Origin of the sequence: Lysinibacillus boronitolerans JCM 21713 = 10a = NBRC 103108 (assembly GCF_000772935.1) — a bacterium.
Classification (GTDB): domain Bacteria; phylum Bacillota; class Bacilli; order Bacillales_A; family Planococcaceae; genus Lysinibacillus; species Lysinibacillus boronitolerans.
The window spans coordinates 1-55,004 of sequence record NZ_JPVR01000057.1 but is presented as its reverse complement, the minus strand read 5'-3'; the positions used below and the strand labels follow the sequence as shown (position 1 = coordinate 55,004).

General features: G+C 37.5%; 56 protein-coding genes and 3 tRNA genes. 54 read left to right on the top strand and 5 right to left on the bottom strand.

Annotated features, from left to right (window positions below):
- The first annotated feature begins 150 nt into the window (after nucleotides 1-150).
- The 11 genes from CD31_RS03045 (at nucleotide 151) to rsmI (ending at nucleotide 8,379) form a co-directional block, all read left to right on the top strand.
- Nucleotides 151-588 (top strand): SRPBCC domain-containing protein, encoded by a 438-nt coding sequence (locus CD31_RS03045; protein ID WP_036075716.1) that lies wholly within the window; start codon nucleotides 151-153, stop codon nucleotides 586-588.
- Nucleotides 589-840: 252 nt separating this feature from the next.
- Nucleotides 841-2,265: an aminotransferase class I/II-fold pyridoxal phosphate-dependent enzyme gene (locus tag CD31_RS03040; RefSeq protein ID WP_483403483.1), complete on the top strand. Its 1,425-nt coding sequence runs from the start codon at nucleotides 841-843 to the stop codon at nucleotides 2,263-2,265.
- 17 nt (nucleotides 2,266-2,282) lie between these two features.
- Entirely contained in the window at nucleotides 2,283-2,912 is a 630-nt protein-coding gene (tmk, locus tag CD31_RS03035; protein ID WP_036075713.1) for a dTMP kinase, read from the top strand.
- 303 nt (nucleotides 2,913-3,215) lie between these two features.
- Nucleotides 3,216-3,545 carry a cyclic-di-AMP receptor gene (locus CD31_RS03030; RefSeq protein ID WP_004229230.1) on the top strand — a complete coding sequence of 110 codons (330 nt, stop codon included), beginning with the start codon at nucleotides 3,216-3,218 and terminating at the stop codon, nucleotides 3,543-3,545.
- Nucleotides 3,546-3,654: 109 nt separating this feature from the next.
- Nucleotides 3,655-4,095 carry a YaaR family protein gene (locus CD31_RS03025; protein ID WP_036075711.1) on the top strand — a complete coding sequence of 147 codons (441 nt, stop codon included), beginning with the start codon at nucleotides 3,655-3,657 and terminating at the stop codon, nucleotides 4,093-4,095.
- Between the two features lie 155 nt (nucleotides 4,096-4,250).
- A complete protein-coding gene (holB, locus tag CD31_RS03020; protein ID WP_016993814.1) occupies nucleotides 4,251-5,255 on the top strand; it encodes a DNA polymerase III subunit delta' in 1,005 nt (334 codons plus the stop codon).
- Entirely contained in the window at nucleotides 5,248-6,063 is an 816-nt protein-coding gene (locus CD31_RS03015; protein WP_036075709.1) for a PSP1 domain-containing protein, read from the top strand. Before holB ends, CD31_RS03015 begins: the two co-directional genes overlap by 8 nt.
- Before the next feature lie 27 nt (nucleotides 6,064-6,090).
- Nucleotides 6,091-6,447 (top strand): DNA replication initiation control protein YabA, encoded by a 357-nt coding sequence (yabA, locus tag CD31_RS03010; protein WP_004229222.1) that lies wholly within the window; start codon nucleotides 6,091-6,093, stop codon nucleotides 6,445-6,447.
- Between the two features lie 63 nt (nucleotides 6,448-6,510).
- On the top strand, nucleotides 6,511-7,257 hold the full coding sequence (locus tag CD31_RS03005; RefSeq protein ID WP_036075708.1) for a tRNA1(Val) (adenine(37)-N6)-methyltransferase: 747 nt from the start codon (nucleotides 6,511-6,513) through the stop codon (nucleotides 7,255-7,257).
- On the top strand, nucleotides 7,244-7,507 hold the full coding sequence (locus CD31_RS03000) for a GIY-YIG nuclease family protein (RefSeq protein WP_016993812.1): 264 nt from the start codon (nucleotides 7,244-7,246) through the stop codon (nucleotides 7,505-7,507). The genes CD31_RS03005 and CD31_RS03000 overlap by 14 nt, the downstream gene beginning before the upstream one ends.
- On the top strand, nucleotides 7,504-8,379 hold the full coding sequence (gene rsmI / locus CD31_RS02995; RefSeq protein ID WP_036075705.1) for a 16S rRNA (cytidine(1402)-2'-O)-methyltransferase: 876 nt from the start codon (nucleotides 7,504-7,506) through the stop codon (nucleotides 8,377-8,379). Before CD31_RS03000 ends, rsmI begins: the two co-directional genes overlap by 4 nt.
- Before the next feature lie 232 nt (nucleotides 8,380-8,611).
- Here the strand turns inward: rsmI and CD31_RS02990 are convergent, their stop codons facing one another.
- A complete protein-coding gene (locus tag CD31_RS02990) occupies nucleotides 8,612-8,890 on the bottom strand; it encodes a transition state genes transcriptional regulator AbrB (protein WP_004229214.1) in 279 nt (92 codons plus the stop codon).
- 334 nt (nucleotides 8,891-9,224) lie between these two features.
- Here CD31_RS02990 and metG point away from each other — a divergent pair, with 334 nt between their 5' ends.
- From metG to CD31_RS02865, 25 genes are all read left to right on the top strand, one after another.
- Nucleotides 9,225-11,216: a methionine--tRNA ligase gene (gene metG / locus CD31_RS02985; protein WP_374116330.1), complete on the top strand. Its 1,992-nt coding sequence runs from the start codon at nucleotides 9,225-9,227 to the stop codon at nucleotides 11,214-11,216.
- Nucleotides 11,217-11,468: 252 nt separating this feature from the next.
- The gene (locus CD31_RS02980) at nucleotides 11,469-12,239 is read left to right on the top strand and encodes a TatD family hydrolase (protein ID WP_036075700.1); all 771 of its coding nucleotides are present in this window, start codon (nucleotides 11,469-11,471) and stop codon (nucleotides 12,237-12,239) included.
- 135 nt (nucleotides 12,240-12,374) lie between these two features.
- Nucleotides 12,375-13,586 carry a resuscitation-promoting factor gene (locus CD31_RS02975; RefSeq protein WP_016993808.1) on the top strand — a complete coding sequence of 404 codons (1,212 nt, stop codon included), beginning with the start codon at nucleotides 12,375-12,377 and terminating at the stop codon, nucleotides 13,584-13,586.
- 221 nt (nucleotides 13,587-13,807) lie between these two features.
- A complete protein-coding gene (gene rnmV / locus CD31_RS02970) occupies nucleotides 13,808-14,374 on the top strand; it encodes a ribonuclease M5 (protein WP_036075698.1) in 567 nt (188 codons plus the stop codon).
- Nucleotides 14,367-15,248, top strand: coding sequence for a 16S rRNA (adenine(1518)-N(6)/adenine(1519)-N(6))-dimethyltransferase RsmA (gene rsmA, locus CD31_RS02965; RefSeq protein WP_036075695.1), 882 nt, complete (start codon nucleotides 14,367-14,369; stop codon nucleotides 15,246-15,248). The genes rnmV and rsmA overlap by 8 nt, the downstream gene beginning before the upstream one ends.
- 156 nt (nucleotides 15,249-15,404) lie before the next feature.
- Complete coding sequence (gene veg, locus CD31_RS02960; protein ID WP_004229199.1) at nucleotides 15,405-15,665, top strand: biofilm formation stimulator Veg; 261 nt, start codon at nucleotides 15,405-15,407, stop codon at nucleotides 15,663-15,665.
- Nucleotides 15,666-15,778: 113 nt separating this feature from the next.
- The gene (locus CD31_RS02955) at nucleotides 15,779-15,958 is read left to right on the top strand and encodes a small, acid-soluble spore protein, alpha/beta type (RefSeq protein ID WP_004229193.1); all 180 of its coding nucleotides are present in this window, start codon (nucleotides 15,779-15,781) and stop codon (nucleotides 15,956-15,958) included.
- A gap of 221 nt (nucleotides 15,959-16,179) precedes the next feature.
- Nucleotides 16,180-17,046 (top strand): 4-(cytidine 5'-diphospho)-2-C-methyl-D-erythritol kinase, encoded by an 867-nt coding sequence (gene ispE / locus CD31_RS02950; protein ID WP_036075694.1) that lies wholly within the window; start codon nucleotides 16,180-16,182, stop codon nucleotides 17,044-17,046.
- A 56-nt stretch (nucleotides 17,047-17,102) separates the two neighbouring features.
- Nucleotides 17,103-17,936 (top strand): pur operon repressor, encoded by an 834-nt coding sequence (purR, locus tag CD31_RS02945; RefSeq protein ID WP_016993803.1) that lies wholly within the window; start codon nucleotides 17,103-17,105, stop codon nucleotides 17,934-17,936.
- Nucleotides 17,933-18,307, top strand: coding sequence for a RidA family protein (locus CD31_RS02940; RefSeq protein WP_004229189.1), 375 nt, complete (start codon nucleotides 17,933-17,935; stop codon nucleotides 18,305-18,307). The genes purR and CD31_RS02940 overlap by 4 nt, the downstream gene beginning before the upstream one ends.
- Before the next feature lie 220 nt (nucleotides 18,308-18,527).
- Nucleotides 18,528-18,830 carry a septation regulator SpoVG gene (gene spoVG / locus CD31_RS02935; protein WP_004229187.1) on the top strand — a complete coding sequence of 101 codons (303 nt, stop codon included), beginning with the start codon at nucleotides 18,528-18,530 and terminating at the stop codon, nucleotides 18,828-18,830.
- A 260-nt stretch (nucleotides 18,831-19,090) separates the two neighbouring features.
- Nucleotides 19,091-20,461 carry a bifunctional UDP-N-acetylglucosamine diphosphorylase/glucosamine-1-phosphate N-acetyltransferase GlmU gene (glmU, locus tag CD31_RS02930; RefSeq protein WP_036075692.1) on the top strand — a complete coding sequence of 457 codons (1,371 nt, stop codon included), beginning with the start codon at nucleotides 19,091-19,093 and terminating at the stop codon, nucleotides 20,459-20,461.
- A 24-nt stretch (nucleotides 20,462-20,485) separates the two neighbouring features.
- Nucleotides 20,486-21,445 carry a ribose-phosphate diphosphokinase gene (locus CD31_RS02925; protein WP_004229183.1) on the top strand — a complete coding sequence of 320 codons (960 nt, stop codon included), beginning with the start codon at nucleotides 20,486-20,488 and terminating at the stop codon, nucleotides 21,443-21,445.
- Between the two features lie 253 nt (nucleotides 21,446-21,698).
- The gene (locus CD31_RS02920; RefSeq protein ID WP_016993793.1) at nucleotides 21,699-22,295 is read left to right on the top strand and encodes a 50S ribosomal protein L25/general stress protein Ctc; all 597 of its coding nucleotides are present in this window, start codon (nucleotides 21,699-21,701) and stop codon (nucleotides 22,293-22,295) included.
- Between the two features lie 145 nt (nucleotides 22,296-22,440).
- Complete coding sequence (gene pth / locus CD31_RS02915) at nucleotides 22,441-23,007, top strand: aminoacyl-tRNA hydrolase (protein WP_016993791.1); 567 nt, start codon at nucleotides 22,441-22,443, stop codon at nucleotides 23,005-23,007.
- Nucleotides 23,008-23,247: 240 nt separating this feature from the next.
- Nucleotides 23,248-23,475, top strand: coding sequence for an anti-sigma-F factor Fin (locus CD31_RS02910; RefSeq protein ID WP_016993788.1), 228 nt, complete (start codon nucleotides 23,248-23,250; stop codon nucleotides 23,473-23,475).
- Nucleotides 23,476-23,619: 144 nt separating this feature from the next.
- Nucleotides 23,620-27,132 (top strand): transcription-repair coupling factor, encoded by a 3,513-nt coding sequence (mfd, locus tag CD31_RS02905; RefSeq protein ID WP_036075691.1) that lies wholly within the window; start codon nucleotides 23,620-23,622, stop codon nucleotides 27,130-27,132.
- Nucleotides 27,133-27,429: 297 nt separating this feature from the next.
- Nucleotides 27,430-27,966 carry a stage V sporulation protein T gene (gene spoVT / locus CD31_RS02900; RefSeq protein WP_004229174.1) on the top strand — a complete coding sequence of 179 codons (537 nt, stop codon included), beginning with the start codon at nucleotides 27,430-27,432 and terminating at the stop codon, nucleotides 27,964-27,966.
- 158 nt (nucleotides 27,967-28,124) lie between these two features.
- A complete protein-coding gene (locus tag CD31_RS02895) occupies nucleotides 28,125-29,747 on the top strand; it encodes a putative polysaccharide biosynthesis protein (protein WP_036075689.1) in 1,623 nt (540 codons plus the stop codon).
- A gap of 9 nt (nucleotides 29,748-29,756) precedes the next feature.
- On the top strand, nucleotides 29,757-31,217 hold the full coding sequence (yabN, locus tag CD31_RS02890) for a bifunctional methyltransferase/pyrophosphohydrolase YabN (RefSeq protein ID WP_036075687.1): 1,461 nt from the start codon (nucleotides 29,757-29,759) through the stop codon (nucleotides 31,215-31,217).
- A gap of 4 nt (nucleotides 31,218-31,221) precedes the next feature.
- Nucleotides 31,222-31,512, top strand: a complete 291-nt coding sequence (locus CD31_RS02885) for an RNA-binding S4 domain-containing protein (RefSeq protein ID WP_004229169.1) — start codon at nucleotides 31,222-31,224, stop codon at nucleotides 31,510-31,512.
- A 147-nt stretch (nucleotides 31,513-31,659) separates the two neighbouring features.
- Complete coding sequence (gene yabP / locus CD31_RS02880; RefSeq protein WP_004229167.1) at nucleotides 31,660-31,959, top strand: sporulation protein YabP; 300 nt, start codon at nucleotides 31,660-31,662, stop codon at nucleotides 31,957-31,959.
- A complete protein-coding gene (gene yabQ / locus CD31_RS02875; protein ID WP_036075686.1) occupies nucleotides 31,956-32,447 on the top strand; it encodes a spore cortex biosynthesis protein YabQ in 492 nt (163 codons plus the stop codon). Before yabP ends, yabQ begins: the two co-directional genes overlap by 4 nt.
- 17 nt (nucleotides 32,448-32,464) lie before the next feature.
- Nucleotides 32,465-32,869: an FtsB family cell division protein gene (locus CD31_RS02870; RefSeq protein ID WP_016993778.1), complete on the top strand. Its 405-nt coding sequence runs from the start codon at nucleotides 32,465-32,467 to the stop codon at nucleotides 32,867-32,869.
- A gap of 134 nt (nucleotides 32,870-33,003) precedes the next feature.
- Nucleotides 33,004-33,432, top strand: a complete 429-nt coding sequence (locus CD31_RS02865; protein WP_004229154.1) for a S1 domain-containing RNA-binding protein — start codon at nucleotides 33,004-33,006, stop codon at nucleotides 33,430-33,432.
- A gap of 86 nt (nucleotides 33,433-33,518) precedes the next feature.
- Here the strand turns inward: CD31_RS02865 and CD31_RS02860 are convergent, their stop codons facing one another.
- The 4 genes from CD31_RS02860 to CD31_RS02845 all read right to left on the bottom strand — a co-directional run bounded on the left by CD31_RS02860 (nucleotide 33,519) and on the right by CD31_RS02845 (nucleotide 34,188).
- Nucleotides 33,519-33,770 carry a hypothetical protein gene (locus CD31_RS02860; RefSeq protein WP_036075683.1) on the bottom strand — a complete coding sequence of 84 codons (252 nt, stop codon included), beginning with the start codon at nucleotides 33,768-33,770 and terminating at the stop codon, nucleotides 33,519-33,521.
- A 179-nt stretch (nucleotides 33,771-33,949) separates the two neighbouring features.
- Nucleotides 33,950-34,021, bottom strand: a tRNA-Glu gene (locus CD31_RS02855).
- Between the two features lie 4 nt (nucleotides 34,022-34,025).
- A tRNA-Met gene (locus CD31_RS02850) sits at nucleotides 34,026-34,102 on the bottom strand.
- Nucleotides 34,103-34,113: 11 nt separating this feature from the next.
- Nucleotides 34,114-34,188 (bottom strand) — tRNA-Gly (locus CD31_RS02845).
- Nucleotides 34,189-34,605: 417 nt separating this feature from the next.
- On the opposite strand from CD31_RS02845, the gene CD31_RS02840 reads away from it, so the two are divergent.
- The 18 genes from CD31_RS02840 to CD31_RS02755 all read left to right on the top strand — a co-directional run bounded on the left by CD31_RS02840 (nucleotide 34,606) and on the right by CD31_RS02755 (nucleotide 54,426).
- Complete coding sequence (locus CD31_RS02840) at nucleotides 34,606-36,999, top strand: SpoIIE family protein phosphatase (RefSeq protein ID WP_036075682.1); 2,394 nt, start codon at nucleotides 34,606-34,608, stop codon at nucleotides 36,997-36,999.
- A gap of 29 nt (nucleotides 37,000-37,028) precedes the next feature.
- A complete protein-coding gene (gene tilS, locus CD31_RS02835; RefSeq protein WP_036075681.1) occupies nucleotides 37,029-38,435 on the top strand; it encodes a tRNA lysidine(34) synthetase TilS in 1,407 nt (468 codons plus the stop codon).
- Nucleotides 38,436-38,502: 67 nt separating this feature from the next.
- Nucleotides 38,503-39,045 carry a hypoxanthine phosphoribosyltransferase gene (gene hpt, locus CD31_RS02830; RefSeq protein ID WP_004229145.1) on the top strand — a complete coding sequence of 181 codons (543 nt, stop codon included), beginning with the start codon at nucleotides 38,503-38,505 and terminating at the stop codon, nucleotides 39,043-39,045.
- Nucleotides 39,046-39,327: 282 nt separating this feature from the next.
- Complete coding sequence (ftsH, locus tag CD31_RS02825) at nucleotides 39,328-41,355, top strand: ATP-dependent zinc metalloprotease FtsH (protein WP_036075680.1); 2,028 nt, start codon at nucleotides 39,328-39,330, stop codon at nucleotides 41,353-41,355.
- A gap of 164 nt (nucleotides 41,356-41,519) precedes the next feature.
- Entirely contained in the window at nucleotides 41,520-42,353 is an 834-nt protein-coding gene (locus CD31_RS02820; protein ID WP_016993597.1) for an aldo/keto reductase, read from the top strand.
- 247 nt (nucleotides 42,354-42,600) lie between these two features.
- Entirely contained in the window at nucleotides 42,601-43,368 is a 768-nt protein-coding gene (locus CD31_RS02815) for a type III pantothenate kinase (RefSeq protein WP_004229137.1), read from the top strand.
- A 21-nt stretch (nucleotides 43,369-43,389) separates the two neighbouring features.
- Nucleotides 43,390-44,271: an Hsp33 family molecular chaperone HslO gene (gene hslO / locus CD31_RS02810; RefSeq protein ID WP_009373570.1), complete on the top strand. Its 882-nt coding sequence runs from the start codon at nucleotides 43,390-43,392 to the stop codon at nucleotides 44,269-44,271.
- Entirely contained in the window at nucleotides 44,255-45,226 is a 972-nt protein-coding gene (locus CD31_RS02805) for a peptidyl-prolyl cis-trans isomerase (RefSeq protein ID WP_036075679.1), read from the top strand. The genes hslO and CD31_RS02805 overlap by 17 nt, the downstream gene beginning before the upstream one ends.
- Before the next feature lie 249 nt (nucleotides 45,227-45,475).
- A complete protein-coding gene (gene cysK, locus CD31_RS02800; RefSeq protein ID WP_036075678.1) occupies nucleotides 45,476-46,405 on the top strand; it encodes a cysteine synthase A in 930 nt (309 codons plus the stop codon).
- 127 nt (nucleotides 46,406-46,532) lie between these two features.
- Nucleotides 46,533-47,963 (top strand): aminodeoxychorismate synthase, component I, encoded by a 1,431-nt coding sequence (gene pabB, locus CD31_RS02795; RefSeq protein ID WP_081977447.1) that lies wholly within the window; start codon nucleotides 46,533-46,535, stop codon nucleotides 47,961-47,963.
- On the top strand, nucleotides 47,960-48,541 hold the full coding sequence (gene pabA, locus CD31_RS02790) for an aminodeoxychorismate/anthranilate synthase component II (protein ID WP_036075675.1): 582 nt from the start codon (nucleotides 47,960-47,962) through the stop codon (nucleotides 48,539-48,541). Before pabB ends, pabA begins: the two co-directional genes overlap by 4 nt.
- Nucleotides 48,542-49,381, top strand: coding sequence for an aminodeoxychorismate lyase (pabC, locus tag CD31_RS02785; RefSeq protein ID WP_036075674.1), 840 nt, complete (start codon nucleotides 48,542-48,544; stop codon nucleotides 49,379-49,381).
- A 13-nt stretch (nucleotides 49,382-49,394) separates the two neighbouring features.
- Nucleotides 49,395-50,249, top strand: coding sequence for a dihydropteroate synthase (gene folP / locus CD31_RS02780; protein ID WP_036075672.1), 855 nt, complete (start codon nucleotides 49,395-49,397; stop codon nucleotides 50,247-50,249).
- Nucleotides 50,249-50,614 carry a dihydroneopterin aldolase gene (folB, locus tag CD31_RS02775; protein WP_016993605.1) on the top strand — a complete coding sequence of 122 codons (366 nt, stop codon included), beginning with the start codon at nucleotides 50,249-50,251 and terminating at the stop codon, nucleotides 50,612-50,614. Before folP ends, folB begins: the two co-directional genes overlap by 1 nt.
- Entirely contained in the window at nucleotides 50,614-51,126 is a 513-nt protein-coding gene (gene folK, locus CD31_RS02770; RefSeq protein ID WP_036075671.1) for a 2-amino-4-hydroxy-6-hydroxymethyldihydropteridine diphosphokinase, read from the top strand. The genes folB and folK overlap by 1 nt, the downstream gene beginning before the upstream one ends.
- A gap of 88 nt (nucleotides 51,127-51,214) precedes the next feature.
- Nucleotides 51,215-52,255, top strand: a complete 1,041-nt coding sequence (dusB, locus tag CD31_RS02765) for a tRNA dihydrouridine synthase DusB (protein WP_036075670.1) — start codon at nucleotides 51,215-51,217, stop codon at nucleotides 52,253-52,255.
- A gap of 179 nt (nucleotides 52,256-52,434) precedes the next feature.
- On the top strand, nucleotides 52,435-53,937 hold the full coding sequence (gene lysS / locus CD31_RS02760; protein WP_176408532.1) for a lysine--tRNA ligase: 1,503 nt from the start codon (nucleotides 52,435-52,437) through the stop codon (nucleotides 53,935-53,937).
- Between the two features lie 207 nt (nucleotides 53,938-54,144).
- A complete protein-coding gene (locus CD31_RS02755; RefSeq protein ID WP_036075669.1) occupies nucleotides 54,145-54,426 on the top strand; it encodes a hypothetical protein in 282 nt (93 codons plus the stop codon).
- Nucleotides 54,427-55,004: the final 578 nt, after the last annotated feature.

Genomic DNA, 55,004 nt, shown 5'->3' with positions numbered 1-55,004 from the left:
ATGGTAGTTGGGGGCTTCCCCCTGTGAGAGTAGGACGTCGCTAGGCAAAAAAGAAACCACTGAGAAATCAGTGGTTTTTTTGTATGTTTTGAAACCTAGAAATGTTAAAGTTTAAGAAGGTTATCAAAATATTCAAAGGGGGTCAACAGAATGGCAACAGGGCAACATAGTAAGGAAATCAATATACAGAAAAATAAATTAGAGGATTTTATTCGTCATAAGGAACAATGGGCTGTTTTAATACCAGGTTACTTACATCATGAACTACTAAATGAAGATGATATGATATGGGTTTTCCAAGGAGATTTTGGCATTATTCAAAAAGCTGTTAAAGTGAAACTTAAGGTAAAAAAATCGGATGCTCACCAATTACAATTTGATTTAGAGGGTTTATCTGATCCAATAAATGGTGATGGTTCTTTTGAAGTAAAACAAAATCAAAATGAATCACCACAGCTGACTGGTAATTTAACAATGAAAGCTAGTGGATTTTTAGCAGGAATGATGAATCCAGTATTAGATAATTTTGTACCTCGACTAGTTGAACAATTAGTGGAAGCAATGGCACTTCAAGCTGCAAAAGACTAGTTGTATGATGGAAAAATTGGAGAACCGATTATTGCTGTTATCTGTAATAATCGGTTTTATTTTGATCTAGCAACTTTTACGTGTGCAAAAAGGGCGATATAGGTATAGAAGATCCTCCTTTTCGAATAAGATATTTTTGTTGAAAAGGTTTGTTTGCTAAATAAAAAGGATTACCTTGACAAGGGATAGCTTTTTTCTCTCCTTATAATTTCGTATAATTAAGGGAGAATCTAACGAAAATAGGTGTTTGTTTTGCAAAAGAAAAAGCCAATTATAGAAAGGTTAGAACGCTTTAGACAGCAGCAGAATATTTCTTTTCATGTCCCAGGTCATAAGCATGGCGAACTGTCTCACCTTCCGCAAGCATTTAAAGATGTAATGCGTTATGATGTAACTGAATTATCGGGTTTAGATGATCTACATTACCCTGAGGAAATGATATTAGAAGCAGAAAATTTATTGGCAGATACATATGGGGCAACGAAGAGTTTCTTTTTAGTAGGAGGGTCTACTGTTGGAAATTTAGCAATGATTTATGCTACTTGTAACAAAGGCGATACCATTATTGTTCAGCGTAATGCGCATAAATCGATTTTCCATGCTATTGAACTTGCTGGGGCTAAGCCAATATTTGTGTCTCCGCTATGGGATGAACGAACGATGTCGGCGACACATGTAACGTATAGAGATTTAAAGGAAGCAGTAGAAAATTATTCAGAGGCGAAAGCGGTTGTTTTAACATATCCTACTTATTATGGGATGACTTCAAAAGAAATACAGCAACAAATTGCTTACTGTCATGAAAAGGGGATACCTGTATTGGTGGATGAAGCACATGGCGCACATTTTAATGCATGTACGCTATTTCAGCCATCCGCATTGACATTTGGAGCAGACGTTGTTGTTCAATCAGCTCATAAGACTCTACCTGCTATGACGATGGCTTCTTTTATGCATGTTAAGTCGGAATTGATAGAGGCTGAAAAAATACATTATTACTTACGCATGTTACAATCTAGTAGCCCATCTTACTTATTATTAGCATCATTAGATGATGCTCGCTATTATGTACAGACATATATGGAGAGTGATGGGGCATATATAATAGAAAAAAAGAAACAATGGGTAGATGCATTACGATCAATTGGTTCATTGGAAGTAATTGAAGTAGATGATCCACTTAAAGTATTGTTACGTGTTAATGGTTATAGCGGCTTTCAATTACAGGAGGCATTAGAGGCAAAGCATGTTTATGGGGAACTGGCAGATGCCAATCAAGTTTTATTTGTGTTACCTTTGCTGAAGCAAGGACATACCTACCCATTTGCTGAAATCAGGGTTCGTATAAAAGAGGCTATAACAATGCTATTAAACACAGCTAAAACAGATAGCATAACTGCTTCTCAAACAGCCTATCATTTTGTACCGATTACTGAGCCTATATATTCCTTTAATGAGGTTGCATCATTAAGTAAAGAGTGGTTACCATATATGCGTACAATGGGACGAATATCAGCAAATATGATTATCCCTTATCCACCTGGTATACCATTATTAGTACCAGGTGAAAGAATAACAGTAGCTAAGTTAAGTCAATTGGAAGAGCTATTAGCAGCAGGTGCAACATTCCAGGGAAATCATCGATTAGCAGAAAAAATGATTCAGGTTATTAAATAGTTGGAGGCAATAACAGCATGAATAGCAATTTATTTATTACATTTGAAGGACCAGAGGGAGCAGGGAAAACAACGGTCATTCAAATGATAGCAGAGCGATTAGCAAAAAATAATATAGAAGTTCTAGCAACAAGAGAACCAGGTGGAATCGAGATTGCGGAAAAAATAAGAACGATCATTTTGAATCCTGCACATACTGCGATGGATGAACGAACAGAAGCATTATTATATGCTGCAGCAAGAAGCCAGCATTATTTTGAAAAGGTACGCCCTGCCTTAGATGCAGGGAAGTTGGTTATATGTGACCGTTTTATCGATTCCTCTTTAGCCTACCAAGGATATGCAAGAGGAATCGGTGTCAATGAGGTGCTTTCTATTAATGAGTTTGCTATTGGGAAGAAATTACCTGATCTGACCATATTATTTGATCTTGCTCCAGAGGTTGGCTTAGCGCGTATTCATGCAACAGGCAATCGGGAAGTAAACCGCTTAGATGTTGAAAGTTTGCCATTTCATCAGAAGGTACGTGAAGGATATTTACAACTAGTAGAGCAGTATCCAGAGCGAATACGTGTGGTCAACGCAGATCAAGATATTGAGAATGTTGTGGAAGATGTATGGTTATTATTATTGGAAGCAATACAGTAAATGCATGAAGTTGTCTACAACAATGTGATATAATGATACTATCCATTAATTTAACTTCGCTAGGATAGCATCAATTGGGAGTATCCATTATGTCGGAGGGCAATTACCGCTGACGCTTCGCTTTCAAGCAGATCTAGATTTAGGTTAACTAACCTGCATTGTATAGGCGGGCAACATTGGTGATATTCCTCAATTTTAATGGATGTTTAAACATCTGCAGAATCAAGATAAAGTTTATAAGCTAATGCTTAGGAATAGTATTAAAACCTATATAGGTGAATTTTATAAAAGGGGTGAGTGCGAATGAAGTTAGTCGTAGCTGTAGTGCAAGATCAGGATAGCAGCCGCTTATCAAATGCTTTAACGAAAAATCAGTTTCGCGCAACTAAATTAGCGAGCACAGGAGGATTTTTACGTTCAGGAAATACGACATTTCTTATAGGAACTGAAGACTCTCTCATACCCAAACTTTTAGATATTATTCGGGATAATTGTCGGGCAAGAGAGCAAATGGTTGCACCCGTTTCTCCGTTAGGAGGAAATGCTGATTCCTATATACCTTACCCTGTGGAGGTAGAGGTGGGAGGAGCTACCGTATTTGTTTTACCGATTGAACAATTCCATCATTTTTAAAAAGTAGCCTCCGAAGCTAAATCATTGATTATTTGTTACTATTAAACATTTTATTTAAAATCGATTATGCGTAGGAGAAATAGATGAAAATTGTGGGGGCGAAACCAGCTTGAAAATTAATCAAGATATACGTGTCGGGTTAAATACAAATCGCAAAGAGCCACTACAAAATAATAATCAAAATAACCGATTTGGAGATATGGTCGTCAAGCAAGGTAATAAGTTGCAAACAGAACAACTCACACGTTTGTTAGGGGATATATCTACTGCAGGGGACCGAGTAGCTAGATCACGTAATTTACGAGAACTTGCTAGGTTTAAAATGCTTGTAAAACGATTTCTACAAGAGACAGTAGAACATGGTATGGAGTTAAAACAATCACATACCTGGAATCGTTTTGGTGAAGGAAGACGTCTGAAAATCATTGAGACCATTGATACACGTCTTGTCGATCTTGCACAGGATCTCTTAGACGAAGAAAAAGAAGCAATAGATCTTCTTGATAAAATCGGTGAAATTAAAGGCTTATTAATTAATTTATATATGTAAAACCCGTGTCTCGTTCTCATATAGGCGCGGGCTTTTTTCAAATGTTGATGTGGCAACTCGCCATTAAAGTAGAACAACGGCAATGTTTCTTTACAGAAAACAAAAGTGCAAGTAAGTACCACTTTTGTTGTAGAAACAGGAAGGAATTTAAATGTATGGCCAAGAATTTTGAAGAGCTACTCACACTACAACCAGTCGTAATGAAGCAACTTCAAACGATTTTTGACAAGAACAGATTAGCACATGCATATATTTTTGATGGTGAAAAAGGGACAGGCAAGGCAGATATTATGCACTTTTTTGTCAAATTGATGTTATGTGAGCAACCAAATGGAAATGTTCCATGTGAAACATGTCGAAATTGCAAACGTGTAGATTCGGGAAATCATCCAAATATTCATCAAATTTATCCAGATGGTCAATTTATAAAAATTGATCAGATGCGAGAACTCATTGGAGAAATGAAAATGATGGGTGTAGAAGAAGGACGTAAGATTTATGTGCTTCATCATGCAGACCGTCTTAATACAGCCTCTGCTAATATGATACTTAAATTTTTAGAGGAGCCAGATGGAGAGGTAACTGCTATATTACTAACGGAGCAAATGCAGTCAATACTTCCAACTATCCGTTCTCGTTGCCAACATATCAAATTTCAAAAAATGCCACGTCATGTTTTATTGAAGCATTTACAGGAAAATAATATTTCACATTCAATGGCTTCAACAGTAAGCATGATGACAAACGAGCTCGAAACAGCTATATTTTTAGCAAATGATGAGCAGTTTGCACTCGCTCGAAAAACAGTGTTAAAATTAGTAGAGGCCATTCGGCAAAATGTACATGAAGCAATGCTTATTGTTCATGAAGAGTGGTTGCCTCACTTTAAAGAAAAAAGCGAGATGGAACAAGCATTGGATTTACTACTATTTGCTTACCGTGATATAGTGTCAATAAAAGCTAATCCCGAGGCAGCTTGTACTTATCCAGACATGTTACCACTATTTAAAGAAGTTGCGTTATATTCCACTTATGATAAATTGTCAAATCAGCTGGAATCTATTTTACAAGCACGCGCATCTTTACAGCGTAACATGAATAGGACGTTATTGATGGAGCAGTTAATGCTAAATCTGCAGGAGGGATATACATTTGTATAATGTAGTAGGAGTCCGCTTTAAAAAGGCGGGTAAAATATATTATTTTGATCCGGCATCATTTCTACTAGAAGATAATCAATATGTTATTGTAGAGACAGCCCGCGGTGTAGAGTATGGAAAGGTAGTTGTCCCTCAAAAGGTAGTGGGTGATAATGATGTTGTATTACCACTAAAACAAGTACTTAGACCAGCAGATGATCGTGATCGTATACAAGTAGAGGAAAATGCAGCAGAATCAAAACGCGCATTTGAACTCGCTAGTACTAAAATTATAGAGCATAATTTAGAAATGAAACTTGTAGATGTTGAATATACATTTGATCGTAATAAAATTATTTTTTACTTTACAGCTGAAGGACGAGTTGATTTCAGGGATCTAGTAAAAGATTTAGCCTCTGTTTTTAGAACACGTATTGAACTTCGCCAAATCGGTGTGCGTGATGAAGCGAAGCTTTTAGGTGGTATCGGTCCATGTGGTAGAATGCTTTGTTGCTCCACATTTTTGGGTGATTTTGAGCCCGTTTCTATTAAAATGGCTAAAGATCAAAACTTATCATTAAATCCCTCAAAAATATCTGGCCTTTGTGGACGTTTAATGTGTTGCTTAAAGTATGAAAATGATGAATATGAAGAAGCAAAAGAGGGCATGCCAGATGTTGGTGAGATAACAATGACACCAGATGGCCGTGGGAAAGTAGTAGGGATAAATGTGCTGGAAAGACTTATTCAAGTATATTTACACGAGCAGGAACGCACAGTTGAGTATACACTAGAAGAACTGCTAGCATGCGAAAAAAATCTTATTTAAGATAGAGAATTTAACGAGGTGGCTTGGGTGAAGGACCGTAATTTCTTAGATACCGTTATGGAGTTCGAACAACAGCTCGAAGCAATGCAGGAGCAATTTGGTGCATTGAAACAATTTGTAGCGTTAATGATGGAAGAGCATAAGGCGCTTGAAACAGAAAATCATCACCTACGTACACGTCTAGAAGAACTACTTTCTAATACAAACTCCGTACAAGCTGCTGAAGTAAAGAAAGAAAGTCCGCTAGATATTGGTGAGGGATATGATAACTTAGCTCGCCTCTACCAAGAGGGCTTCCATGTTTGCCATGTTCATTTTGGAAGTTCACGTAAGGGTGAGGATTGTCTGTTTTGTCTATCATTTTTAAATAAACAGAATGTGTAATAAAAGGCTGATTCCCGCTACGGTGGTGTCAGTCTTTTGTTTTGTAGCGTAGGAGGAGTAAGCATGGAAAAATGGCTAAAAGGTGATGAGCGGTTAGATTATTTGTTGGCTGAGAATTTACGTATTATTCAAAGTCCCTCTGTCTTTTCGTTTTCATTAGATGCAGTGTTGCTTTCGAAGTTTGTCAGTATTCCTTATCATAAGGGAAAAATTGTTGATTTATGCTCAGGAAATGGTGTGATACCACTTTTTTTAAGTGCACGTACAAAGGGACAAATAACGGGAGTAGAAATTCAGCCACGTTTATTTGATATGGCAGAGAGAAGTATCCGTTATAATCAGCTAGAACAGCAAATACAAATGATTCTTGGAGATGTCAAAGAAATACCGAAACAACTAGGCATTGAAAAGTATGATGTGGTTACCTGTAATCCACCCTATTTTTTAGCACATGAAGCAAGTGATAAAAATCTTAGTGAGCATCATGCCATTGCACGACATGAATTGTATTTAACATTGGAAGAAGCGATTCAATCAGCAAGTAAATTATTAAAGCAAGGGGGCAAGGCCGCATTTGTCCACCGACCAGGGCGATTATTAGATATTGTGACAGCTATGCGAGCAAATCGCTTAGAGCCTAAACGGATGCAGATCATTTATCCGAAAGAAGGGAAAGAGGCTAATACATTATTAATAGAAGGAATAAAAGATGGAAAGCCTGATTTGAAAATTATGCCGCCGTTGTATGTTTATGATGCCAATAATGAATACACGGCAGAAGTGAGAGAAATTCTTTATGGAAAAGAGTAATAATCACTACTTTTATGTGTTAGAGTGTGCTGATCAAACTCTTTATGCAGGGTATACAAATAATATAGAAAAACGTGTTGCTGTACATAACGCTGGTAAAGGAGCAAAATATACAAGAGCTAGAGGTCCAGTGAAATGTATTTATAAAGAAAAATTTGAGACAAAACAAGAAGCAATGCGTGCTGAATATGCCTTTAAGCAATTAACAAGAACACAGAAAATTAATTATATAAGGAGGGGTGAATCGTGAAATCACAAAAAAGTACAATACACGATCAGACAGGTTGTTTATATCTGGTAGGAACACCTATTGGAAACTTAGAGGATATGAGTGTGCGTGCACTTCGCATTTTAAAAGAAGCCGATATTATCGCTGCAGAAGATACTAGAAACACCAAAAAGCTGTGCAACTACTTTGAGATTGAAACACCACTGATTAGCTACCATGAACATAATCTAGCCGTGGGTGGAGAAAAATTATTAACATTACTACAAGAAGGAAAAACAATTGCATTAGTAAGTGATGCAGGTTTACCTTGTATTTCTGATCCAGGTGCAGATATAGTTGAAAAAGCAATTGCTCAAAACTTTTCTGTCGTACCAGTGCCAGGGCCTAATGCAGCAATTTCAGCGTTAATTGCATCTGGGTTGTCGCCACAACCATTTTTCTTTTATGGATTTTTGAATCGTGGGAAAAAGGAACGTCGCCAGCAATTAGAACAATTAAAAAAACGCCAAGAAACGATTTTACTATATGAGGCACCACATCGCTTAAAGGATACATTAAAAGATATGGAAGCTATACTCGGGGAACGTCGTGTCGTTTTAGCTCGAGAGCTGACAAAGAAGTTTGAAGAGTTTTTACGAGGTACATTGGCTGAAGCTGTAGAATGGTCACAAACAGAGGAAATACGAGGAGAGTTTTGTATTGTTCTGGAAGGTAATAGCTGTCTAGAAGAGGAAGATCATGAAGAAGCCTATTGGCAAAATATGTCCATTGTTGAACATGTTGATTTCATTATCAATCAATCGAATGTATCCTCAAAAGAAGCCATTAAAGAAGTAGCTAAGTTAAGACAAAAGGCAAAGCGAGATGTTTATAATGAATATCATAGTGAATAATAGTAAAGAGTTACCTTATTAGGGTAGCTCTTTATTTTTATTTTGTTACTGTATCCGAAACTAAAAGTAGAAATGTAATAATTTTGAGACACAATTTTAAATTGATAATAATTGTAAATAATAGTACCCTTAAGTAGCAAGGTCTGACATGTACATTATAAGGGGTCAAGAATTTGGTTATATTAAAAACAGAAACACCTAAATCACTGTGTTGATTTAGGTGAGTAACTAATTATTTTTTTAAGTTAGATTGAATTTCTTTAACTAACATTTCAGCGCCTTCTGGACTTAAAATTAATTTGCCTCCAACTAGACGGAAGTTATCATCTGAAACTTCACCAGTAACAGCACATGTCATATTAGGCATATATTTTTTTAAGATGATTTTATCATCATCCACATAGATTTCTAAAGCGTCCTTTTCAGCAATACCTAGCGTACGGCGTAACTCGATAGGAATTACTACACGACCTAACTCATCGACTTTACGAACAATCCCTGTTGATTTCATAATAGATTTCCTCCTAATTTATAAAAGTTATATTGGTATTTCGTCAAATTTCGACATTATTTCTTTGTCTGATAGTTATCATACCAAGTAATGCCATAAACGTCAATTAATTAATGCACTAATATTATGGTTTTTGAAAAAAATTTTTGAGAAGAATGCAGGTATTTTAATTTTTTTAAAAGGTTTTTAATAAATATTTTTGCTAATAGTAAAAAAGGTTCTTATTTAAGTCATTTAATGGATTAAATATATTATTCGACAATTTTCGCGTTTAATAAACTTTCATTGAAACGAATTTCGTACTTCGTTAGAATAGAAAGTATATTGTAAAACAATGGAGGCAGTTCTTGTGAGTGAACAACAAAAAACATTCTATATAACAACACCCATCTACTATCCAAGTGGGAAATTTCATATTGGTACGGCATATACAACAGTAGCATCTGATACTATTGCACGCTATAAACGTTTAAAAGGTTATGATGTACGCTTTTTAACAGGAATGGACGAACATGGCCAAAAAATTCAAGAAAAAGCAGCTGAAGCGGGTAAACATCCTCAAGATTATGTAAATGAAATTGCAGATGCTGCGAAAAAACTTTGGGGTTTAATGGATATTTCTTATGATGACTTTATTCAAACAACGCAGGATCGACATACGAAAGCTGTCGAAAAGATTTTCCAAAAGTTTTTAGATAATGGTGATATTTATAAAGGTCAATATGAAGGCTGGTACTGTACACCGTGTGAATCATTCTTTACTGAGACTCAACTAGTTGACGGTAATTGTCCAGATTGTGGTCGTCCAGTGCACAAGGTTAAAGAAGAATCGTACTTCTTTAATATGAAGAAATATGCAGATCGTTTATTAGCTTATTATGAAGAGAACCTTGAATTCATTGAGCCAGAATCACGAAAAAATGAAATGATTAACAACTTCATTAAACCAGGGCTAGAGGATTTATCGGTATCAAGAACATCCTTCGATTGGGGAATTAAAGTACCAGGAGATCCAAAGCATGTCATTTATGTATGGGTTGATGCATTAACGAATTATATTACATCCTTAGGTTATCTATCAGAAGATGAATCACTATTCAATAAATATTGGCCAGCAGATGTACATGTAGTTGGGAAGGATATTGTTCGTTTCCACACGATTTATTGGCCAATCTTCTTAATGGCATTAGATTTGCCATTACCGAAAAAAGTATTTGCACATGGTTTTATTATGATGAAGGACGGAAAAATGTCTAAATCAAAAGGCAATGTGATTTATCCAGAAATGTTAATCGAGCGTTATGGACTAGATGCGACACGTTATTTCCTATTACGTGAATTACCATTTGGATCTGATGGGGTATTTTCACCAGAATCATTTATTGAACGTACAAACTTTGATCTGGCAAATGATTTAGGGAACTTATTAAATCGTACAATTTCAATGATTAATAAGTATTTTGATGGTATTATTCCGACAGAAAATCTTCAATCGACAGAATTTGATGCAGCTTTAAAAGAGCAAGCTGAGTCGGTACGTATTAAATATGAAGAAAGTATGGAAAAAATGCAATTTAGTGTCGTTCTAGCGGACTTATGGACGCTTGTTTCACGCACAAATAAGTATATAGATGAGACACAGCCTTGGGTGTTAGCAAAAGAGGAATCAGACAAGCCAAAATTAGGTGCTGTTATGCGAAATTTGGCAGAAAGCTTACACCAAATTGCTGTCATGTTGCAACCATTTATGACAACAACTCCGAAACGTATGATCGATCAGTTAGGATTAGATGACAAATTCTTAGCATGGGATACAATTGAAACATTCGGCAATACTATTCCAGCAAACATTAAAGTGGTAGAAAAAGGGATACCAATTTTCCCCCGCTTAGAAAACGAGGTTGAGATTGCTTATATTCGTGAGGAAATGCGTGGTTCTGTGAAAACACCACAAGAGGAAGAAAGTAAAAAGGCTACAGCGACTGACGAAAATCCAGAAATTCCTGAAATTACTATTGATGATTTTATGAAAGTTGATTTGCGAGTAGCGACGGTGACTGCATGTGAAACTGTTCCAAAAGCAGACAAATTATTAAAGCTTCAAGTCGATCTAGGATATGAGCAACGCCAAGTAGTTTCAGGTATTGCAAAATTCTATACACCAGATGATTTAATAGGTCAAAAAGTGATTGTCGTAGCAAATTTAAAACCAGTAAAATTACGTGGTGAATTATCACAAGGAATGATTTTAGCTGGTGAGAAAGATGGAATTTTAAAATTAGCATCCGTTGATCCTGAACTCGAAAATGGTGCAAAAGTAAAGTAATGAACTTAAGGAGGCCTGCTGAATATGAATTATTCAGCAGGCTTTTCAAATCTGTAAGGAAAATTGAGATTAAATTATTTTGAAATAATTTAAGTTGCATAAAAAATGGGGTTTTGTGGGTTTAAAGTACTATTTCGAGCAATGTCGAATAAGTGGAATGACACAATACCAAATAGTTTGTAATGAAATTGTAATGCTTACGAAAAATATGAAATAATAAATTTTAATAAAATCAATGTTAGGAGAATGAAGATGTTTATAGATACACACGTACATTTAAACGCAGATCAGTATGAGGAAGATCTTCAAGAGGTGATTGATAGAGCCCTTGAAGCTAAAGTAGAAAGAATGGTTGTTATTGGTTTTGACCGTAAAACCATTGAGAGAACAATGCAACTAATAGAGCAATATGACTTTGTTTACGGTGTCATTGGTTGGCATCCAGTAGATGCGATTGATTGTACTCAACAAGATTTAGAGTGGATTGAGGAATTAGCATCACATCCAAAAATAGTTGGCATTGGTGAAACAGGATTGGATTACTATTGGGATAAGTCTCCAAAGGATGTTCAACAGGAACTTTTTCGCAAGCAAATTCAATTAGCTCAAAAGATCAATTTGCCAATCATTATTCATAATAGGGATGCAACGGGTGATGTTGTTCAAATTTTACGTGAAGAAAATGCTGCATCTGTAGGGGGGGTTATGCACTGCTTTAGTGGAAGTGTAGAAACAGCACGTGAATGTATAGGTATGAATTTTATGATTAGTCTTGGGGGACCAGTGACATTTAAAAATGCACGCCTACCAAAGGAAGTAGCTACAGAAATAGCTCTTGAGCACTTAATGATTGAAACAGACGCTCCTTATTTAGCTCCACATCCACATCGAGGTAAGCGCAATGAGCCCGCTTTCGTGCCTTTAGTTGCTGAGGAAATCGCACGTTTGAAAGGGTTGACAATTGAGGAAATTGCACAAGCAACAACAGCCAATGCGAAAAAATTTTTTGGGATTGACAATTAACTAGCTTAGATGCCTCCAATACTGGGTTTGTGGTTGGCAAAAAACAAGAAGTCAATTTTCAAAGAAATACTTTCGGGTTGACAGTGCCAAAACTAGTCCGTATAATCCAACCTTGTATTAAGGAGGCGTTTTTTCATGTCAAATAATTCCATGAAAAACTTGTTCTTAGGATCATTGAGGAGTAAGCAAACAGTGATAAGAATTATTTCACTTGTCCTGTTTGTGTCTGTAATCTCTTTCGTGCTTTATCAAGGTACGAAAAAATCCGTTAAGCTTGAAGCGAATGGAGAAACAATCGAAGTATCAACACATGCCAAAACTGTAGAACAATTATTACAAAATCAAAATATAGATATAGCAGAGCATGACAAAATTTCACCCTCTCTGAACACCAAAATTGTTAATGGATTAGCAATTACATGGGAACAGGCAAAAGAAGTAACTATTTCAGTTGATGGAAATCAGTCAAAAGTTTGGACAACTGAAACACTTGTGAAGGACATTTTGAAGGAAGCAAATATTAAAGTATCTGAACATGACTCTTTAGCGCAAGGTCTAGATACTGAACTAGGAGCAGAAAACAAAATCGATATTCAAAAAGCGTTTCAAGTAACGCTTGTCGATGGCGTAAATAAAAGACAAGTATGGTCCACTTCGACTACGGTCGCTAACTTTTTAAAACAACAAGGAATTCAGCTAAATGAATTCGATCGTGTCGAAAATAACCTGGAGAACGTTATTACTCCGGAGAGTAAAATCACAGTAGTTCGCGTAGAAAAGGTTATCGATGTAGTGGAAGACTCTTTAGATTTCGCAGTTGAAAAGAAGCAGGATGCTTCATTGCAAAAGGGGAAACAAAAAGTAGTAGCAACAGGCGAGAAGGGCTCAATTACTCGTACGTATGAGGTTGTCAAAGAAAATGGTGAGGTTGTGGCAAAAAACCTGCAATCTGAAAAAATTTTAAAAGAGCCGAAGAAACAAGTGGTTGCAGTAGGCACAAAAACAATCGTTGCAAGCGCAGCAACTGTTTCACGTGGTTCTGCAGAGCCTGCTAACGGTAAAGAATTTTATGTAACGGCAACAGCTTATACACCATATTGCAACGGTTGTACAGGTACATCAGCAACTGGTATAAACCTACGTTCAAATTCTGGCTTGAAGGTGATAGCAGTTGACCCTTCTGTTATTAAGTTAGGCTCAAAGGTTTGGGTAGAAGGCTATGGTACCGCTATTGCTGGGGATACTGGTGGGTCAATTAAGGGTAATAAGATTGACATACTTGTACAAACAGATGCCCAAGCACGTAACTGGGGGCGTAAGAAAGTGCGTGTTAAAGTATTAAATTAGAAAAATTGTAAAATTAATCAAAATGTTTTTCACAAATGGAGCTTTCCTGTTTTGACTGGCGGGAAGGCTTCTTTATTATTTTTTAGCAAATAATATTTGTAAGGTATGTATAGCAGAAGTTGATTAAGATAAGTTCATCTGTACCTTGAATTCCTGTACAAATCGTATAGAGCAGTTGTAAAATGGTCAGAAGATAAGGTAGATAGAAAAGAGGAGCCTTTTTGCAAATTAAAGAAATTATTGTTGTTGAAGGAAAAGATGATACGACAGCTATTAAACGTGCTGTACAAGCAGATACTATAGAAACAAATGGATCTGCAATTTCTGAAGAAACATTAAAACGAATTCAGCACGCCCAAGAAAAACGTGGAGTTATTGTATTTACAGATCCCGACTATCCAGGACGTCGAATACGCGCCATTATAGAGGAGCGTGTACAAGGGGTGAAGCATGCCTTTTTACCAAAAGCCAAAACAATTGCTAAAAACGGTAAAGGGCTAGGTATTGAACATGCTGCTGACGATGATATACGTGAGGCACTTCAACATGTCTATACCCCTATTCATGGCGTGCTACACGAAGAGGTGATTACACTGGAAGATTTAATGACAGCTCGTTTAATTGGACATCCACAGTCAAAGCAGCGTCGTGATCGACTAGGGGAAATCTTAAATATAGGTGCTACAAATGGTAAACAACTTCATAAAAGAATGAAAATGTTTCAGATTACAGAGGAGCAATTTGGTGCGGCTATCGCACAGTTAGATCAGGAGGAAAATGATGCATAAGGATATTGCGACACCAATTCGAACACAAGAAATTTTAAAAAAGTATGGTTTTTCATTTAAAAAAAGCTTAGGTCAAAACTTCTTAATTGATCCTAACATTTTAAGAAATATAGTGAGTCACGCCCATTTAACTGAGAATAGTGGCGCAATTGAAGTTGGTCCTGGTATCGGTGCATTAACTGAACATTTGGCGAGAAGCGCTAAAAAGGTAGTTTCCTTTGAAATCGACCAACGTTTATTGCCCGTACTAGAAGACACACTTAGTCCATACAATAATGTGTCTATCATCCACTCTGACATACTTAAGGCAGATGTTGAGAAAGTAATTGCAGATGAGATGCCAGGTATTGATGATATTATGGTTGTGGCCAATTTACCGTATTATGTAACGACTCCAATTTTAATGAAATTACTCAATGACCGATTACCGATCCGTGGTTTTGTTGTGATGATGCAGAAAGAGGTAGCAGACCGTATAACGGCTAAGCCAGGGACGAAAGAATATGGTTCTTTATCAATTGCCATTCAATATTACGTGAAAGCAGATATTGCAATGACAGTGCCTAAAACAGTTTTCATGCCACAACCTAACGTCGACTCTGCTGTAATTCGTCTTATCAAGCATGAGGAACCACCAGTAAAAGTAATAGATGAGGATTTTTTATTTGTTGTAACACGGGCCTCATTCGTACAGCGAAGAAAAACGATCTATAATAACCTGCAATCTGGTTTACCAAATGGAAAGGTGAAAAAGGATCAAATTTTACAGGCATTAGAGCTAGCTAATATTGAGCCAACTCGACGTGGAGAAACACTTTCTATTCAAGAGTTTGGGAAATTAGCTGATGCACTGCATCCTGTTTTTGCAAAGTAAAAATTTTTGTTAACATTTTTTCGGATATGTAAAAAAATAAATATTTTTTATAAAAAATAAGTTGACAAAATTTATAAGAGGCTGATAAAATATTATATTTTGTTGACATTTTTAGGCCATTAGCTTATACTTGTTATTAGTGAGGTGTAAGCGAAAATGCCAAAAACTTTAGCGGACATTAAAAAGTCGTTGGATTGTCATTTGGGTAAACGTTTGCAATTAAAAGCAAACGGTGGTCGCAAGAAAACGGTTGAGTGTGCAGGGATACTACGTGAGACATATCGCGCCATCTTTGTAGTCGAACTCGATCAAGAAGACAATACGTGCAAGCGCGTATCGTATAGCTACACAGATATTTTAACTGAAGCAGTAGAGATTACATTTTTAGACGAAGCAAAGGCTGCTGTCGCAAAATAGTTTCTAGTACTTATTTCTATATTTTAGAAACACTCATGTATGTTAAAAATACATGAGTGTTTTGCGTTTTCATGGGCATACTAAATTCGTCAGTTGTTAAAGGAGGAGTTTATATGCCTAGAAAAGGTATCATGTCACCTCGATTAAAAGAAGAGATCGCAAAAGAGCTTGGATTTTATGATGTTGTGCAAAAGGAAGGCTGGGGCGGCATAAAAGCTCGTGATGCCGGTAATATGGTCAAACGTGCCATAGAAATGGCTGAACGGGCAAGTAGTGAGCAAGAGCGTAAGTAGGCTGTTTTTGTTAAAATAGTCATCTTATCAAGTTTCATTCAGCAGGGATGAAAATCCTTACTAACACAACAAATACAACTGACGAGAGAGAGCCGTTACTCCGAATAGGGTAAACGGTTCTTTTTTTCCATTTTCGTATTCTCAATATGGTAAAATAAAATGAATAATCTTGCGCGAAAAAAAGAACTGTTTATACGTGTAGCTATAAGGGAGGAAGAAAGATGCTTTATGTAAAGGCGCCTGCAAAAATCAATTTAACATTAGATGTACTTTATAAAAGACCAGATAATTTTCACGAAGTGGAGATGGTTATGACAACAGTCGATTTAGCTGATCGTATCAGTCTTGAATCTCGAGAAGATGGTGTTATTCAAATAATTTCAACAGATAACTTTGTACCAAATGACCATCGTAATTTTGCTTATCAGGCAGCGCGTCTCATTAAAGATACATACGGCATTAGACAAGGTGTATCCATTACAATTGAAAAGGAAATACCCATAGCAGCAGGGCTCGCAGGAGGCAGTAGTGATGCAGCTGCAACATTAAAAGGGCTAAATGAACTGTGGAATTTAGGTTTATCAATAGATGAATTAGCGGAGCTTGGTGCTAAAATTGGCTCGGATGTTTCGTTTTGTGTTTACGGAGGCACGGCACTCGCTACAGGACGAGGCGAAAAAATAAAAGAATTACCAGCTCCACCTAACTGTTGGGTTGTACTAGCTAAACCTAAAATTGGTGTGTCGACAGCAGAAGTATATGGGGGTCTTAAGGTTGAAGGACTGGAACACCCAAATACAAAGCAGATGATACAAGCTATAGAGACAAAAGATTATGAGCTATTATGTTCTTCATTAGGAAATGTTTTGGAAACTGTAACATTTAAGCTCCACCCAGAAGTTGTGATGTTAAAGGAACAAATGAAGCGTTTTGGGGCAGATGCCACGTTAATGAGTGGAAGCGGTCCAACTGTATTTGGACTTGTGGATAGTGAAGCTCGTGTAAGTCGCATTTATAATGGTTTACGTGGTTTTTGTGAGGAAGTTTATGCAGTACGAATTTTAGGTGAGCGAAATACGCTTGCTTAGAAACGCAAATTTGTGTTAATTTTACCTATAAATATTCGTGTTTAGGAGAGGGTCGCATGAAATGGAAGCGTAGTGAACGACTTGTTGATATGACGTACTACTTACTAGAACATCCACATCAGCTGATCCCGCTAACTTATTTTTCAGAACTATATCAATCTGCTAAGTCATCCATTAGTGAGGATTTAACGATTGTAAAAGAAACTTTCGAAGAAAAAGGAATCGGGTTATTGATGACAGTGCCAGGTGCTGCAGGAGGAGTAAAGTATATTCCGAAAATGTCCGAGGCAGAAGTACGTTTAGTGATTGAAGATTTAAAAGCAGAGCTAGAACATTCAGATCGATTGTTACCAGGCGGTTACTTATTTATGACAGATTTGCTTGGAAACCCAGATTTAATAAATCGAGTAGGAAAGGTCTTTGCCTCTGCCTTTGCAGATCAACAAATCGATGTCATAATGACAGTAGCAACTAAAGGGATATCTATTGCCCATGCCATTGCAAGACATTTAAATGTACCAGTGGTTGTTGTGAGAAGAGATAGTAAAGTAACAGAAGGTTCTACAGTTAGCATTAACTATGTATCTGGTTCTTCCAGAAGAATTCAGACAATGGTATTATCAAAAAGAAGCATGAAGAGTGGACAACGTGTATTAATTACGGACGACTTTATGAAGGTCGGCGGTACTATGAATGGCATGAAAAATCTCTTAGAGGAGTTTGACTGTCAGCTAGCAGGCATTGCCGTGCTTGTGGAGGCTGAGCATGCGGACGAAACATTAGTAGATGATTATTATTCACTTGTAAAGCTTCATGAAGTTAATGAAAAAGATCGAACAATTGCATTAAGTGAAGGTAACTATTTTTCTAAAAGGGGACATGACAAATGAAAGTAGTAGCAACAACAAATGCACCAGCAGCAATCGGACCATATTCACAAGGTATTATTGTTAACGGAATGTTTTATAGCTCTGGTCAAATTCCATTAACAGCTACAGGGGATTTAGTGGAAGGCGATATAACTGTACAAACAAATCAAGTATTTGCTAATTTAAAAGCAGTTTTAGCGGAAGCTGGAACTTCTTTAGATAATGTTGTGAAAACAACAGTATTTATGAAGGACATGAATGACTTTGTAGCGATGAATGAAGTTTATGCAAATCATTTTGGTGATCATAAACCAGCGCGTTCAGCGGTAGAGGTAGCCCGTCTTCCGAAGGATGTAAAAGTAGAAATCGAAGTAATCGCGATCGTAAAATAAATTAAGCTTGTAAAGCTCACTAAAGAGAATCTTTATTCTTTTTAGTGAGTTTTTTTACGCTGACAAACAATTGTCAAAAATTCCGTATATAAGAAAAAATATTATTCTAATAAGTATTCAAATTTTTTAGAAAATTTGATAGACTATGAAAAGGAAAATATTCGGTAATTGAGAATATGATATTTTCATTTAGGCATCCAAGAAGAGAGGTGGTGAGAAAATGGAAGTTACTGATGTGAGGTTACGTCGGGTACAGACGGATGGTCGCATGCGTGCGATTGCTTCCATTACACTTGATAATGAGTTTGTTGTTCACGATATTCGTGTAATTGATGGAAATACTGGTTTATTTGTAGCTATGCCTAGTAAACGAACACCAGATGGGGAATTTAGAGATATTGCTCATCCAATTAATTCTGATACTCGAAATAAAATTCAGGAGATCATTTTAAACGAGTATCATAACTCTAGTGAAGTAGAGGAAGCTGGTAAAGAGGAAGAATTAGAGGGAATCGGTGTGTAATGGGTAGGTAATAACTTACTTTTTAAGGATATGTTACAAACTGATGGTAAAAAGATATCAAGAACTCTTCTAGATGGAAGGGTTCTTTTTATTTTGATAAAAAGATAATATGAGCAATTTTAGGATATACTTCATGACATTCGAGCATAAGGTGCATTGGATTTAGGAATTCATGTTTTTGTCAACTCTACATGCCTTGAAAATAGATGAATTTTGCTATATAGTCATAAGAGAAAATGAGCGTATTGGAGGACTTACAGATGAGCAATGTTTTTGCTGTCATTTTGGCTGCAGGTCAAGGTACACGTATGAAGTCCAAATTATATAAAGTGCTCCATCCAGTATGTGGGAAACCTATGGTACAACATGTGGTGGATCATATTCAAACGTTAGATGTGAAGCGCATTGTAACGGTAGTCGGACATGGTGCTGAAAAAGTGCAACAACAGCTTGGAGATAAAAGTGAGTATGTACTGCAGGCTGAACAATTAGGTACAGCGCATGCTGTGCAACAAGCAGAGGCTATTTTAGGTAATGAAGAAGGTACAACATTAGTTGTATGTGGAGATACACCACTAATTCGTCCTGAAACGATGCAAGCTCTATTCGAACATCATCAAGCAAAGAATGCTAAAGCAACTATTTTAACAGCAATTGCTGAAAATCCAACTGGCTATGGCCGTATTCTACGTGGCAATAACGGACAGGTGGAGCAAATTGTTGAACAAAAAGATGCTTCAGCAGAGCAGCAATTAGTAAAAGAAATAAACACAGGCACATATTGTTTTGATAACAAATTATTATTTGAAACATTGAAGCTTGTGAAAAATGATAATGCTCAAGGTGAATATTATTTACCAGATGTCATTGAAATTTTACAAAAGCAAGGTGATATTGTTGAAGCATATGTCACTGATGATTTTGAAGAGACGCTAGGTGTTAATGATCGAGTGGCTTTGTCGCAAGCTGAGACATTCATGCGTACAAGAATTAACGAGAAGCATATGCGTAATGGTGTAACAATTATCCATCCTGAAACAACGCATATTAGTGCAGATGCAGTTATTGGGCGTGATACGGTGATTCAACCAGGCTCAATGATTGAAGGTGCCACTGTGATTGGTGAAGATTGCATTATCGGGCCAAATACTCAAATCATAGATAGCCGCGTTGGTGATCGCACAACTATACATTCTTCAGTTGTCCGTGAAAGCGCTATTGCAGAGGATACTGCTATTGGGCCATTTGCTCATATTCGACCACTTTCAGACATCGGTAGTCATGTGAAAATTGGTAACTTTGTAGAAGTGAAGAAAAGCAAGCTAGATAACGAAACAAAAGTTTCACATTTAAGTTATATTGGCGATGCCGAGATCGGTAGTAACGTCAATATTGGTTGTGGTTCCATTACAGTAAACTATGATGGAAAAAACAAATTCAAAACGATTATTGAAGATGATGTATTTGTAGGATGTAATACTAACTTAGTAGCGCCAGTGAAAGTTGGAAAAGGTTCATTTATTGCAGCAGGTTCTACAATTACAAAAGAAGTTCCTGAAGATGCACTTGCCATAGCTCGTGCAAGACAAGAAAACAAACCGAATTATGTAAGCAAATTAAATTCAAAATAATTATCAACTAAACAGGAGGCCATCATGCCGTATCATTATGCAAACTCACAATTAAAAATATTTTCACTTAATTCTAATAATCCATTAGCTCAAGAAATTGCGCAGGAAATGGGCGTAGAATTAGGTAAATCTTCTGTTAAGCACTTCAGTGATGGAGAGATTCAAATTAGCATTGAAGAAAGTATTCGAGGTTGTGATGTGTTTATCGTGCAGTCTACTTCTGCACCTGTAAACGAACATTTAATGGAGCTTTTAATTATGGTGGATGCAGTTAAACGTGCATCTGCTCGTACAGTAAACGTTGTAATGCCTTATTATGGCTATGCACGCCAAGACCGTAAAGCAAAAGCGCGTGAGCCAATTACAGCTAAATTAGTGGCAAACCTACTTGAAACTGCTGGTGCAACACGTGTTATCGTATTAGATTTACACGCACCTCAAATCCAAGGTTTCTTCGATATTCTAATCGACCACTTAATGGCAGTACCATTACTATCTGATTACTTTAAATCTAAAGGTATTCCAGGAGATGAAATCGTTATTGTTTCACCAGATCATGGTGGGGTAACACGTGCTCGTAAAATGGCTGAACGATTAAAAGCACCGATTGCAATTATTGACAAACGTCGTCCGAAACCAAACGTTGCGGAAGTGATGAACATTGTTGGTAATGTTGATGGTAAAGTGGCAATCTTGATTGATGATATTATTGATACTGCAGGTACAATTACAATTGGAGCAGATGCGTTACGTGCAGCTGGAGCAAAAGAAGTTTACGCTTGCTGTTCACACCCTGTATTATCTGGTCCAGCAATTGAACGTATTGAAAACTCTGCTATTAAAGAATTAGTAGTGACAAATACAATTCAGCTTTCAGACGAGAAAAAATCTCCAAAAATTACAGAGCTTTCTGTAGCTAAATTAATGGCGGATGCTATCTCTCGCGTTTATGAAAATAAATCTGTAAGTACTCTATTTGATTAATAAATATTGTACGTATAAGACCAATCTATTCTTTGAGTAGATTGGTCTTTTCTATATAAATTAGACACTATTTCGTCAAGGCGAAGAAATAGGTGAGTGTTTTATGTGTGAGCCTTCTCACAAAGGGGTATAATGATAATGTGACTTAATAATATTAACTCTACCTTAAAAAAATAGAGCTAAATATTATCATAGCCTACAACGAATTATTGTTGAGGCGTAAATAATTTTCTTGGAAGGGGAATAAAGAAGTATGAGTACAGTATTAAGTGTTACAAAGCGCGAAACTGGGCATCGTTCAACATTAACCCAACTTAGAAAAGGGGGAGCCATTCCTGCAGTTATTTACGGCTACAAAGTAGATTCAACCCCAATTTCTATTGCTGCAAAGGATTTTAAAAAGTCTATTCAAAAAAATGGGCAAAATAGTGTATTTTCGCTAGAGTTAGAGGGGAAAAAAGTGAATGCTGTTGTGTCAGAGATTCAGCAATGTTCATTGAAAGATGAAGTAAACCATATTGACTTTTTAGCCATTAATATGGCCGAAGAGCTAGAAGCTGATGTCCCGATTAAATTACTTGGACAGTCAGTTGGTGTGAGTGAGGGCGGTATTTTAATGCAGCCTAACTTAGAATTGAAAGTAAAAGTAAAGCCAGCAGAATTACCTGAATCAATTGATGTGGACATTTCATCGTTGAAAATTGGGGAATCCCTAACGGTAGCAGATATTCGAGATACTACATCTGTTGAAATCATTAGTGAAGATGATTATATGTTAGTAACAATTGTAGCGCCTGTTTCTGTAGAGGAAGAGACTACAGATAGTGAAGAAGAGCAAGAGCCAGTATAAAAGTAAATGATTGTTAAGGCTAATAAGAAGGCTATAGCTTTCTTATTAGCCTTATTTTTATGCCTTTAAGAATTATACAAAATGCTTTCTAGGTATGCTATATGGTAAAATAATGACTATTAGATTTGAAAGAAGAGAGGTACTTATGAAAATTATCGTTGGTTTAGGGAACCCAGGTAAACCTTATGAGCATACAAGACATAATATTGGCTTTGATGTCATTGATGCGTTAGCAGAAAAATGGGGAACACCTTTAACAAATTCAAAATTTAACGGGATGTACACTACTGTACATCGACCAGAAGGAAAGGTTCTACTTGTTAAACCATTAACATATATGAATTTATCAGGGGAATGTGTTGGTCCCCTAATGGACTATTTTGACATAGAGGTAGAAGATTTAATTGTCATTTATGATGACTTGGATTTAGAGACAGGTAAATTACGTTTGCGACAAAAAGGGAGTGCAGGTGGTCATAACGGCATTAAATCGTTAATTCAACATTTAGGCACTCAGGAATTTAACCGTATTCGAGTGGGCATTAATCGTCCACCAGCGGGCATGAAGGTAGCAGACTATGTCTTAGCTAAATTTTCGAAGGAAGACCAAGTTCTTATGCAAGACGCCATTGTAAATTCTGTAAACGCTGTTGAAGCATCTCTTTCAAAGCCGTTTCTTGATGTGATGAATCACTTTAACGCAAGCAAATAGATGGAAGAAATAAAATTTCTGTTAAAGTTTTTGGATATTGGCATAGTGTAAGGTGAGTAATCAACTGCCTTACACTATAATTACAGCTAATGCTTGTAGTGAATAGTCTTAGCTACAAGTAAAAATTAATTCTCTAATTTTCAAGTAATTGCAATGATGATGACAGTGAAAAGTGCATAATCCTTTTTATAAATGTCTATACTTTAAGTAGAAAGTTGCTTAAAGGAGGATGATTTGGAGATGTCAGTTCGCTATCGATGTCGGCATTGTGAAGTAGAAATAGGGACACTACCATTTGATGCAGATGATACAATTCGAAAGTTGCATATTTTTGAATTGGGAGAAGCGGATGATTATGTTGAGAAAGATCAGCATGGCCAAACGACTGTGCACTGCATTTGTGAGCAATGTGAGGATTCGCTGAGACAATATCCAGATTATCACGCACTCAATAAATGGATTCAATAATTGGAAGGATGCTTTGACACACTTATGTGTGTTCAAGGCTTTTTCCATTTCATAAAACAGCCATTAATAGAGATATGTAAAATAACACTAGAATAATAGAAATAAAAATAATATAGGATTTTACGCTGAAAGGAGCTTTTGACTGTGGAGGTTTTACGACAGCTTGTGTCGCAAGATAAACATATTACATCATTTTTAAAGGAAATTCAGAGCGGTCAAACTGCATCACAGCTTATTACAGGTTTAACAGGAAGCGCACGCCCCGTAATGGTCGATGTGTTATTTGAATATGTAAAGAAGCCAATCTACATTATCTCTCCTAATCTATTGCAGGCACAAAAAATGGTTGATGAGCTTGCTGGATTGTTAGGTGAGGAACATGTTCATTATTACCCAGCAGATGAATTTATTGCAGCCGATCTTTCTGTAGCTTCACCAGAACTTCGCGCGGAGCGGATTGCGACGCTTGATTGCTTAGCTAGAGGTGAGAAAGCCGTATATGTAATACCTGTGGCTGGTTTACGTAAAATAATGCAGCCTAAGGAGCACTGGCTACACTATTTTTTACAAACAGCCGTAGGCGAAGATATTGAAATTGAGATGTGGTTACAAACATTAGTTGAGATGGGCTATGTACGGAATTCAATGGTGACATCACCTGGAGAGTTCGCGTTGCGTGGGGGGATTTTAGATATTTATCCACCTTATTTAGAATCACCTATTCGTATTGAATTATTTGACACAGAGGTTGATTCCATACGAACATTTTCAGCAGATGACCAACGTTCTATTGATAAATTACAAAAAATTCGTATTCTTCCTGCTTCAGAGGTCATTCTTACTAAATCAGAAAGACAGGCATTAGCAGGCCGTTTAGAATCGGCATTAGCAGCCAGTCTAAAGAAGGTAAAAAAGCAGGAGACAAAGGAACTTCTGTATCAGCATATTCAATATGATATTGAATTGCTACAGCAAGGGAATTTACCTGATTATGTAAACAAATATGGCTCATTATTATACGATAAAACTGCCTTTTTGGGAGATTACTTTGAACATGATGGTATTGTACTTTTTGACGAGCTTGGACGTATTCAAGAGGTAATGGATGCATGGGAACGTGAAGAAGATGAATGGTTTTTATCTTTAATCGAAGAGGGAAAAATGGTTCATGATGTCAAACCTGCCTTCTCATTAAAAGAAATACTGGCGATGTTGTCACAACAAAAGCTTTCATTTTCATTATTTTCGCGAACATTTGCAGGGATTACGTTTAATAAAACATCTAACTTTTCTTGCAAGCCAATGCAGCAGTTTCATGGACAAATGTCCTTGCTTCAAAATGAGGTTGAACGCTGGTTACTTGGCAAATTTACAGTTCTAATCGTAGCAAGGGATAAAGAACGAGTAAAAAGGGTTCAGCAAATGCTTGAAGAATACGATATTCATACGGCAATAGGTGAGCCGACAGAACCTGGTATTTATATTGTAGATGGGGGCTTGTCGAGTGGCTTTGAATTGCCTCTACAGCGTTTAGCAATTGTAACAGAAGACGAGCTCTTTAAACAGCAGGCAAAGAAAAAAGCACGTACACAAAAAATGACTAATGCTGAACGTATTAAAAGTTATACGGAAATTAAGCCAGGTGATTATGTTGTACATGTTCATCATGGGATTGGTAAATACATCGGTGTAGAGACATTAGAGGTTAATGGTACACATAAGGATTACTTGCACATACGATATCGTGCAGACGATAAATTATATGTCCCTGTAGAGCAAATAGACTTAATCCAAAAATATGTGGCGTCAGAGGATCGTGAACCAAAGCTACATAAATTAGGGGGAGCAGAGTGGAAAAAGGCGAAAGCGAAGGTATCCTCTGCTGTACAGGATATTGCAGATGATTTAATAAAGCTGTATGCAAAGCGTGAAGCAGAGAAAGGGCATGCTTTTACACCTGATAACGACGACCAACGTAATTTTGAAGCGATGTTCCCTTATGAGGAAACAGAGGATCAGCTACGTTCAATTGTTGAAGTGAAAAGAGATATGGAACGTGAACGTCCTATGGATCGTTTAGTCTGTGGCGATGTAGGCTATGGTAAGACAGAGGTAGCCATTCGTGCCGCATTTAAGGCTATTCAAGATGGAAAGCAAGTGGCATTCCTTGTCCCTACTACTATCTTGGCCCAGCAACATTATGAGACAATTCGTGAGCGCTTTCAGGATTTCGCCATTAATGTTGGATTGTTATCTCGTTTCCGTTCGAAAAAAGAGCAAACAGCCACATTAAAAGGCTTAAAAGAAGGCCGAGTCGATATAGTTATTGGAACACACCGCATTTTATCTAAAGATTTAATTTTCCAAGACCTTGGTCTGTTAATTGTGGATGAAGAGCAACGTTTTGGTGTGACACATAAGGAAAAAATTAAACAGTTAAAGACAAATGTCGATGTCTTAACTTTAACGGCTACACCAATCCCAAGGACACTTCATATGTCCATGGTAGGAGTCCGAGATTTATCTGTTATTGAAACGCCTCCTGCTAATCGCTTCCCAGTTCAAACATATGTGATGGAGCACAGTGGTGCATTAGTACGAGAAGCTATTGAGAGGGAAATGGCACGTGGCGGACAAGTATTTTATTTATATAATCGGGTTGAGGATATGGCTCGAAGGGTTGAGGAGATTCAAGTGCTTGTCCCTGAAGCAAGAATAGGCTTTGCTCATGGGAAAATGACTGAGTCAGAGCTAGAATCCGTAATTTTAGCCTTTTTAGAGGGTGACTATGATGTGCTTGTCACGACAACAATTATTGAGACAGGTGTCGATATACCGAATGTAAATACGTTAATTGTCCATGATGCTGATCGTATGGGCTTAGCCCAGCTCTACCAATTACGCGGTCGCGTTGGGCGTTCTAACAGAGTAGCCTATGCGTATTTTATGTACCAACGCGACAAAGTTCTAACAGATGTAGCAGAGCAACGTTTACAAGCAATTAAAGAATTTACAGAGCTTGGCTCAGGCTTTAAAATTGCGATGCGAGATTTATCTATTCGAGGCGCAGGAAACTTACTTGGAGCGCAGCAACATGGCTTTATTGATTCAGTTGGCTTTGATTTGTATTCACAAATGCTTCAGGATGCCATCGCGGAACGTCAAACAGGCGTGAAGAAAGAAGAAAAGCCAGATATTGAAATTTTGCTAAGTATTGATGCCTATATTCCTGACGCTTATATTCCAGATGGTTATCAAAAGATCCAAATGTATAAACGAATTAAGGCCATGGATCAGGTGGAGGAGTATGACGAAATCATGGAGGAATTAGAGGATCGATTTGGCGATCTTCCAATTGAAACAGAGCGTTTACTTCGAATTGCACGAATGAAAGTTTGGGGATTAGGTGCGGGAGTAGTATCTGTAAAGGAGAAGCAGAAGCTTATTACAATACTATTGTCGGAACAAGGGACAACAAATGTCGATGGCAGTAAGATTATTGAAGAGTCAATGAAGTTTGAGCGTGCTGTTGGTTTTGGTATGGATGGCATGCAGTTAAAATTAACAATAGATGAACGCAAGTGTGGCAAACATCAACCATTTGATATTTTGGAAGAATTAATGCAAATTATTGATAAAGCAAAAAAGCAGCAATAGTTAAAAGGTCATCTTATCTTTTACATGAAAAGATAAGATGGCCTTTTTTATGTTGATTCAGTAATCAAACATATTTGCTCAAGGAATAGTTGATTTTTCTAATACATTTCTTATGAATTAATTATAGAAACTTATTCCTTGGGTAATCTAATAAGGAGTTGATTGATGTAATACCGTTTTTTGAAAAAAATTGATGGTTGTGAAATCCTTTTTCTTCAGTTTTTGCATAGATTGCTTAAATAAAAACCATACTATCATTGAATAAAAATTTCATTGTAGCGAAAGCGAGGCATTAGAATGAAGGCAACAGGAATTGTTCGTCGTATTGATGATTTAGGGCGTGTAGTTATTCCAAAAGAAATTCGTAGGACGCTACGTATTCGTGAAGGCGACCCGCTTGAAATTTATACGGACCGTGAAGGCGAAGTCATTTTAAAAAAATATTCTCCCATCAATGATTTGGGGGAATTTGCAAGAGAATATGTTGAAACACTTTATGAAACAATGGGCACACCAGCATTTGTCACTGACCGTGATGAAGTAATCGCTGTTGCAGGGATTGGGAAAAAGGAATATATCAATCGTCGCATTACGTCCTTTGCGGAAAGCTTTATGGACGAGCGCTCAACAAAAATTGAAAAAATGGAGACAACGATTGAAATTGTCCCTGGACAATATGAGCAAGTAAAATCTTATTGTGCGACACCTATTATGGTAAATGGTGACCCAATAGGCTGTATTATCGTCTTGTCTAAAGTACACTTTGTTGGTGAGGTAGAAGTCAAAGTAGTGGAAACAGCTGCAAACTTCTTAGCAAAACAAATGAATAGTTAATACATGGAAAAGTTATTGCGATGACCTTTAAGGCTGAACAATAACTTTTTTGCGTACATAAAGATGAATCATTATAGGAACAGTAGTGCCACCTTGCACGTCAAACTTTTGAGATATGCTATACTATTGGCATTGTTAAGAAGGAAAGAGGGCAATTTATGTCGCAACGTTTTGGTATGAAAAGCTACATGAAGGGTGCCGCCTTATTGACGATAGCAGCCCTTATTGTAAAAGTTCTTAGTGCCATTTACCGTGTGCCTTTTCAAAATCTAGTAGGTGATGAAGGCTTTTATATCTACCAACAGGTATATCCAGTTATTTCTATCTTCGTTGTTTGGACATCTAGTGGCTTTGCTATAGCCATTTCTAAAATGCTTGCAGACAATGATTGCATTGTTGATACAATAGAACGTGATGAAAGACGTCGAACTATAACACAGGTAGTTTTCAGGTATTTAACGGTATTATCACTACTGTTTTTCGCCATTTTATTTGGAGGTGCTGAAAAGATTGCCCATTTGATGGGAGATATTCAATTAGCACCACTTATTCGTACAGGCTCCCTAGTAGTATTGGTTATGCCGGCGCTGGCTATTTTAAAAGGTAGCTTTCAATCTAGAGCAATTATGGAGCCCATTGCTTATGCCCAAGTACTTGAACAAGCAGTGAGGGTAACTGTCATATTAGTAGGTACCTTTCTTATTATGACAACGACGAAATCACTTTATGGTGCAGGAAGAATAGCTGTTATCGGTACAGTAATTGGAGAAATTACAGCCTTGTTATTACTTGCTTATATCTCGTATAAACGATTTGGTCTACTGCAAGTTAAACAGCAACTACAGCGTAATTCAAGTTTACCTATCATTAAAGAGGTCACATGGCTGAGTTTGAGCGTCAGTATGAGTGGTCTACTGCTACTTGGCTATCAATTGGTCGATTCATTTACAATCTATTCTTCATTAATTGATAATGGCCTAACGCCTACAATAGCAAAGGAAACGAAGGGTATTTATGATCGAGGACAGCCGTTAGTTCAACTGGGTGTTGTCATTGCATCTTCATTGTCGCTGGCCATTGTGCCACTTGTCGCCCATTTGTCGAAAAAGCAAGAGGGGCGAAGTGCCGTGCCATTCATACAATTAACATACAAAGCATCTGTCCTGTTCGGCTGGTCTGCTGCACTAGGCTTAATGCTAGTTATGCCTTATTTAAATGAAATGCTTTTTAAAACCAATTCCTTATCTGAGGTATTGATTGTCTATGTATTTCAAATTGTCCCGTTGTCGATTATTCTTACATTTACGGCGATCTTACAAGGCTATGGAAAATTAAAAAAACCAGCTTTATTTCTTATGTTTGGTTTTCTATTAAAAGTGATATTGAATGTACGATTAATCGGTTGGTTGGGAGTATTAGGAGCTGCCATCGCTAATGATATAGGATTATTATTAACAGCAATCTTGCTCATTATTTATTTAAAAACATTGACTGGCATTCAATTAGCTTCAGGTGCCTTTTATAAAAAAGTAGGAATAGCATCTTTTAGTATGACAATCGTCGTGCTTGTATGGTTACAGCTAGTATCGTCCGTGTTAAACCATCTGATGTCTTCACGTATGATAGCCATGGTGGCAGGTTTGACAGCAGTATCTATTGGGGCATTTGTTATGCTAACAATTATTGCAAAGAAACGAGTATTAGTAGAAAAAGAATGGTATTTACTTCCGTTTGGACGTAGAATGGCCGTTTATCAACTTTGGCTAAATTCAAAGAAGTAGGTGTAAATATTGAATACATTATCAATTATTGGTTTAGGTGCAGGTGACTTTAATCAGCTGCAAATGGGTGTTTATAAAAAGTTAAAGGCTGCAAAAAAATTATATGTACGGACAGTGGATCATCCGGTTTTAGAGGAATTAGCAGCAGAGGGCGTGGCATTCGAAAGTTTTGACAATGTGTATGAAAAACACGATACATTTCAACCTGTTTATGCAGAAATTGCTGATTCTCTGATGAAAGCTACAGCTGTTGAGGATGTTATGTATGCTGTGCCAGGGCATCCATTAGTTGCAGAGCAAACAGTGCAATTACTTATTGCCGCAGCAAATGAAGGGAAAATTGAGCTAGTCATTGAGGGTGGTCAGAGTTTCTTAGATCCCATTTTTGGTGCCTTAAAAATCGATCCAATTGAAGGCTTTCAATTACTTGATGGTACGAGCTTTTCAATGCATGACATTAACATGCGTCAGCACATCTTGATTGCTCAAGTATACGATACATTCAGTGCATCAGAAGTGAAGCTGACGTTGATGGAGAAGTATGATGATGAGTATCCTGTGACGGTTGTGACAGCTGCAGGATCCTCACAAGAACAGATTGTCACAGTGCCGCTCTATGAACTCGATCAAAGTGTAGAAGTAAATAATTTAACAACAGTCTATGTACCACCTGTAAAATCACAGGAGGAGTCATTAAGAGATTGGACAACATTCCGCCAAATCATTGCAACGCTGAGAGGCCCAAATGGCTGTCCTTGGGATCAAAAGCAAACACATGAGTCGTTGAAGAAATACTTACTTGAAGAAGCACATGAATACTTGGCAGCGGTTGATGCGGAAGATGATTTTGCCATGATTGAGGAACTTGGTGATGTGTTGTTACAAGTATTTTTACATGCACAAATAGGAGAAGATCAAGGCTACTTTACACTTGAAGATGTGTTAGCTTCAATTAGTGAAAAAATGATTCGTCGCCATCCACACGTTTTTGGGGATGTAGCAGTAGAAGATGCAGATGGTGTTGTGGCTAATTGGGAGGCCATCAAGGCTGAAGAAAAGGGAACTAGCGATAAACCGTTATTAGACGAAGAGTATAGAGCGTCTTCTGCGTTACAAACAGCCTACAATTATCAAAAAAGAGCAGCACAAGTGGGCTTTGACTGGCCAGATGTGGAGGGAGCATGGGATAAATTTACCGAGGAATGGGAGGAATTTCGCCATGAGGCGACGAAAGGCTCTAATGCATCCCGTCTTGATGAATTTGGCGATGTATTGTTCACACTAGTAAACTTAGCACGTTTCTATAAATTATCACCAGAAGAAGCAATGCTACATGCAAATGAGAAATTTGCAAGACGTTTCGGCTATGTTGAGCAACAGGTAAAGGCAAGTGGAAAACCATTTTCCGATTTTACATTAGAACAATTAGATGCATTTTGGAATGAAGCAAAGCAACTAGAAAAGGAGTAAGAGTATGAGATTAGATAAGTTTTTAAAAGTATCCCGTTTAATAAAACGCCGTACTTTAGCCAAAGAAGTGGCAGATCAAGGACGAATCACAATCAACGAAAAGATTGCAAAAGCAAGTAGTACAGTGAAAGCTGGTGATGAGCTTGCTATCCGTTTTGGTCAAAAAATAGTAACGGCACGTGTAGAAGAAATACGTGATACGGTAAAAAAAGAAGATGCAGCAAAAATGTTTACCATTTTGAAAGAAGAACGACTTGAAAAAATTGAACCTGAATTTATTGATGATGAGGAATAAAGCTAAATTTAATTTCTAGCCCTCCTAATGTTGTCCCGCCTTTCTTTCTGTGGGTGAAAGTATTACACAACTTAAATAAAGTTGTCATGCTTTGAAGGTTGTCCGCATAAAGTGAACAGAAGCTAGGACGACTAAAGGAGGAAAAAAATGACGCTACATCAAGAAAGTAATCGTTACACAATTCCATCTGGAGAGCATATTTTAACGATTCGTAATCGTAAAAGAATGGACATGACTTCTGTAAAATCAATTGAACGCTTTGATCAGGAAGAGTTTTTCATTAAGACGTCCCAAGGGCACTTGTTAATCCGTGGAGAGGAACTGCATATCGTTCATTTAGATGTTGACAAAGGATTATTGACACTTGAAGGAACTGTAAAAACCTTACAGTACGACGAGGAGGAAAGTGGCTTCTCGAAAGGTTTCCTTCATAAATTATTTGGATGATTGTCAGTGAACAATTTTATCAATTAATTGTCATGGTTTTGAGCGGTATAGCAGTTGGTTTCATTATTGATAGTATAAGACTCATTGTTTTTTCAACTCCAAAAAGGTCAAGCCTTCGAAAGTGGATGATGGTTGTTGAGTTATTAACATGGATTCTACTTGGAGGTTTGACATACTATTTATTATTTTGGCTAAAGGATGGCGCTTGGCGGGCTTACGACCCGCTAGCGCAGATAGCCGGAATTTTTTTGTATCAATCATTTTTTCAAACCTTTTTACGTTTCATTGCTAGAATTTTGGTGAATATAACATGGAGACCCTTTTGGTTCATTGTACGCTTCATAATTACAGTTATTCGACAAATTTTGCAATTATTAATAAATATTGTTATGTTTGTTATAAGACCTTTTGTCAAAATTTATTCGTATTTGTCCTACACTTTTTTTAAAAAATTACGATATTTGAAGTATAATAAAAAGCAACAATAATTTTCGGAGGTGCGGACATGACGAGACGTCATTCATCAAATGATGAATCACAAAATTTCACTAAGCTTGATAATGACTATGTCCGTAACACGGATAGAGCTATAAATCGCAAACAACAGGCTCGAAAACGTAAGATGCGTCGTATTGTCTTTTTTGCGATTGTACCAGTCATTATTATTGCTCTTCTCTTAAATGTGCTGCTACAACAGAATGAAACATTAGCAGCAAAAGAGAAATCCAAAGAAGAAGCGAATCGGCATCTCACTGAATTGAAAGAAGAACAAGATACATTAAATCTTAAAATCAAACAATTACAGGATGATGAATATATCGCAAAGCTATTAAGAAAAGAGTACTACTTATCGGAAAAAGGTGAGATTATTTTCATCATTCCAGATAAGGAAGATAAAAAAGACGACTGAAAAGCTATGTATTGTTGACACTCTTTTATTGTTATATATAATGAAAAGAGAAGCTTATTGCAGTAAAAAGTTTGATTAAATTGATTACATGGCTCAAAAGAGTCGCTTAATTTTTAAGGAGGAGCATTTTTTTTATGTCAATTGAAGTAGGCAGCAAGGTACAAGGTAAAGTAACAGGAATCACAAATTTTGGAGCATTCGTTGAGCTGCCAGATGGCAAAACAGGCTTAGTTCACATTAGTGAAGTTGCTGACAATTATGTAAAAGATATCAATGAGCATCTAAAAGTTGGAGATGAAGTTGAAGTAAAAGTGATGAATGTTGAAGCGGACGGAAAGATTGGTCTTTCAATCCGTAAAGCAAAGCCTCAAGCTGAGAGACCAGAGCGTCCAGCACGTCCACGTCGTGATAATCGTTCTAATGATCGCAACGAACGCCATCAGCCAAAAGAAAATTTTGAGCAAAAAATGGCACGCTTCTTAAAAGATAGTGATGAACGTCTAGCAACACTTAAACGTGCTACAGAATCAAAACGCGGAGGTCGCGGAGCTAGAAGAGGGTAGTTTGCTGACTGTTTTAATCGTAGAAAAAGTGTATGAAATAGAGTTGGGAGTAGCTTTTTAAAAAGCTACTCCCTTTTTTAATATACCTATAAAGTTGAAGAAGGTCTCTTTTTCTTTTTTGTGGGTATTACTATTTTTTCATCAGGTGGAGCTATCGATTCTTTCTTCACTGGATGGATAACCATTTTGACAAGTGAAAAAACACCATATACACTTACAGCTAGTCCACAAAGTAATAGGATTATTTGAACAAAAAACGGTAAGTTTATGAGAATTGAAATAAGAATAATCATTGAGCCACTTCCACAAATTAAAGCAGCCTTTGTTAATGCACCCAAGGGAATAAAACCTCCTAAAAACGTTGTTTTTACTAGTATGCCATACTTTTATATTCTGTCACATAGCTTTACTTAAAGCTGACGGATAGAATTTGCAAGGTAATAGATAGATGGTATAAATAGATGGATGAAATAAAAACAGGTATCTCAGAACTAGATTCTGAGATACCTGTTTGAGATGACCCGTACGGGATTCGAACCCGTGTTACCGCCGTGAAAGGGCGGTGTCTTAACCACTTGACCAACGGGCCTATTTGGTGGCGGCCGAGGGGATCGAACCCCCGACCTTACGGGTATGAACCGTACGCTCTAGCCAGCTGAGCTAGGCCGCCATATTTATAAATGGAGCGGAAGACGAGGTTCGAACTCGCGACCCCCACCTTGGCAAGGTGGTGTTCTACCACTGAACTACTTCCGCATGTCGTTTAAGCAACAAGTTAAATAATACAAGCCAATTGTGCTAGTGTCAAGTAGGTTTGTAAAAAATATTTAAAGATATTTCAGGACAGTTACATAGAAGGGTATTTTAGCGGATTTTTTGTTCTTACGTAGAAATATATCCTAGAGAATAGTTGAATTAAAGCATTGATAGTAGGTAAAATCCCTTCAAATTAGGCTTTAAGATGAATAGTAAATGATTATGATATTGATTCCGTAATTGAATTTTCTGATATTTTTATTGATCAAAAGCGTTTCACTATAGAAATTGTTGCCAATTCTCGTATTTATGAATAGCTATTAGTCGAAATATTTATATTTTTTTATGTCAACGTCAGACAATCTTTCCACACATAATTTTTTATAATAACCAAAAGTGCGGAAAGGGGATAGTTAAATGACAAGTATTGAATGGTATAATACAACGGATGTAGATGACCAAAAAATAGGTTTGAAAAAGAAGCAGATCCTAATAGGCTCTCTCTTTTTTTTAACCGCCTTTTTCTTGGCTCAATCTGTTGTATTTGAAGCGGCTGTACCGTTCTCAGTTCCTTTTTGGGCCATTATTCGAACAAAATATAGGGAGTATGCCAAATTTGTTTTATTTGGGAGTTTAGCGGGGTGCTTTTTCTTAGGCTTTGGACAAGTCTTAATTCTCGCTTTACAAATTCTCCTGTATGAATGTATTATGCGTTTCCGTTATTGGCAACTGCCCCAAAGTATTGCGGTGTCTTTAGCTGTGTTACTGGTACAAATAATGTGGCAAGGAGTGATGTATCAGGGCTTACCACCAGTGCTTGTACAATTTTATGTGGGCTGTGAAGCAGCTTTAGCTCTTATTATGACATTGTTTATGCAAGTATTATTTGTTAATTCGTATGAATGGTTTACGACGCATTGGACATATGAAAAGCTTGGTTCAGGATTAGTCGTCTTTGCAGCCATGCTTACCGGAATGCAAACGGTTGTAATAAGCTATTTTTCACTCCCTATTTTTTTACTGCAGCTCTTTATCTGTTTTGGCGCATTGGTTGGAAGTGTTCCGTTAGCAACTGTCATTGGCGCAGTGCTAGGGACGCTTATTGGTGTGGCCAAGCTTTCGTTTACTGGCATGCTCTCGGTAGCTACCTTAACAGGATTATGTGCAGGTATGGGAGCGAAAGGTGGTAGGTTTGGTGTTGCTCTCGGTAGTATTTTACCTAGTGTATTTTTTTTATTTTATGACGCCACTTTGCCTTTAGATAGTGTTTATTTCACCTCAATTGTTATTGGGAGTGTTCTATTTCTAACAATTCCAAAGAAATATTCAGATAAGGTAAGGGACAAGCTCTTTCCACAACGAGAGGAGATTTTACTAGCCCGACAGAATTGGTTAACGGAACATGTAACGTATAAATTAGAGCACTTTCAGCATTTTGTACAATTCATGAAGGAACTTGTGTTTGATCGCTTTATGACAGCACCTGTTGAAGCCGCAAAGGAAGTAGCTCCAATGAATACTTGTTTAAGCTGTTTCCGTTACGATCATTGCTGGGGTGCGCAAAATAATGGTATGGACAAGCTGATGACAGATTGGTTTCATATGAAAGGAGTAGGCAAGGAATCAGCTATTCATCGTGTTGAAGAACAAATACGCTATAAATGCGTGAAGTCCACGAAAATTTTTGAGGAATTAGATACAGAACTTTATAGAGAACGTATTAATGGACAATATTTCCATGGCAAAAAAATGATTGCCCTTCAACTTCGCGATATGAGCAATCATTTAAATCAGTTAATTGCTGAGATGAAGGAGGATACAATTTCTTTTGTAAGTGTTGAAAAGGACATTGTTGAACGTTTAAAGGAGGCTAATATCGAATGTTTTCAACTTGATGTTCTAAGCAATAAGCCTGGGGCAAGAAAGATTGTTTGTGCCTTAGCACCAGCACGTGTCAACTGGGAGGAAGATACAACATTAGCTGAACGTATGATTCTGCCAATTCTTTATGAGATTTTTGATGAACCTTTTGAAATTGAAAAAGTAGTAGCTTGTGAAATACCGTTTCGTCATGTTCAAATATGCTTTAGATCAGCTATTAGCTTTGAAGTAGAGTATGATATATATAGCATGTCTAAAGATGCAACTCTATATTCTGGTGATTCCCATGCTCTTTTCCAGTTGCATCCTGGATTATTTGCAATATTGCTGTCTGATGGTATGGGGCAAAGTAAAGAAGCACAACATGAAAGTAGAAAATTGATCCATTTGATGAGAGAGTGCCTAAATTACAATATGAATCCTGAAACTGCGATGCATACGCTCCATTATGTCATGGCATTAAAGCAGCAAGATGATATGTATGCAACACTTGATTTTGCACTTGTCGATTTACAGCACGGCGATTTGTGGTCGTGGAAGGCTGGTGGAATGTCTACCTACATTTTGCGTGGAAAAGAGGTACTGAAAGTTGAAAGTAATGCTGCACCTGTAGGATTCTTATCTATTTCAGCAGTCGAAGCTGAAAAAAGAAAACTGAAGGCAGGTGACGTTATTTTAATGCATTCAGATGGGCTGTTCTCAAGTGTAGCTGATTGGGATGAACAAGAGGAGACATTTTTAGCTTTCGCACAGCAGGTAGCTAGTACAAATAAAACAATTCAAGAAAAGCTAACAACCATTATGCAATCATTCCAAGGTTATTTTGAAATAGAAGATGATTGTACAGTATTAATGTTAGAGGTAACGCATGTTGTTCCGACATGGGCTGTCTTTAGACCAGCTCAATATTCAATGAGTAAATCATCTTAAAATAACAACGAAAAGGGGAGGAGAAGCGTTTGTCATTTGAATTAAAGGTCAAAACATTTATTGAAGAAGAGCAATTATTACAGCAAGGCGACCATCTTCTCGTCGCCGTTTCGGGTGGGGTAGACTCTATGGCTTTACTTCATTACTTTATTCAAACCCAGGAGCAGTGGAACATTCAGGTGGAAGCCGTACATGTTGATCATATGTTGAGGGGGGAAGCCTCTGCTGAGGATAGAGCCTTTGTTCAAAAATATTGTGACGCTAATGGTATTTATCTACATGCCACGGAAATTTCAATACCTGCAATAATGGCACAGGAAAATGGTAATACACAGTTAATTTGTCGTAGGGAAAGGTATCAATATTTCAAAGAAATTTTGCAAAAAACAAATGCTAATAAGCTTGTAACTGCACATCATGCGGATGACCAACTGGAATCAGTATTAATGGCCCTTACAAAAAATGCAACAATGAATAGCATGCAGGGCATACGTCCTCAAAGACTTTTTGAAGGAAAAACATTAATTCGTCCGTTTTTAACGGTTACAAAGTCTGAAATAAGGGAATATTTACTTAGAAAAGGTTTAAATTATCGAGAAGATGCTAGCAATTCTAAAGATACCTATGTACGTAATCGTTTCAGACATCATGTGGTCCCCTTATTGGAGGCAGAGAATCCGCGAGTGACTGAACAGGTGACCCATTTCACAAAGCAATTGCAAGAAGACGATACCTTTTTAATGACATTGGCCCAAGATGTATTTTCCCAAATCATCATAAGAAATAATGAAAATACATATAGCATGGAAATTGAGGCTTTTCAATTGGTACCACTTGCTTTACAAAGGAGGCTCATTTTAATACTATTAAACTATCTTTACAAAGATTCAAATACGATACAAAGTTATGCCTTATTGACTTCAATTTTAAAGCTTTGTGATACAACAGCAGGGTATGCTGAAATTCACTTACCTGAGGATTTTCTAGCAGTTCGCCGTTATGGAAAATTAACGATTCAGAAAAATGAGCCGTTAGAGTGCCCAGCTTCTCCTGAGAAACAGGTTATTTTGACTGCTAATGGCTGGACAACACTGACAAATGGTGAGCGCTTACGCGTAGTCAATTTGCATGATTTATCGTCTGAATTGCTGACGGATACTGCACAACTTTTTTATTTTAACGCTAGCAAACTCCACCTACCGCTCTATGTTCGGGCACGCAAGGATGGAGATAGAATGCTGTTAAAAGGAATGGATCAGCCAAAACGCTTATCTCGCCTTTTTATAGATGAAAAGATTCCTTTAAATGAGCGAAATAGCTGGCCGTTACTGATTTCTCAATCTGATGAGGTGGTAGCGGTAATTGGTGTGCGTATGGGAATATTTTTTTCAACCACTCCGCAACCAAACGATGATACAGTGCTCATCGTAGACTAAGGTCTTTGTAAAATATTTCACCGAAATAGGGTGAAGATTTTTTGATACATCACGAGGAGGAATCGATATGTTACAAAACGACATCGAAAAAATTATGATTACAGAAGAACAACTGCAAGAAAGAATTGCAGACTTAGGCGCGCAATTAACAGAGGAATACAAAGATGCATTTCCATTAGCTGTTGGCGTACTTAAAGGGGCAATGCCATTTATGACAGACCTAATGAAACGCTTCGATTCTTTCATCGAACTTGATTTTATGGATGTGTCTAGCTATGGAAATGCTACCGTGTCGTCTGGTGAAGTAAAGATTTTAAAGGATTTGAATACAAGCGTTGAGGGGCGTGACGTATTAATTATCGAGGACATTATTGATAGTGGTTTAACTTTAAGCTATCTAGTAGATTTATTTAAATACCGCAAAGCAAAGTCCATTAAAATTGTTACATTACTTGATAAACCATCAGGCCGAAAAGTAAATCTATCTGCTGACTATGTTGGTTTTGAAGTGCCAGATGGCTTTGTTGTAGGATATGGCTTAGATTACGCTGAAAAATATCGTAACTTACCTTATATCGGTATTTTGAAGCCTGAGGTATATTCTTTCTAAGATACAAAAGACCAGCTATAAAAAGTAAAGGTCTCCAGCGCAAGTCACGTATTTTTTGTTATGTTGAACATAATTCAAAATCTTGACACAATGTTTAGCTATATCGAGCCCGAGGAACAGGTACAATTACGCTGGGACATATAAAGATGGCCTAAAAACTGTTGTGATAACGGCAATAAGTGAACGAAACATTTTTTAAGTAGGGCTTTTCGTTGTATGATGAAATCATGATATGTTAAGATTTTACTTATAATTTTTCTGTTTGTAATGAGGAGGCTGGAGATGAATCGAATATTTCGATATACCATATTCTATCTACTGATTTTCCTAGTGATTATCGGTATTTTTGGTACTTTCAATGGTGGAAATTCACCAACGAAAGAATTAACTTATCATGAGTTTCAAGAAGCTCTAGATAAGAAAGAAATAACAAGTGCTACAATTCAACCTGATAAATCAGTTTACGTCGTTGAAGGAACACTGAAGGGGTATGAAAAAGGGGAAAGTTTTACTTTAAACATCCCTCGTGAAAACCAATCTTTAATGGACCGCATCGATGAGGCTGCTAAGGATAAAAATAGTAATATTAGTTTTTTAGCAGCACCAGAAACAAGTGGATGGATTCAATTCTTCACAGGAATTATTCCTTTCATTATCATCATTTTCTTATTCTTCTTCCTAATGAGTCAATCTCAAGGTGGCGGTAATAAAGTGATGAGCTTTGGTAAAAGTAAAGCTAAACTATATGATGATCAAAAGAAAAAAGTACGTTTTACAGATGTAGCAGGTGCTGATGAAGAGAAAGCAGAACTTGTCGAAGTGGTAGAATTCTTAAAAGACCACCGCAAATTCACTGAAATTGGTGCCCGTATTCCAAAGGGTATCTTACTTGTAGGTCCTCCAGGTACAGGTAAAACATTACTTGCACGAGCAGTAGCAGGTGAAGCAGGCGTCCCATTCTTCTCTATCTCAGGTTCTGACTTCGTAGAAATGTTTGTCGGTGTAGGTGCTTCACGTGTTCGAGATCTATTTGAAAATGCTAAGAAAAATGCTCCATGTATCATCTTTATCGATGAGATTGATGCAGTAGGTCGTCAACGTGGTGCTGGTCTCGGTGGAGGCCATGATGAGCGTGAACAAACATTAAACCAGTTATTAGTTGAAATGGATGGTTTCGGTGCCAATGAAGGGATTATTATCATTGCCGCAACAAACCGCCCAGATATTTTAGATAAAGCGTTATTACGTCCAGGCCGTTTTGACCGTCAAATTACAGTAGGGCACCCTGATGTAAAAGGTCGTGAGGCAATTCTTAAAGTACATGCACGCAATAAGCCTTTAGCAGATACAGTTGATTTAGCAGCTGTTGCTCAACGTACACCAGGTTTCTCAGGTGCGGATTTAGAAAACTTACTAAACGAGGCAGCGCTTGTAGCGGCTCGAAAAAGTAAACGCACTATTAATATGGCAGATATCGATGAAGCATCAGACCGAGTAATCGCTGGTCCTGCAAAAGCCAGTCGTGTATATTCTGCCAAAGAGAAGAAACTAGTATCCTTCCATGAAGCTGGCCACGTAGTCGTTGGTCTTGAACTAGATGAGGCTGATACAGTACACAAAGTAACAATTGTTCCTCGTGGGCAAGCTGGTGGATATGCGATTATGTTACCGAAGGAAGAGCGCTTCTTTACTACAAAGCAAGAGCTTTTAGATCGTATTGCAGGTCTTCTTGGTGGTCGTGTAGCTGAAGAAATTGTTCTTGGTGAAGTTTCTACTGGAGCGCATAACGATTTCCAAAAGGTAACAAGCATTGCCCGTGCTATGGTTACTGAATACGGAATGAGTGAGAATCTTGGCGCAATGCAATTTGGTTCAAGTCAAGGTGGTAATGTATTCCTTGGCCGCGACTTTAATTCTGACCAGAACTATTCTGATTCAATCGCCTATGAAATTGATAAAGAAATGCAAAAAATTATTGATACACAATATGAGCGTACTAAGCGTATCCTTACGGAAAAGCGTCACCTGCTTGATTTAATTGCCAATACACTAATGGAAAAAGAAACATTAAATGCACAGGAAATTGAGCATTTACGTGATCATGGTGTATTACCAGAACCAGAGGCTGTAGAAAAAATTGAGGAGAACACTCCAAAAATTGAATCAAAGCCCACATTAGATACTATTGGTGAACCTGTTGTTGAAAAAGAGCTATTAAGTAAAGAGCCAAATCCAACAACTTTGGATCTAGCAAAAGAACGTAAAGAACCAAATGATGCACCTAAGGGTATCGATGAAAAACGTGATTAAAAATAGGGAAGACTGTTTACTAGTTCAGTAAGCAGTCTTTTTCTTTGCCTTTTCTTGCTAATAAGCATTAGGATAAAGTAGTAAAAAAGACAAGCTGCAACGATCTACATTTAGGATAGAGTGATGTGGTATTTGTTAGCTAAAACAGATGGGAGTGTATACGCATGGGAAATGTTGTATTGAATAATGGACTTAAAATGCCGTTGGTTGGTTATGGTGTTTTTCGAGTACCCGAAGGAGATGACCTAGCTGAAGCAGTTAAAACAGCTATAGCAAAAGGTTATCGTAGTATTGATACAGCACAAGTATATCGCAACGAGGAAAGTGTTGGACGAGGGATACGAGCAGCCATTGAAGAAGGCATAGTAACTCGTGAAGAATTATTTATCACATCAAAAGTTTGGAACGATGGACTTTCCTATGAAGAAACACTTGCGGCATATGACAGCAGTTTAGAAAAAATAGGATTAGACTATTTGGATTTATATTTAGTACATTGGCCTGGAATAGACCAAAATTATCTTGAGGTTTATAAAGCGCTAGAAAAGATTTACCAAGATGGTCGAGTACGTTCAATTGGGGTTAGTAATTTCCACGTACACCATTTAGAAAGCCTTTTGAAGGAAACGACTGTCGTCCCTGTTATTAATCAAATTGAATTCCATCCGCACTTAACACAGGAGGAAGTACGTGCTTACTGTAAGGATAAGGGCATACAGGTGGAGGCATGGTCTCCGTTGATGAATGGTTCTCTACTGGAAGAAACTTTGATTCAAGAGCTAGCCGCTAAATACGGCAAAACGCCTGCACAGATTGTATTACGCTATGATGTACAACATGATGTTGTCACGATTCCAAAAACGATGACACCTGCACGTATGACTGAAAACCTAGCTGTTTTTGACTTTGCGTTAACTGAGCAGGAAATGACACAGTTGGATGCAATGAACGATGGACTGCGTTGTGGTCCAGATCCAGAAAAATTTAATTTCAAATGATCTTAAGAGAGGCGGCCATATTTAGGTGCCTCTTTTTATGGAAGGATGAAACAATATAGTTTTGATCTCCATTTGTAGTAGACGGTGCTGTACCTAGCATGCCCCCTACAGTACAAACAACATCTGCTGAATCAAGATAAAAAGTATGGTATCATTTTCTAAAGTGTTTTATCCTCATTCCAGTTAGAGAGAATGTTGTAATATGGGGATTGCGAAAGTTACAATGACGATATGGGAGGTGTCATTTTTGATTTTAGTTTTAGATGCAGGGAATTCAAATATTGTATTAGGTGTCTATGATGACAACGATCAATTAGCCTTCCATTGGCGTATGGTGACGGATCTTCATAAAACAGAAGATGAATATGCCATGCAAGTTCTTTCCTTTTTTAATCATGCAGGCATTTCATTTGAACAAATAACAGGCATTATTATATCCTCAGTTGTGCCACCAATTATGTTTTCCCTAGAGGCGATGTGCCAGAAGTATTTTCGAAAAAAGCCTTTGGTAGTAGGACCAGGTGTAAAAACGGGTTTAAATATTAAATACGAAAATCCACGTGAGGTTGGGTCTGATCGCATAGTGAATGCCATAGCAGCTCTAGATTTATATAAGGCCCCTTGTATCATAGTTGATTTTGGGACAGCAACAACCTATTGTTATTTGAACGAAAAGGGTGATTACATGGGGGGAGCTATTGCGCCAGGCATCACTATTTCTACAGAGGCTCTTTATACACAGGCTGCAAGATTGCCGCGTATTGAAATCGTTCGACCTACACATATCGTGGGGAAAACGACCGTTTCTGCCATGCAGGCGGGAATTTTTTATGGCTTTGTCGGGCAAGTTGAGGGCATTGTTAATCGTATAAAAGCACAAAGTAAAGAGGAGCCATTAGTTATTGCTACAGGTGGATTAGCAAATCTAATCGCAGGGGAGACACAAATTATAGATGTTGTAGATCCATTTTTAACGTTAAAGGGTTTATATAAGCTCTATAAACGTAACCAATAGGAAATGAGGGACATTCCATTTATGAGTGATTATTTAGTAAGAGGTTTAGGATTTAATGGACAAGTTCGTGTGTTTGCAGCACGTACAACAGCCACAGTAGGAGAAGTGCAACGCCGTCACGATACATGGCCAGTCGTATCAGCAGCTTTGGGTCGTTCAATGACAGCGGCTGTTATGATGGGAGCCATGTTAAAAGGTGAAGAGAAAATCACTATTAAAATTGAGGGCAACGGTCCAATTGGCCCAATGGTAATTGATAGTAATGCACATGGAGAAGTGCGTGGATTTGTGACAAACCCTCATGTACACTTTGATTTAAATGAGCAAGGAAAGCTTGATGTTCGAGCAGGTGTTGGAACAGAAGGTGCTCTTACAATCGTTAAAGACCTTGGTTTAAGAGACATGTTTTCAGGACAAACACCAATTGTTTCTGGCGAAATTGCTGAAGATTTTACTTATTATTTTGCTACATCTGAGCAAGTACCGTCATCTGTAGGTTTAGGCGTGTTAGTTAATCCAGACAACACTATTCTTGCAGCAGGCGGATTTATACTTCAATTAATGCCAGGCTGTGAGGAAGAAACGATAACTGAAATTGAGCAACACCTTGCTACAATAGAGCCTGTTTCAAAAATGATTGAAAAAGGCTTTACACCAGAGCAAATTTTAGAAGCTGTATTAGGGAATGGACATCTACAAATTTTAGATTCCATGCCAGTTGAATTTAAATGTCAATGTTCAAAAGAGCGGTTTGGTGCGGCAATTTTAGGTCTAGGAACAGCGGAAATTAGAGAAATGATTGATGAGGACGGCGGTGCAGAGGCACAATGTCACTTCTGCTTAGAGACATACAGCTTTTCTAAAGATGAGCTAGAAGGGTTTATCGATGAGCTCAACGCGTAATCGGCGACCTTCAACCAATGTAACACCAAACCAAACTCCTTTATTGCAACGTCGTTTAAAGACAAAGCCTGCTTTAGCTGTCATAGCCGTTTTGTTATTAGGAAATATATTATGGTTCATTAGTTGGTTGATCCCGAACAAAGGTCAGGAAATTGGTAGCGACGAACAAGTCGCTGCCATTGACGGGGATGTTATCACACGCCAAGAGTGGATGATTGCTATGGAAGAACGATATGGTAAAGAAACACTCCAAAATTTAGTAAATGAAACGGTAATGGAAAAGGCCGCAAAAACATATAAAATTAAAGTTACTGATAAAGAAATTGATCTTGAATTAGCGTTAATGCGATCTGCTCAAGATAAGTTTGATACAGCCATGCAAAATCTTTCGGCAGAGCAACTACGCCAAAAAATACGATCACAGCTTATATTGGATAAGGTACTCACGAAAGACGTAGTGATAGAGGAAGAAAACGTTGAAAAGTATTATGAAGAAAATCAAGGCTTATATAATACAAAAACAAGCTATCGTACGAATTTTATTGAGGTCGATTCAAAAAAAGCTGCTGATGAGGCACTGGGTGAATTGAAAAATGGCTCTGACTTTACAGTGCTGGCACGAGAAATTTCTGTTGATAGTGCTTCAGCAAGTTTAGGAGGGGATATTGGTTTCCTTACAGAAAATCAGGAAAATGTAGACCCTGCAATTATTAATACTGTAAAATCACTTAAGGCAAATGAGGTAAGCAAAGCCTTTAAGTTAGATAATGGTCATTATGGCATTGTTCAAGTACAAGAGGTATTAGAAGGACAATCCTTTACATATGACGATGTGAAAGAACATATTGAGCGAGAATTAGCTTTAGAGCAATTACCGCAATCTGTTACGCCAGAAGCATTTTGGTCTGAATTTAATGCTACTTGGTATTATGGAGAGTCTAAAAAAGAAAAATAATACATGAAAAGAGTCTGCAGGTTTTGCGGGGTAAAATGAGTCTGATCAAACTTACAGGCATTCGTAGTGAATTACCCAATAAATGCAGATTCTTTTTCTTTAGCAAAGAATCAGGTTTTTCCTTTTCAAAGCCATGATAAATATTCTGAAAATATAAGTTATATTTATTGACAATCGAATGGAAAAATTGATAAAATACGAAATAAGTAAAACCTATAAAAATAGTAGGGATTGGGAGTGGATTAGTAAATGAGTAGATTAGCAAACTCGGTAGCTGAATTAGTTGGTAAAACACCAATTGTAAAATTAAATCATGCAACAAGTGAAAATGAAGGAACTGTGTATGTAAAATTAGAGTATTTTAATCCAGGAAGCTCGGTGAAAGACCGTTTAGCTTTAGCGATGATCGAAGCTGCAGAAAAAGACGGGACATTAAAACCTGGTGGTACGATTATTGAGCCGACATCTGGTAATACAGGTATTGGTCTTGCAATGATTGCAGCTGCTAAAGGTTATAAAGCCATTTTAGTTATGCCAGAAACAATGAGCTTAGAGCGACGTAATTTATTGCGAGCATATGGTGCAGAGCTTGTATTAACGCCTGGTCCAGCAGGTATGAAGGGTGCAATTGCTAAAGCAGAAGAACTGTCTGCAGAACATGGCTACTTCCTACCACAACAATTTACAAATCCTGCGAACGCGGTAATTCACCGTCTAACAACAGGACCAGAAATTGTAGAAGCATTTGATGGCCTAACACTTGATGCTTTTGTTGCTGGTGTAGGTACAGGTGGTACAATTACTGGTGCGGGTGCTGTCTTAAAAGAAAAGTATCCAAACATTGAAATCATTGCTGTAGAACCAAAAGATTCACCAGTTCTTTCTGGTGGGCAACCAGGACCACATAAAATTCAAGGAATTGGCGCTGGATTTGTACCAGCAGTTTTAGATACGGAAGTCTATTCTTCAGTATTCCCTGTTGAAAATGAGGTTGCTTTTGAAGTAGCACGTAAAGTAGCGCGTGAAGAAGGAATTCTATGTGGTATTTCATCTGGTGCTGCAATCTATGCTGCAATTGAAGCGGCAAAACGTTTAGGTAAGGGTTCGAATGTCCTTGCTATTGTGCCTTCTAATGGTGAGCGTTACCTATCAACACCTTTATATCAATTTGAAGACTAATTCAATTTTTTTATGTAAGGGCTCCTTTAGAAAGGGGCCCTTTTTTAGTGTGAAAACATGGATACTATGATAATTATAAAAATATTCGCTTCTATGTAATAATCAAGTTAAGATGGAATCACATCATATGTTTAAAGGGGAAAATAACTTGAAAACAATATTTACGAAAACATTAACGATGGATGCAGATTCATTTTTTTATAGTTATAAAGAACAGTCAGAGACTCAGCAAGCACATGTATTTTTAGAAAGTGGACGTGGTGGACATTTTTCAATAGCTGCGTGGAATCCATTAGCTACCGCACGTTCAGTAGAGGGTGGGCTTTTAGTAAAATGGAGAAATGGTAGACAAGAGGTTTTACAAGGAGAGGCACTTAACTTACTAGAAGAGCTTGTGGCGGAATATCAGGTTATATATAATGCAGAGCTTCCGGTTTTTCAGGGAGGGGCTATTGGATTTGTGTCGTATGATTATGCCCGTAAAATTGAGGTGCTTCCTAATACGGCAACGGATGACCTACATGTACCAGATATTTTTTATTATATTTTTGATTGTTGGGCAGTACATGATGTAAAAACGAATATAGTGACACTTATGAAGCTAGAAGATAGTGAGGTCAGCTTGGAAGAATGGGCTAACAACTGGCAGGTTGCAGCACAGGCTGGATTAGTCTCGCGCAAATTTGAGAAAACATCTGCTGTAGAAGTTATGAATGATGAGAATGAGTTGCTTGTTTCATTTGCAGGAGCTGATTTCGAGGCAGCGGTTAAAAAAATTCAAATGTATATCGCTCAAGGCGATGTCTTTCAAGTGAATTTATCTGTTCGGCAGTCTAAGAAACTAAATGCTACTGCACTTGATGTTTATGAGGCACTTCGAGCGTTTAATCCGTCACCTTATATGGCGTATATTGAAGCACCTGATTTTTCTGTTGTTTCTGGATCACCAGAGTTACTAGTCAAGCGTCAAGGCAATGAGTTGTCAACCAGACCAATCGCAGGCACTAGACCAAGAGGAAAGTCCGAAGTGGAGGATTTAGCGTTGGCTCAAGAATTAATAGATAATGACAAAGAGCGTGCTGAGCATGTGATGCTAGTAGATTTAGAGCGCAATGATTTAGGACGTGTCTCAACCTATGGAACAGTGGAAGTGGATGAGTTCATGGTCATTGAGCGCTATTCACATGTTATGCATATCGTTTCAAATGTGCGTGGAGAAATAGCAGAAGGTAAAACGAATGCAGATGTTATTCGTGCGATGTTCCCAGGTGGGACAATTACAGGAGCGCCAAAGATTCGCACTATGGAAATCATTGAAGAACTAGAGCCTGTACGACGTGGTTTATATACAGGTTCAATTGGCTGGCTTGGCTTTACGGGTGATATGGAGCTCAATATTGTGATCCGTACAGCATTTATAAAAAATGGAGTTGCACATATTCAGGCTGGAGCAGGTATCGTCATTGACTCTGTTCCAGAAAGAGAGTATCAGGAATCTTTAAATAAAGCGAAGGCAATGTGGCAGGCGAAGGCAATGGCAGAGGAGCGAGTAAAATGATTTTAATGATCGATAATTATGATTCATTTATTTATAACATTGTCCAATATTTGGGTGAGTTTGGTCAGGATATAGTAGTAAAACGTAATGATGTTATTACAGTAGAGGAAATAGAACAACTCGCACCCGATATGATTGTTATTTCTCCAGGGCCATGTAGTCCAAATGAGGCGGGTGAAAGCCTGAACATTATTAAATATTTCGCGGGAAATATTCCGATTTTAGGAGTTTGCCTTGGTCATCAGGCACTTGCACAGGTGTTTGGCGGTCAAGTCATCCGTGCCGAACGTTTAATGCACGGTAAGACATCACCTGTACTGCATGCTGAAATAGGCTTGCATAAAGGTATGCCAAATCCGTTTCAAGCAACCCGCTATCATTCTCTTATTGTAGAGAAGGAAACCTTACCAGCGTGTCTAGAAGTAACAGCTTGGACGGAAGAGGGAGAAATTATGGGTCTTCGTCATAAGGAATATCCTATTGAGGGTGTACAATATCATCCAGAATCCATTATGACGGAGCAAGGTAAACAACTTCTTCGCCAATTTATTGAGACGTATGTAGAAGGAGTGAAATAGATGCAGTGCTGGATGAACGGGAACTATATGGCGGCGCAGGATTTACGGATTTCTCCATTTGATCATGGATTTTTATATGGATTAGGATTCTTTGAAACGTTCCGAACATATGGAGGTCAGGTATTTTACTGGGAAGCACATATGGAAAGATTACAGCATGCTTTGTCACAATATCACATTCATTTAAACTATTCTCAGAGTGTTTTACTTGAGGTTGTTCAACAACTAAATCAACTGGCGGGCGGTCAGGATGGTTACTTCCGTTTAAATGTATCTGCGGGAGAGCATAATATTGGATTACAGCCAACAGAATATAAACAACCTAATGTCATTATTTTTCGCAAGGAACTCCAAGACACACCGCGTGGAACTGAAAAGACTGCAAAATGGCTTACCATACCACGCAATACACCTGAACAAGCCTTACGCGTTAAATCGCATCATTACGGCAATAACGTACTTGGTCGCTTTGAAATGCCTTCACTGGCTCAACAAGAAGGTTTCTTTTTAACAGAAAAAGGCTATGTGGCTGAAGGTGTGACATCAAATGTATTTTGGATAAAAAATGATATACTATATACGCCTTCTTTGGAGACAGGCATTTTACCGGGGATTATTCGTGCATGGGTTTTAGACAAGGCTAGTGCACTAAATCTTGACGTACGAGAAGGTTTTTATACAAAAGAGGATTTACTACAAAGTACGGAATGCTTCATTACCAATTCAGTACAAGAGATTGTGCCTATTCGGAGCTTGGAAGACCAGCGATTTTTAGGCAATAAAGGACCTATTTATTCGATTTTGCATAAGGCATATGTTCAAGAAGTCGAGCAAGGATAGAAGGAGCGTTTACATGCTAGAAAAATATACGAAACCATTAACGATTAATGGGATTACACTAGACTATACACAAGAAACATTTATTATGGGGATTCTAAATGTTACACCTGACTCCTTCTCAGATGGAGGAAAGTATAACAATGTGGAGGCTGCTGTTACTCAAGCGAAAAAAATGGTGGCTGAAGGAGCAAAAATTATTGATGTAGGTGGAGAATCTACGCGCCCTGGGTATGAACGAATTTCAGATGAAGATGAAATTGCACGTATCGTGCCTGTTATTCAAGCGTTAGCAAAGGAAGTAAAGGTCATTATTTCCGTTGATACGTATAAAGCAAGGGTAGCCCGTGCCGCAATTGAAGCGGGCGCACATATCATCAATGATATTTGGGGAGCGAAGGCTGAACCAGAAATAGCTCAGGTTGCTGCACACTTACATGTTCCGATCATTTTAATGCATAATCGCAAAAATATGGATTATGGTGTTGATTTTTGGCCGACTGCGAAGGCAGATTTAGAAGAAAGTATTACTATAGCACAGCAAGCGGGAGTTCCCGATCATCATATCATCTTAGATCCAGGTATCGGCTTTGCTAAAAACACTGCGCAAAATATTTCGATGATGCAACACTTATCAGATTTAGTGGCTATGGGCTATCCTGTATTGTTAGCAACATCTCGTAAATCAATGATTGGTAATGTCTTAAAGCTACCTGTTGAGGAGCGTCTTGAAGGGACAAGTGCAACAGTGGTTTATGGAATTGAAAAGGGCTGTCATATGATAAGAGTTCACGATGTAAAGGAAATGGCGAGGGCAACGTATATGGCGGATGTATTAGTGGGCAAACGTTTGTTCAAGGAGGAAGCATAATGGATTATATTCATTTAAAGGACATGCAGTTTTATGGTTATCATGGTGTATTAGCAGCAGAAACTACTCTAGGCCAACGCTTTCGAGCAAATGTTTCGCTTGCTGTAGACATGACAAAAGCTGGCGAAACGGATGATCTTTCTTATACCGTTAATTATGCAGAGGTGTATGCGTTATGCCGTGATATTGTAGAGGGCGAACCGCTTAAGCTTATTGAGGCTCTTGTTGTGAAAATAGCAAATGCAATTTTAGCAACCTATCCTGAAAAAGTAAAGGGAGTGCGTGTAGAGCTCATTAAGCCAGACCCACCCATTCATGGCTATTATAAAGAAGTCTCTGTTGAGGTTACGAGGGGTGATTTCTAATGAAGGATGTCTACTTATCTATCGGAACAAATATGGGAGAGAGATATGAGAATCTTCAGCATGCAGTAGCCCTTTTAAAGGAAAAGAAGGAAATTGAGCTTATTCGTATTTCATCTGTTTATGAAACGGCTGCTGTAGGTTATACGGATCAGGCAGATTTTTTAAATATAGCTGTTCATCTAAAAACAGCTATATCGTCTGTTGAGATGTTGAAGATTTGCCAAGCAATCGAACAGGAATTAGGGCGTGTAAGAGAATTCCGTTGGGGCCCAAGAGTTATTGATCTTGACATTTTACTTTACAATCAAGAGAATATTGAAACGGAGAGCTTAATTGTTCCTCATCCAAGAATGTACGAGCGAGCATTCGTCCTAGCGCCGCTTGCAGAGATTACACCTTCACCACTTGATGAACAGCTACAACAAGCACATGATCTGTTACAGCAAATGGATTGTGAAAAGGAAGGCGTAATCTTCTGGCAACCATTTAATGAGCCTTCAATTGTGAATTAAGTAATTGTGTAAGAACGAATTATCAGCGTATAGCATTAACGATAGATAGAGAAAAATAGGTAAAGCCTATAGAGGAGGAAGAAAAACGTTGGGTCAGTCAACAGAAAAGCCATTTCAAATTGGCGATATTGTCATGGACAATCGGGTAGTATTAGCGCCAATGGCTGGGATTTGCAACTCTGCTTTCCGATTAACGGTTAAGGAGTTTGGGGCAGGTCTCGTATACGCTGAAATGATTAGTGATAAGGGCATTGTCCAAAAAAATGAAAAAACATTAGGTATGCTTTATATCGATGAACGTGAAAATCCCCTGTCACTGCAAATTTTTGGTGGAGATAAAGCAACCTTAGTAGAAGCAGCAAAATATGTGGATGAAAATACAACTGCTGACATTATTGATATCAACATGGGATGTCCTGTCAATAAAATCATAAAATGTGAAGCGGGAGCACGCTTATTACTAGATCCCAATAAAGTATATGAGATGGTAGCAGCTGTTGTAGATGCTGTTAAAAAGCCTGTTAGCGTAAAAATGCGTATTGGTTGGGATGAAGAACATATCTTTGCAATTGAAAACGCTCAAGCTGTTGAGCGTGCAGGTGCAGCTGCAGTAGCAGTTCATGGTCGTACACGTGTACAAATGTATGAAGGTAAAGCGAACTGGGATTACATTCGCCAAGTGAAGGAAAATGTCAACATTCCTGTACTTGGTAATGGGGATGTGGAAACACCACAAGACGCTAAACGTATGCTGGAAACTACAGGTGTAGATGCAGTAATGATTGGACGTGCAGCTTTAGGTAATCCATGGATGATTTATCGTACCGTTCAATACCTAGCAACAGGTGAATTAAAAGAAGAGCCAAGTGTACGTGAAAAAATGGACGTATGTTTACTACACTTTGAACGACTTCTTCAATTAAAAGGAGAAGGAATAGCAGTACGGGAAATGCGTAAGCATGCATCATGGTATTTAAAAGGAATCCGAGGCAATGGTAAGGCACGGAATGCTATTAACCAAACAGAAACTGCGGCAGAACTTCGTGCATTATTAAATGGTCTTGTACAGGAATATGAAGAGAGCGAATCAAAATTGATTGTACCGGAAGCCAAAGAATTAATAATATAGTTTTTATTATGGGCGTCTCTATAATTTAATAGAGGCGCCTTTTCAGCAGTACCTTTAATTTTTAGAATTATTAATTATTTTGTATTGGCTTGAAAATAAATTGAAACAGATGATTACAGCACTAAAATTGTGTACAATAGAAATATTATGGACGTAAACGCGGACAATTTACTTAAGGAGTGAAACAAGTGTCAAATATAGAAGAATTAAATGATCAACTATTGGTGAGACGCCAAAAGATGACAACGATACAAGAAAACGGACAAGATCCATTCGGAAGCCGTTTTGAGCGTACACATTTATCAACAGAAGTACGTGAGCAATTTGCAGATCAAACAAAAGAGCAGCTTGAGGAAAACCTTCAAGAGGTAATTATTGCGGGACGTATTATGACGAAACGTGGTAAAGGAAAAGCTGGCTTTGCACATATTCAAGATTTAAATGGTCAAATTCAAATTTATGTTCGTCAAGATCATGTAGGCGAAGAAGCGTATGAATTATTTAAACAAGCTGATTTAGGAGATATCGTAGGTGTGCGTGGTAACGTGTTCCGTACACAAGTGGGAGAACTTTCTGTAAAGGCTGAGGAATTCACATTCCTTACAAAAGCGCTACGTCCTATGCCAGAGAAATTCCACGGCTTACAGGATGTTGAGCAACGTTATCGCCAACGTTATCTAGATTTAATGACAAACGAAGATAGTAAAAAAACATTTATCACGCGTTCAAAAATTATTCGTGCAATCCGAAATTATTTAGATAATGCTGGATACTTAGAAGTAGAAACACCAATGCTTCACACGATTGCTGGTGGCGCAGCTGCTCGTCCGTTTATTACGCATCACAATGCCCTTGATATGGAATTATATATGCGAATTGCCATCGAATTGCATTTAAAACGTTTAATAGTTGGTGGTTTAGAGAAAGTTTACGAGATCGGACGTGTGTTCCGTAATGAAGGAATTTCTACACGCCACAACCCTGAATTTACAATGATTGAACTATATGAAGCATATGCTGATTATCAAGATATCATGTCTCTAACTGAAAACCTTATTGCACATGTTGCCCAAGAAGTTCTTGGTACAACATCAGTTCAATATGGTGAAGATGAAATCAACCTTGCAGTAGGCTGGAAACGAGTTCACATGGTTGACGCTGTAAAAGAGGCAACAGGTGTAGACTTCTGGCAGCCAATGACAAAAGAACAAGCACAAGCGCTTGCTAAAGAGCATGGAGTAGAAGTGAAGGATGTTCATGAAGTAGGCCATATTATCAATGAATTCTTCGAACAAAAAGTAGAAGAGACGCTTGTACAGCCTACATTTGTATATGGTCACCCGGTAGAGATCTCACCTCTTGCGAAGAAAAATCCAGAGGACGAGCGTTTTACAGATCGCTTTGAGTTATTTATCGTTCGTCGTGAGCACGCTAATGCCTTCACAGAATTAAATGACCCTATCGACCAACGCCAACGCTTTGAAGCACAATTAGCAGAAAAAGAAGCAGGTAATGATGAGGCACATGAAATGGACAATGATTTCATTGAAGCATTAGAATATGGTATGCCTCCAACAGGTGGTTTAGGTATTGGTATTGACCGTTTAATCATGTTACTTACAAATTCACCATCAATTCGTGATGTATTATTATTCCCAACTATGCGTCATATTACAAAATAAATTGCTGCGTAGGCTCTTTATAGAGCTATTAAAGAACAGTTAATGGATTAAGAGGAGAATTCACAGGATAAGTGAGTTCTCTTCTTTTTGTTCAATGAAAAAAATTAAGTTGTTTAAACGTAGATTATATTTAGGTTATACTTTTATAGTTCTATGTTTTTTAAATACAATAAGTATAAAAAAGAAGTATTTTATTGGGGGCTTATAATGAATTACAAAATTATTAACAAACAAGTATTTGAACAGGCACAATTACGTTCTGTTTCTGATGTTCCATTTACGGAGGAAGAGCTCGAGCATGGTATGAAATTAGTCGTTGCTAAAAAAGACGAGACACTTACTTTATATTTAGTGGAAATAGATGGCCATAAGAAATTTGATGTTCGTTGGGACGATTCTTCTGAAATCTTTAGTGGCTGGTATTCTGCATGGGATAACTTCTTGTGGTGCTTAAATATAGTTGACCCTCAAGGTAATGACATAAAATAGGGACATGTTAGGAATAAGCAGGCGCTAAAGTACTTCTACTTTAGCGCCTGCTTATTTTCATTAACAACATAATTAGATTTGCAGTTTTTATTAAGGAAGTAATTTTAAAGTTTTATGAGCTATATTTAACTTGAAAAGTAAGTAGTATTTTAATTTAAGATATTGAGAATTAATAGAAAGAGATGTATAGTAAAACAAATAATAAATAAGGAAAGATACTATGATTTACAATTCTCGTAATTGCGCAAAATAGCTTATTAAAGCAAGTTTATTAAATTAAATTAGATTTTGTGTAAAAAACACTTGCGAAGGCCTTTATAACGTGATAAATTATTACTTGTCGTTAAGACAACGCAATTAACAACATTTGAACTTCAAAAGCAATTTGAAATAAGATGTTGACATGGATGATTGATTATAATATACTTTAAAAGTTGTCTCCGTTGATTCGGAAAAACATTTTAAAAAAGTGTTGACAACAAAATGAAAAAGTGTTATAATATAAAAGTTGCTGTCGAGAGATGGTTGCTAAATGAACCTTGAAAACTGAACAAGCAAAACGTAATCAATAAAGTTTT

Bases quoted from the DNA above. Each gene is read 5' to 3' on its own strand.
- glmU (WP_036075692.1), top strand. From the start codon at position 19,091: ATGAGCAATGTTTTTGCTGTCATTTTGGCTGCAGGTCAAGGTACACGT.
- CD31_RS02895 (WP_036075689.1), top strand. From the start codon at position 28,125: ATGTCGCAACGTTTTGGTATGAAAAGCTACATGAAGGGTGCCGCCTTA.
- CD31_RS02925 (WP_004229183.1), top strand. From the start codon at position 20,486: ATGCCGTATCATTATGCAAACTCACAATTAAAAATATTTTCACTTAAT.
- folP (WP_036075672.1), top strand. From the start codon at position 49,395: ATGCTAGAAAAATATACGAAACCATTAACGATTAATGGGATTACACTA.
- CD31_RS02885 (WP_004229169.1), top strand. From the start codon at position 31,222: ATGAGATTAGATAAGTTTTTAAAAGTATCCCGTTTAATAAAACGCCGT.
- tmk (WP_036075713.1), top strand. From the start codon at position 2,283: ATGAATAGCAATTTATTTATTACATTTGAAGGACCAGAGGGAGCAGGG.
- CD31_RS02975 (WP_016993808.1), top strand. From the start codon at position 12,375: ATGTCAAATAATTCCATGAAAAACTTGTTCTTAGGATCATTGAGGAGT.
- CD31_RS03030 (WP_004229230.1), top strand. From the start codon at position 3,216: ATGAAGTTAGTCGTAGCTGTAGTGCAAGATCAGGATAGCAGCCGCTTA.
- CD31_RS02955 (WP_004229193.1), top strand. From the start codon at position 15,779: ATGCCTAGAAAAGGTATCATGTCACCTCGATTAAAAGAAGAGATCGCA.
- rsmA (WP_036075695.1), top strand. From the start codon at position 14,367: ATGCATAAGGATATTGCGACACCAATTCGAACACAAGAAATTTTAAAA.
- metG (WP_374116330.1), top strand. From the start codon at position 9,225: ATGGAGGCAGTTCTTGTGAGTGAACAACAAAAAACATTCTATATAACA.
- CD31_RS02870 (WP_016993778.1), top strand. From the start codon at position 32,465: ATGACGAGACGTCATTCATCAAATGATGAATCACAAAATTTCACTAAG.
- CD31_RS02910 (WP_016993788.1), top strand. From the start codon at position 23,248: ATGTCAGTTCGCTATCGATGTCGGCATTGTGAAGTAGAAATAGGGACA.
- yabP (WP_004229167.1), top strand. From the start codon at position 31,660: ATGACGCTACATCAAGAAAGTAATCGTTACACAATTCCATCTGGAGAG.
- CD31_RS02980 (WP_036075700.1), top strand. From the start codon at position 11,469: ATGTTTATAGATACACACGTACATTTAAACGCAGATCAGTATGAGGAA.
- CD31_RS02805 (WP_036075679.1), top strand. From the start codon at position 44,255: ATGAGCTCAACGCGTAATCGGCGACCTTCAACCAATGTAACACCAAAC.
- veg (WP_004229199.1), top strand. From the start codon at position 15,405: ATGCCAAAAACTTTAGCGGACATTAAAAAGTCGTTGGATTGTCATTTG.
- pabA (WP_036075675.1), top strand. From the start codon at position 47,960: ATGATTTTAATGATCGATAATTATGATTCATTTATTTATAACATTGTC.
- ispE (WP_036075694.1), top strand. From the start codon at position 16,180: ATGCTTTATGTAAAGGCGCCTGCAAAAATCAATTTAACATTAGATGTA.
- purR (WP_016993803.1), top strand. From the start codon at position 17,103: ATGAAATGGAAGCGTAGTGAACGACTTGTTGATATGACGTACTACTTA.
- CD31_RS02940 (WP_004229189.1), top strand. From the start codon at position 17,933: ATGAAAGTAGTAGCAACAACAAATGCACCAGCAGCAATCGGACCATAT.
- CD31_RS02820 (WP_016993597.1), top strand. From the start codon at position 41,520: ATGGGAAATGTTGTATTGAATAATGGACTTAAAATGCCGTTGGTTGGT.
- folK (WP_036075671.1), top strand. From the start codon at position 50,614: ATGAAGGATGTCTACTTATCTATCGGAACAAATATGGGAGAGAGATAT.
- CD31_RS02865 (WP_004229154.1), top strand. From the start codon at position 33,004: ATGTCAATTGAAGTAGGCAGCAAGGTACAAGGTAAAGTAACAGGAATC.
- CD31_RS02990 (WP_004229214.1), bottom strand. From the start codon at position 8,890: ATGAAATCAACAGGGATTGTTCGTAAAGTCGATGAGTTAGGTCGTGTA.
- yabQ (WP_036075686.1), top strand. From the start codon at position 31,956: ATGATTGTCAGTGAACAATTTTATCAATTAATTGTCATGGTTTTGAGC.
- holB (WP_016993814.1), top strand. From the start codon at position 4,251: ATGGCCAAGAATTTTGAAGAGCTACTCACACTACAACCAGTCGTAATG.
- CD31_RS03005 (WP_036075708.1), top strand. From the start codon at position 6,511: ATGGAAAAATGGCTAAAAGGTGATGAGCGGTTAGATTATTTGTTGGCT.
- CD31_RS03045 (WP_036075716.1), top strand. From the start codon at position 151: ATGGCAACAGGGCAACATAGTAAGGAAATCAATATACAGAAAAATAAA.
- pabB (WP_081977447.1), top strand. From the start codon at position 46,533: ATGTTTAAAGGGGAAAATAACTTGAAAACAATATTTACGAAAACATTA.
- cysK (WP_036075678.1), top strand. From the start codon at position 45,476: ATGAGTAGATTAGCAAACTCGGTAGCTGAATTAGTTGGTAAAACACCA.
- CD31_RS02920 (WP_016993793.1), top strand. From the start codon at position 21,699: ATGAGTACAGTATTAAGTGTTACAAAGCGCGAAACTGGGCATCGTTCA.
- pth (WP_016993791.1), top strand. From the start codon at position 22,441: ATGAAAATTATCGTTGGTTTAGGGAACCCAGGTAAACCTTATGAGCAT.
- CD31_RS03000 (WP_016993812.1), top strand. From the start codon at position 7,244: ATGGAAAAGAGTAATAATCACTACTTTTATGTGTTAGAGTGTGCTGAT.
- spoVT (WP_004229174.1), top strand. From the start codon at position 27,430: ATGAAGGCAACAGGAATTGTTCGTCGTATTGATGATTTAGGGCGTGTA.
- hpt (WP_004229145.1), top strand. From the start codon at position 38,503: ATGTTACAAAACGACATCGAAAAAATTATGATTACAGAAGAACAACTG.
- pabC (WP_036075674.1), top strand. From the start codon at position 48,542: ATGCAGTGCTGGATGAACGGGAACTATATGGCGGCGCAGGATTTACGG.
- CD31_RS02840 (WP_036075682.1), top strand. From the start codon at position 34,606: ATGACAAGTATTGAATGGTATAATACAACGGATGTAGATGACCAAAAA.
- folB (WP_016993605.1), top strand. From the start codon at position 50,249: ATGGATTATATTCATTTAAAGGACATGCAGTTTTATGGTTATCATGGT.
- hslO (WP_009373570.1), top strand. From the start codon at position 43,390: ATGAGTGATTATTTAGTAAGAGGTTTAGGATTTAATGGACAAGTTCGT.
- ftsH (WP_036075680.1), top strand. From the start codon at position 39,328: ATGAATCGAATATTTCGATATACCATATTCTATCTACTGATTTTCCTA.
- spoVG (WP_004229187.1), top strand. From the start codon at position 18,528: ATGGAAGTTACTGATGTGAGGTTACGTCGGGTACAGACGGATGGTCGC.
- CD31_RS02755 (WP_036075669.1), top strand. From the start codon at position 54,145: ATGAATTACAAAATTATTAACAAACAAGTATTTGAACAGGCACAATTA.